The 57671-nt window shown below is 62.0% G+C and carries 50 protein-coding genes and 2 pseudogenes (2 of these 52 cut by a window edge); 13 read left to right on the top strand and 39 right to left on the bottom strand.

Annotated elements, in window-relative coordinates; genetic code table 11:
• The 3 genes from ACZYOF_RS02670 to ACZYOF_RS02660 all read right to left on the bottom strand — a co-directional run.
• Positions 1–336: the 5' end (the start) of a glycosyltransferase family 2 protein gene (locus tag ACZYOF_RS02670; RefSeq protein WP_463714712.1), read on the bottom strand. 2013 nt of this gene lie to the left of the window's left edge; 336 of the gene's 2349 nt are visible here — the first part of the coding sequence; the start codon lies at positions 334–336; its stop codon lies off the left edge, out of view.
• Positions 333–2789, bottom strand: a complete 2457-nt coding sequence (locus ACZYOF_RS02665) for a glycosyltransferase family 2 protein (protein ID WP_463714711.1) — start codon at positions 2787–2789, stop codon at positions 333–335. The genes ACZYOF_RS02670 and ACZYOF_RS02665 overlap by 4 nt, the downstream gene beginning before the upstream one ends.
• 65 nt (positions 2790–2854) lie before the next feature.
• Positions 2855–3727 (bottom strand): hypothetical protein, encoded by an 873-nt coding sequence (locus tag ACZYOF_RS02660; RefSeq protein ID WP_463714710.1) that lies wholly within the window; start codon positions 3725–3727, stop codon positions 2855–2857.
• Between the two features lie 905 nt (positions 3728–4632).
• Between ACZYOF_RS02660 and ACZYOF_RS02655 the strand changes: the two genes are divergently transcribed.
• Complete coding sequence (locus ACZYOF_RS02655; protein WP_463714709.1) at positions 4633–5988, top strand: glycosyltransferase family 4 protein; 1356 nt, start codon at positions 4633–4635, stop codon at positions 5986–5988.
• Positions 5989–6560: 572 nt separating this feature from the next.
• A complete protein-coding gene (locus tag ACZYOF_RS02650) occupies positions 6561–6944 on the top strand; it encodes a hypothetical protein (protein ID WP_245475590.1) in 384 nt (127 codons plus the stop codon).
• 82 nt (positions 6945–7026) lie between these two features.
• Here the strand turns inward: ACZYOF_RS02650 and ACZYOF_RS02645 are convergent, their stop codons facing one another.
• From ACZYOF_RS02645 to ACZYOF_RS02615, 7 genes are all read right to left on the bottom strand, one after another.
• Positions 7027–7863 (bottom strand): ABC transporter permease, encoded by an 837-nt coding sequence (locus tag ACZYOF_RS02645; protein WP_463714708.1) that lies wholly within the window; start codon positions 7861–7863, stop codon positions 7027–7029.
• On the bottom strand, positions 7853–8521 hold the full coding sequence (locus ACZYOF_RS02640; protein WP_463714707.1) for an ABC transporter ATP-binding protein: 669 nt from the start codon (positions 8519–8521) through the stop codon (positions 7853–7855). The genes ACZYOF_RS02645 and ACZYOF_RS02640 overlap by 11 nt, the downstream gene beginning before the upstream one ends.
• A gap of 127 nt (positions 8522–8648) precedes the next feature.
• Entirely contained in the window at positions 8649–9989 is a 1341-nt protein-coding gene (locus ACZYOF_RS02635; protein ID WP_463714706.1) for a cytochrome-c peroxidase, read from the bottom strand.
• A 181-nt stretch (positions 9990–10170) separates the two neighbouring features.
• Positions 10171–11097, bottom strand: coding sequence for a lactate/malate family dehydrogenase (locus tag ACZYOF_RS02630; RefSeq protein ID WP_463714705.1), 927 nt, complete (start codon positions 11095–11097; stop codon positions 10171–10173).
• A gap of 173 nt (positions 11098–11270) precedes the next feature.
• Positions 11271–11411 carry a hypothetical protein gene (locus ACZYOF_RS02625; RefSeq protein ID WP_463714704.1) on the bottom strand — a complete coding sequence of 47 codons (141 nt, stop codon included), beginning with the start codon at positions 11409–11411 and terminating at the stop codon, positions 11271–11273.
• A 48-nt stretch (positions 11412–11459) separates the two neighbouring features.
• A complete protein-coding gene (locus ACZYOF_RS02620; RefSeq protein WP_463714730.1) occupies positions 11460–11867 on the bottom strand; it encodes a putative zinc-binding protein in 408 nt (135 codons plus the stop codon).
• Positions 11868–11913: 46 nt separating this feature from the next.
• Complete coding sequence (locus tag ACZYOF_RS02615) at positions 11914–12564, bottom strand: alternative oxidase (RefSeq protein WP_130576524.1); 651 nt, start codon at positions 12562–12564, stop codon at positions 11914–11916.
• Positions 12565–12751: 187 nt separating this feature from the next.
• On the opposite strand from ACZYOF_RS02615, the gene ACZYOF_RS02610 reads away from it, so the two are divergent.
• Entirely contained in the window at positions 12752–13471 is a 720-nt protein-coding gene (locus ACZYOF_RS02610; RefSeq protein WP_245475593.1) for a Crp/Fnr family transcriptional regulator, read from the top strand.
• 55 nt (positions 13472–13526) lie between these two features.
• Here the strand turns inward: ACZYOF_RS02610 and ACZYOF_RS02605 are convergent, their stop codons facing one another.
• From ACZYOF_RS02605 to ubiT, 4 genes are read right to left on the bottom strand one after another with little or no spacing between them, the layout of a single operon-like run.
• Positions 13527–13880 (bottom strand): hypothetical protein, encoded by a 354-nt coding sequence (locus ACZYOF_RS02605; RefSeq protein ID WP_463714703.1) that lies wholly within the window; start codon positions 13878–13880, stop codon positions 13527–13529.
• 33 nt (positions 13881–13913) lie between these two features.
• Entirely contained in the window at positions 13914–14861 is a 948-nt protein-coding gene (gene ubiV / locus ACZYOF_RS02600; protein ID WP_463714702.1) for a ubiquinone anaerobic biosynthesis protein UbiV, read from the bottom strand.
• 56 nt (positions 14862–14917) lie between these two features.
• Complete coding sequence (ubiU, locus tag ACZYOF_RS02595; protein ID WP_463714701.1) at positions 14918–15895, bottom strand: ubiquinone anaerobic biosynthesis protein UbiU; 978 nt, start codon at positions 15893–15895, stop codon at positions 14918–14920.
• 2 nt (positions 15896–15897) lie between these two features.
• Positions 15898–16434, bottom strand: coding sequence for a ubiquinone anaerobic biosynthesis accessory factor UbiT (gene ubiT / locus ACZYOF_RS02590; RefSeq protein ID WP_282527855.1), 537 nt, complete (start codon positions 16432–16434; stop codon positions 15898–15900).
• A gap of 117 nt (positions 16435–16551) precedes the next feature.
• Here ubiT and ACZYOF_RS02585 point away from each other — a divergent pair, with 117 nt between their 5' ends.
• Complete coding sequence (locus ACZYOF_RS02585) at positions 16552–18054, top strand: UbiD family decarboxylase (protein WP_463714700.1); 1503 nt, start codon at positions 16552–16554, stop codon at positions 18052–18054.
• A gap of 39 nt (positions 18055–18093) precedes the next feature.
• Here the strand turns inward: ACZYOF_RS02585 and ACZYOF_RS02580 are convergent, their stop codons facing one another.
• The 4 genes from ACZYOF_RS02580 to bioB are packed head-to-tail and all read right to left on the bottom strand — an operon-like array spanning position 18094 to position 22221.
• A complete protein-coding gene (locus tag ACZYOF_RS02580; RefSeq protein ID WP_463714699.1) occupies positions 18094–19383 on the bottom strand; it encodes an adenosylmethionine--8-amino-7-oxononanoate transaminase in 1290 nt (429 codons plus the stop codon).
• Positions 19380–20012, bottom strand: a complete 633-nt coding sequence (gene bioD, locus ACZYOF_RS02575; RefSeq protein ID WP_463714698.1) for a dethiobiotin synthase — start codon at positions 20010–20012, stop codon at positions 19380–19382. The genes ACZYOF_RS02580 and bioD overlap by 4 nt, the downstream gene beginning before the upstream one ends.
• Positions 20009–21163 (bottom strand): 8-amino-7-oxononanoate synthase, encoded by a 1155-nt coding sequence (locus tag ACZYOF_RS02570; RefSeq protein ID WP_463714697.1) that lies wholly within the window; start codon positions 21161–21163, stop codon positions 20009–20011. The genes bioD and ACZYOF_RS02570 overlap by 4 nt, the downstream gene beginning before the upstream one ends.
• Positions 21164–21210: 47 nt before the next feature.
• Positions 21211–22221, bottom strand: coding sequence for a biotin synthase BioB (gene bioB, locus ACZYOF_RS02565; RefSeq protein ID WP_463714696.1), 1011 nt, complete (start codon positions 22219–22221; stop codon positions 21211–21213).
• Between the two features lie 125 nt (positions 22222–22346).
• Between bioB and ACZYOF_RS02560 the strand changes: the two genes are divergently transcribed.
• A complete protein-coding gene (locus ACZYOF_RS02560; RefSeq protein ID WP_463714695.1) occupies positions 22347–22979 on the top strand; it encodes a GntR family transcriptional regulator in 633 nt (210 codons plus the stop codon).
• 11 nt (positions 22980–22990) lie between these two features.
• Here ACZYOF_RS02560 and ACZYOF_RS02555 read toward each other — a convergent pair whose 3' ends face one another.
• The 10 genes and pseudogenes from ACZYOF_RS02555 to ACZYOF_RS02510 form a co-directional block, all read right to left on the bottom strand.
• The gene (locus ACZYOF_RS02555; protein WP_463714694.1) at positions 22991–23965 is read right to left on the bottom strand and encodes a tripartite tricarboxylate transporter substrate-binding protein; all 975 of its coding nucleotides are present in this window, start codon (positions 23963–23965) and stop codon (positions 22991–22993) included.
• Between the two features lie 27 nt (positions 23966–23992).
• Complete coding sequence (locus tag ACZYOF_RS02550) at positions 23993–24706, bottom strand: GntR family transcriptional regulator (protein ID WP_130576541.1); 714 nt, start codon at positions 24704–24706, stop codon at positions 23993–23995.
• Between the two features lie 85 nt (positions 24707–24791).
• Entirely contained in the window at positions 24792–25562 is a 771-nt protein-coding gene (locus ACZYOF_RS02545; RefSeq protein WP_130576543.1) for an SDR family oxidoreductase, read from the bottom strand.
• 54 nt (positions 25563–25616) lie between these two features.
• Positions 25617–26833: pseudogene (locus ACZYOF_RS02540) on the bottom strand (ABC transporter substrate-binding protein).
• A gap of 36 nt (positions 26834–26869) precedes the next feature.
• Positions 26870–28106 (bottom strand): annotated as a pseudogene (locus ACZYOF_RS02535) (ABC transporter substrate-binding protein).
• 32 nt (positions 28107–28138) lie between these two features.
• Positions 28139–28846 carry an ABC transporter ATP-binding protein gene (locus tag ACZYOF_RS02530; RefSeq protein ID WP_463714693.1) on the bottom strand — a complete coding sequence of 236 codons (708 nt, stop codon included), beginning with the start codon at positions 28844–28846 and terminating at the stop codon, positions 28139–28141.
• Complete coding sequence (locus ACZYOF_RS02525; RefSeq protein ID WP_463714692.1) at positions 28833–30611, bottom strand: branched-chain amino acid ABC transporter ATP-binding protein/permease; 1779 nt, start codon at positions 30609–30611, stop codon at positions 28833–28835. Before ACZYOF_RS02525 ends, ACZYOF_RS02530 begins: the two co-directional genes overlap by 14 nt.
• Positions 30608–31543, bottom strand: a complete 936-nt coding sequence (locus tag ACZYOF_RS02520) for a branched-chain amino acid ABC transporter permease (RefSeq protein ID WP_130576554.1) — start codon at positions 31541–31543, stop codon at positions 30608–30610. Before ACZYOF_RS02520 ends, ACZYOF_RS02525 begins: the two co-directional genes overlap by 4 nt.
• 115 nt (positions 31544–31658) lie before the next feature.
• A complete protein-coding gene (locus ACZYOF_RS02515) occupies positions 31659–33056 on the bottom strand; it encodes an MmgE/PrpD family protein (protein ID WP_463714691.1) in 1398 nt (465 codons plus the stop codon).
• 30 nt (positions 33057–33086) lie between these two features.
• A complete protein-coding gene (locus tag ACZYOF_RS02510) occupies positions 33087–33980 on the bottom strand; it encodes an NAD(P)-dependent oxidoreductase (RefSeq protein WP_394565549.1) in 894 nt (297 codons plus the stop codon).
• On the opposite strand from ACZYOF_RS02510, the gene ACZYOF_RS02505 reads away from it, so the two are divergent.
• Both ACZYOF_RS02505 and ACZYOF_RS02500 read left to right on the top strand, forming a co-directional pair.
• A complete protein-coding gene (locus ACZYOF_RS02505) occupies positions 33955–35541 on the top strand; it encodes an MmgE/PrpD family protein (protein ID WP_463714690.1) in 1587 nt (528 codons plus the stop codon). The genes ACZYOF_RS02510 and ACZYOF_RS02505 overlap by 26 nt on opposite strands.
• Positions 35538–35921, top strand: coding sequence for a carboxymuconolactone decarboxylase family protein (locus ACZYOF_RS02500; protein ID WP_282527870.1), 384 nt, complete (start codon positions 35538–35540; stop codon positions 35919–35921). Before ACZYOF_RS02505 ends, ACZYOF_RS02500 begins: the two co-directional genes overlap by 4 nt.
• Before the next feature lie 79 nt (positions 35922–36000).
• Here the strand turns inward: ACZYOF_RS02500 and ACZYOF_RS02495 are convergent, their stop codons facing one another.
• The gene (locus ACZYOF_RS02495; protein ID WP_463714689.1) at positions 36001–36924 is read right to left on the bottom strand and encodes a LysR family transcriptional regulator; all 924 of its coding nucleotides are present in this window, start codon (positions 36922–36924) and stop codon (positions 36001–36003) included.
• 138 nt (positions 36925–37062) lie between these two features.
• On the opposite strand from ACZYOF_RS02495, the gene ggt reads away from it, so the two are divergent.
• Together ggt and ACZYOF_RS02485 are read left to right on the top strand one after the other, a co-directional pair.
• Positions 37063–38676 carry a gamma-glutamyltransferase gene (gene ggt / locus ACZYOF_RS02490; protein WP_463714688.1) on the top strand — a complete coding sequence of 538 codons (1614 nt, stop codon included), beginning with the start codon at positions 37063–37065 and terminating at the stop codon, positions 38674–38676.
• Between the two features lie 40 nt (positions 38677–38716).
• The gene (locus ACZYOF_RS02485) at positions 38717–39928 is read left to right on the top strand and encodes an ABC transporter substrate-binding protein (RefSeq protein WP_463714687.1); all 1212 of its coding nucleotides are present in this window, start codon (positions 38717–38719) and stop codon (positions 39926–39928) included.
• A gap of 46 nt (positions 39929–39974) precedes the next feature.
• Here ACZYOF_RS02485 and ACZYOF_RS02480 read toward each other — a convergent pair whose 3' ends face one another.
• The 8 genes from ACZYOF_RS02480 to ACZYOF_RS02445 form a co-directional block, all read right to left on the bottom strand.
• Positions 39975–40331 (bottom strand): YbaN family protein, encoded by a 357-nt coding sequence (locus ACZYOF_RS02480; protein ID WP_282527874.1) that lies wholly within the window; start codon positions 40329–40331, stop codon positions 39975–39977.
• A 134-nt stretch (positions 40332–40465) separates the two neighbouring features.
• Positions 40466–41461, bottom strand: coding sequence for an FAD:protein FMN transferase (locus tag ACZYOF_RS02475; protein ID WP_463714686.1), 996 nt, complete (start codon positions 41459–41461; stop codon positions 40466–40468).
• A gap of 10 nt (positions 41462–41471) precedes the next feature.
• Positions 41472–42023 (bottom strand): nitrous oxide reductase accessory protein NosL, encoded by a 552-nt coding sequence (locus tag ACZYOF_RS02470; protein ID WP_282527876.1) that lies wholly within the window; start codon positions 42021–42023, stop codon positions 41472–41474.
• Positions 42020–42853, bottom strand: a complete 834-nt coding sequence (locus ACZYOF_RS02465) for an ABC transporter permease subunit (protein WP_130576575.1) — start codon at positions 42851–42853, stop codon at positions 42020–42022. The genes ACZYOF_RS02470 and ACZYOF_RS02465 overlap by 4 nt, the downstream gene beginning before the upstream one ends.
• On the bottom strand, positions 42850–43767 hold the full coding sequence (locus ACZYOF_RS02460; RefSeq protein ID WP_463714685.1) for an ABC transporter ATP-binding protein: 918 nt from the start codon (positions 43765–43767) through the stop codon (positions 42850–42852). Before ACZYOF_RS02460 ends, ACZYOF_RS02465 begins: the two co-directional genes overlap by 4 nt.
• Positions 43764–45164, bottom strand: a complete 1401-nt coding sequence (locus tag ACZYOF_RS02455; protein ID WP_463714684.1) for a nitrous oxide reductase family maturation protein NosD — start codon at positions 45162–45164, stop codon at positions 43764–43766. The genes ACZYOF_RS02460 and ACZYOF_RS02455 overlap by 4 nt, the downstream gene beginning before the upstream one ends.
• Positions 45164–47110, bottom strand: a complete 1947-nt coding sequence (nosZ, locus tag ACZYOF_RS02450) for a TAT-dependent nitrous-oxide reductase (RefSeq protein ID WP_463714683.1) — start codon at positions 47108–47110, stop codon at positions 45164–45166. The genes ACZYOF_RS02455 and nosZ overlap by 1 nt, the downstream gene beginning before the upstream one ends.
• Positions 47100–49376, bottom strand: coding sequence for a 4Fe-4S binding protein (locus ACZYOF_RS02445; protein WP_463714729.1), 2277 nt, complete (start codon positions 49374–49376; stop codon positions 47100–47102). Before ACZYOF_RS02445 ends, nosZ begins: the two co-directional genes overlap by 11 nt.
• Before the next feature lie 186 nt (positions 49377–49562).
• On the opposite strand from ACZYOF_RS02445, the gene ACZYOF_RS02440 reads away from it, so the two are divergent.
• Positions 49563–50453 carry a ferritin-like domain-containing protein gene (locus ACZYOF_RS02440; protein ID WP_463714682.1) on the top strand — a complete coding sequence of 297 codons (891 nt, stop codon included), beginning with the start codon at positions 49563–49565 and terminating at the stop codon, positions 50451–50453.
• A 66-nt stretch (positions 50454–50519) separates the two neighbouring features.
• Here the strand turns inward: ACZYOF_RS02440 and ACZYOF_RS02435 are convergent, their stop codons facing one another.
• Entirely contained in the window at positions 50520–51281 is a 762-nt protein-coding gene (locus tag ACZYOF_RS02435; protein WP_130576581.1) for a slipin family protein, read from the bottom strand.
• On the bottom strand, positions 51271–52671 hold the full coding sequence (locus ACZYOF_RS02430; protein ID WP_282527884.1) for an NfeD family protein: 1401 nt from the start codon (positions 52669–52671) through the stop codon (positions 51271–51273). The genes ACZYOF_RS02435 and ACZYOF_RS02430 overlap by 11 nt, the downstream gene beginning before the upstream one ends.
• Before the next feature lie 261 nt (positions 52672–52932).
• Between ACZYOF_RS02430 and ACZYOF_RS02425 the strand changes: the two genes are divergently transcribed.
• The 3 genes from ACZYOF_RS02425 to ACZYOF_RS02415 form a co-directional block, all read left to right on the top strand.
• Complete coding sequence (locus ACZYOF_RS02425) at positions 52933–55791, top strand: ATP-binding protein (RefSeq protein WP_463714681.1); 2859 nt, start codon at positions 52933–52935, stop codon at positions 55789–55791.
• A gap of 254 nt (positions 55792–56045) precedes the next feature.
• A complete protein-coding gene (locus ACZYOF_RS02420; protein ID WP_463714680.1) occupies positions 56046–57332 on the top strand; it encodes an FAD-dependent oxidoreductase in 1287 nt (428 codons plus the stop codon).
• A gap of 13 nt (positions 57333–57345) precedes the next feature.
• Positions 57346–57671 carry the 5' end (the start) of an enoyl-CoA hydratase/isomerase family protein gene (locus ACZYOF_RS02415; RefSeq protein ID WP_463714679.1) on the top strand. It continues 418 nt past the right edge of the window, so only the first 326 of its 744 coding nucleotides appear in the window; it begins with the start codon at positions 57346–57348; its stop codon lies off the right edge, out of view.

Raw genomic sequence — 57671 nt, 5'->3', positions numbered from 1 at the left:
TTCATTCTCCAGGTCGATGGGGTGGCCGATGGGGGTTCCGAGATTGGCGAGGCGTGCCTCAAGGACGCTCGCGGCTTGGAGCAGGTCCGGTTCGAGTGTCACCGCGAATCCGTAAGCGCCATCCAGTCCTTGCTCAAAGAGCTCCGGGACGAGGGAATCGGCGTACGTCGTTCTCAGGACCAGACCATCGAGCAGGATATCGACGGTGAAGCGGCGCTCCGGAGCCTCAGGATCGAACACGAAGCCCGATACCGTACTGTCGTGAGCGAGCGCGAGCCGGCTGATCAGTTTCGGTTTGGCCGCCGGTGCGGTGCGGGTGACGCGCGCGATGCTCATGACTGTCCGACCCAGTCGATTACAGCATCGACAAGTGCTGCCTCGTCCACGTTGGCAGGAATGGCAAGGTCACCCATGCGGGCTTTGGGCGATCCGCCCGACCAGTCGCGATATGCGACAGGTCTTAAAGCTTGCTTTGCAGTCTCAATCAGCGGATGGCCGAATATTGGTTCTTCGAAATCGGTGAGCAACCAGCCCGGATCATGCGGTGCCAGAAGATCGCCAAGCTCGTCGGCCGCAACCGCGCCGGTTATGAAGACATTTGGGTACGACATCAGGCGATCGTCGTCACACGTCGTGCCAGCGATAACGATCGATCGGGATGGTTCCCGCCGTTGCAGGCAATCCGCCAGGCTCTGCATCACGCGCAAGGATGCGGGCGAGGGCGCAGATGGAACGATGACAAGCGATTTCCGCGAGCCGGAAAGCAGCGGCAGGTCGAGCGACCGGGTTGGCCAATGCTGGGGGACGATGTTGCGTTTGGGCCAACGAGCCTTGGCAAAAGCCTTGGCCGCTTCGCTGGGAACAAGGAGGGGCGTCCCGTCGGGAAGCGAGACAGCCGCTTCGCCAAGGTTTCCTCTCACCAGCCAGAAATTGAGCGGAAGGTTGAGTGCCCGCATCAGATTGATCAGTTCCAGCAACGGATTCGGCTCGACGATGTCGACGCGTTTTGCACGCAGCCGTGTAAGGAGCTCGGCGGCGTCGGCGATGTCCGCTTCGCTGCCGAGCTTCAAATGAATCGATTGCGGGCTCGTGCCGTCCGCGGCCTTGAGATGGAAGACATCGCGCTCTCGCAAGAGCAGAACCACGCGCTCGCCATGCTGGCGGAGGTGGCGCGCTCGCTCCTCGGCTATGGCTGCGCAGGAGCGTTGATTCCCGACGATCAGCACGGATGGTTCTGACGACCAGGGCAGCGCGCGCTCAAGCGCTGCGCGCGCCGGTCGTAGCGGATCGGCGGTCTCAAACGCGCGGCATTCGTTCCGATGGTTCGGGAATCGCTGGTCCAGAACACCCAGATTGCGAAGCACCAGGCTTCGCTTCTCGTGCTGGAAGGATTTCGAGCCGTGATGCCCGACATAGACCGACGGCGCGCAAACATTGCGAAAGCCCTTGGCGCGCGCGCGAAGGCAGAGGTCGACATCTTCGAGATAGCCGCGCTCAAACGTTTCCGACAGCCCGCCTACGGCATCGAGACAGGCGCGCGTGATATAGAGACAAAACCCGATGCCGCTTGGCACGTCGATTGCATCGCCGGCGTCGGCAACACCCGCGATACGATCGATCTCGAGTATTTGCTCATAGCTCGGCATCGGATTGACGTCATTCGGCATCGGGAACGAAAAGATGTCACCGTTGTTGGAAAGCGGCGTGATCGTCCCGATGTTGGGTGCCGAACGCGCCACGGCCGCCAATCGATCAACAAAGCCGGGTGCTGCGACGGTGTCGGAGTTCAGCAACACGACGTCGCCCGTCGGCACCTCCTCCAGCGCACGATTGATCGCTCCGACGAAGCCAAGGTTTACCGCGTTCACAACAAGGTCGATCGTGTCGGCCGCGGCAAGCTCTTGGAGATAGCGCCGCAACTCCACCTCGGGGCTGGCATCATCGACGGCCAGAATGCGGAACGGCTCGCTTCTCGACGCACCCGAAGCTCTTGCCTTAACGAGGCTTTCAAAGCAGTCGATCGTTGCCTGTACGTCCCGATAGACGGGAACGATGACGGTGGGGGCGGAGGTGCGAGGCCTTGGCCGAGCGGAGGGACGCGCGTGTGCTCGCACCCGCGCCGGCGGAGACAGGTTGGGTGCGAGCCGCCGGATCTGGAAGATCTCGCCACCGCATTTCAACGTCAGCGTCTGAGGGGTCCTGGATGGTGGCCGCCTAACGAGAAAGGCGGTCGCCTGAACGTCCCTGCTGGCCAAGGGATGAAATGAGTTGGGCTCGAGCAGGCTCGTTAACGTGCCGTCTTCGGTCGCAAGGCTCGCTTCGACTGTGGCCGCCTTGGTCCAGGCGACCCAGCCTGTCACGTGATTGTCAAACACCGAGCAGGCGGCCCAGTGCCGATCCCCAGCACGCCGGAGCTCAGCGATGGCAGTTCGCAGGATGGCCGGATTGCCGTCACGGCTTATCAGATTGGCAGCCGCGCCCCGCCGCCGATCGTCCGTGGCCCAGGCAAGCATTCGACGGTTGGCGCCGACGTCGGAAGGGTCGACAAGAAGCGCTTCGGTGAGGTCGGCGAGCGCCGCTTCGCCGCGTCCAAGCTTCCAGTTCGCCTCCGCGCGGAGAATGAAGCAATGGGCGGCCGGCGGCGGTTCAATACGGCAGCGTCGATCCGCATATTTGAACGCTGTGATAAAGTCTTGAGCGGTCAGCGCCTGCGCCGCCAGGCGCTCGAGCGCGATATGTGAGCGAGGTCTGACGAGCGCTGGGGCGTCAATGACGGTGCCGAGAACCATTTAACCGTGCCCTGACCGATTGCGGTCGCTTGCCGGCGCTCCGAAGTCTCAGTGTCCGGATCGCTTCAGGTAACCGGACTCTCTTGGCGCGGCCGGCTGCGGAACACACGGACCCGCCCCGAACCGGCAGGCTTTCGCGGCTTCGCAGGCGCTGGGACCTGTTCCGCGGCTGCAATCCGTTCGATGCCAATGCGAATGCCAACCAGAGGTTCGCGATTGGTCGGACCCGACAGCACCACGCGTTTGCCGACCGCGCGCAAGGTCGGTGCGTTCAAGAACCCTGCCTCCGCGACGAACTCTAATTCGTCGGTGCCGCTCATTTCCAGGACCACGCCCGTAATGGGCAGGGCCCGCCCGCGTGTACCGGCGTAGGCGCCGAGCGGGACCATTCTGCCGCTCCCGGCCTGACCGTTGGCGAACTGAACCGCATAGCGGATATCAAGACCGACCGGCTTCTCCGGCCATTCCAGGGCCACCCCTTCCACGCGGGACGGTGCCGTTGGACCTGCAATCCATGCGTTGGGTCCGACAGTGACGTCGCCGCGACCCGCCACGTGGCCAAGCACCTTCAGGCCTTCCGTCGTGGCATTGGCATGCAAGCCCAGGCTTTCGCTTTGCGCCGTGACGACGTGGGCTCGGCCGGATTGGATCGGTTCAATGCGAACCACGGCGGCTTGCGATCCTCCAAGTCGCATGGGCTGGACTTGGACCTGCAAAGTGCCGGGCGTGTTGACTCGGACCACCAAGCCGGAATTCGGCTCCCAAAGGGTTGGCTCGGTCGCATCAGGGTGCAGGATGATCTCCATCCGCCTTTCGTGGCCTACCGCCGGCGCGACCGTAACATGAGGTGGAGAGAGGGAGTCTTCGGCACTCCTGTAATTCACGAAGAACAGTCCGCGGTCGAGGTTCACCACTTTCTGCTGCTCAGCGTCGCTCATCAAAACCCCCGAACAAATCGTAACAATTGTAATCTACTTCGGTTAGCGAGCATATCATATGTGGTCGCCCAAAAGTTAGACATGTTTGTTATCGTGAACTCAACAAACTTCGGGGCAAATGTGGCTAAGCAGGCCATGCAACCAAAGATCGCAGTTCACGATTTTTCGCCTTTCAGTCTTGGGTGTTGCAACCAGACGTGCTCCGGCGCGCCGAAAGGCAGCGGCGAGAGCCATCCAAGACGCTTGAGGCGAGAATGATGTGACTGCCAACTCGGCCTTGCCGAAGCGCCAAGCCGGTTATCCACAGCAAGACACCTGCTCCGTCAGCAAAGGCAAGTCAAGGAAGCGCCCTCAAGCGTGAGGACGAGCGCCAATGAGTGGATCCTGACGACGAGAGAGAGCGACGGATGTACTCAGTCTCTGCACTCAATAATGCCACCATCCGGCGGAGCCTGTCGTTTTCATCTCTCAGCAGTGCGATGGAGTCGGCGATGTTCTCAGCGCTGCACAGATCGAGATGCCGGATTTGCGGTTGGCAGTCGGAAGGAGGTCGTTTGAATTTCATAGCGTTGCCCACACGCTTGCCCTTGCATTCCTGAGACTACACTGAGTTTCAACATTTGGATGCCCAAAGCAAAACCAAAAGTTGCATGGAGTTGCGACTAATCGACGAATTTTGGGGCAGGAAGATGTCAGATCGAACGAAAGCTTTTTGCTGATGCAGAATTGCAGCATTCTAATCATAGGGAACTTTGTCACCACATAGTGCGAATGCCGAACTATCGTTCGGCGATTAGCGATTGATGGTTCGCTGCAGGAAATTCTTGCTATAAACACGACGCGCAAGCTTCAGTCCGTTCTCGATTGATCGTACTGCTTGAAGCAGACAGGCGACAGCATCGTCGATGAAGATTTTATTCGTTCACAATAACTTCCCGGCACAGTACCGCAATCTGGCGGCTGCGTTGGCTAACGAACCCGGCTTCGAGCTCGTTGCTGTCGGTGCATCGAGCGCGCAGCCGATGCCTTCGGTTAAGTTGATTAAATATATGCTCCCCGAAGCAGATGTTTCCGGAACCCATCCTTTCGCCAGGCGATTCGACCTTGAGTGCCGCCGCGCTGAGCAAGTGCTTTACAGTCTTTCGACCTTGGCGGCGTCGGGCTTCGCCCCGGACTTGATTCTGGCCCACCCGGGATGGGGAGAGACCCTGCCACTTCGCACGATGTTCCCCAAGGCAAGATTGTTCGTCTATTGCGAGTTCTTTTACGGCGCCGAGGGGCGGGACATCGGATTCGATCCGGAATTTCCGATGTCCGGACTGGATGGTCATATCGGACTGCAGTTGAAGAATGCGACGACATTGCTGGCGCTGGCAGATTGCGACCTCGGAATCTCACCTACCACTTGGCAGCAATCGACCTTTCCCTCGCATTATCAAAGCAAGATCGAAGTGATTCATGAAGGAATTGATACATCGCGCGTGCGGCCAGATCCGCGGGCGCGCCTGATGCTGCCGAATGGCCGGGAAGTACGTTCGTCGGATGAGATTGTGACGTTTGTCGTACGCAATCTCGAACCGCTCAGGGGCTACCACGTCTTCATGCGTGCTCTCCCCGAAATCCTCAGGCGGCGGCCCAACGCGCAGATCGTCATCATCGGCAGGGATGGATTATCGTATGGACTTCCTCCGCCGGCCGGCAAGACCTGGAAGTCGATCTTTCTCGACGAGGTCCGCGATCAGTTGGATCTGTCGCGCGTTCATTTCATGGGAGGCGTCCCATATCAGACATTCATTTCAGCGCTCCAGGTATCATCGGCACATGTCTATTTGACTTATCCCTTCGTGCTGTCCTGGTCGGCGCTGGAAGCTATGAGCGCCGGTTGTTTGGTGATTGGGTCTGATACGGAGCCGGTGCGCGAAGTCATCAGTTCCGGCGAGAATGGTTTGCTGGTTCCATTTTTTGCGGTCGATGAGCTCGCCGAACGCGTGATTGAAGCGCTGCAGGAACCCGCGAAGTTCTTGTCGATGAGGCAGGCCGCCCGCCGCTTCGTCATCGATCACTATGACGCAGAGCAGGTCTGCATATCGCGAATGCGTCGCCTTCTCGATTTGAGGACGCCCTCGGTGCCGTCAGCGCGGAACTTTTGGCCGGGGCGCTCGCCGTCAGACTTGTCGAAAGGCACCAAGCGTGCTTCCCGGAAATCGTCCGCCGCGGCGGGATTGGGAATGTCAGGCGAAGAGGGCGCTGGCCTTTCGTAGGCCGCGCGGCACGCGGGACTCTATCCAAGACATCTATTTTCCGATGCGTCGAAAATGGCGACGTCGACCTTTATCTGTGCAGGCCGTCCGAAACGGTTGAGAGCGGTCGCAGGCATGTTGCTACGTTTGGCTCATCGACGGCACACCTATTTCGAGAAGTTCGTCCTCGCGGTGACACAGGCGTGATGATGTCGGACCCGAACGATCAATCGATCGCGAGCGACCACGAACATCGCCGTATGCGCAGACAACCCAGCGAAGTCAGGCGCGATGAGTGTGACTACTCTCGGCAACGTGATGGTATGAGAAAAATCATATAATTGACGTGGACATCGTCGGTCATATCTCCACGAACAGCAGAACAATGATGTGGCCGGCATAGGGAGGCGCTCGCAGCGTTCGTCACCGATCGTTGCGCCGCGACGTTTTTGATCGCAACGAGAGGACTCTAGGTGCGATCGGCCTGCCCGCAAAATAATCATCGCGGAGATCAAAATTAATGCTGCACCGGTGATCTGGTGGCACGTGATTTGCGAGCTTCGCGACCAGCATACTGGAGTTGGGTATCGGATATGATCGCAGCACAGATTGGTCGTGGAATGAGTACGGATTGCAAGCAGCCAGCGCTTCTTATTCTTGCTGTCGTGCTGTCAATTTTTGCATTCGGGTCCGCCCGCGCTCACGATTCTGGGCACCCCGAATTGAACCATTGGTATGAGAGCTTGCACAGCGGCAAGGGCCCATGCTGTGACGGCACAGATGCGAAGCGCGTCGATGACGCCGATTGGGAAAGCAAGGATGGTCACTATCGGGTGCGCATCGATGGCGAATGGGTCGACGTTCCCAGGGAAGCTGTCGTAGATGGGCCGAACCTCTCGGGGCGGACGATGGTGTGGCCCTACTATCAAGATGGTCATCCGAAACCGCGATGCTTCATGCCGGGCAGCATGAGTTGAATCGACCGCGCAGTTCGACCAACTTGTGCTGACATGACCGAACGAGTTCGCGCAGGGGGCGCGATGACCGAGCCTGCCCGGCTTACGGATGAGCCCGCGTCGCCGTAGGGCTCGACGTTGACGCTTCCGCAGGCCGAAGCGCCAACTGTGCCGCTGAAGTAAACACGCGGGACCGCATGAGAAGGGTGGCGACGAGGCCGGTAATCCCCGACGCAGCCAGGATCATGGCAACGACCACGAATTGGTAGATGGCGGCGTAGACCGGACTCGCGCCGGAGACCATCATGCCGGCCATGACCCCGGGGATCCACACCAAACCGAGAGACTTCAGCATATCGAGCCGAGGCAGAAGGCTCGCATAGACCGCGCTCTGAAGATAAGGCGTAACCGTAACGGCGGGCTCTGCGCCCAGCGAGAGGCTTGCCTCGATCTGTCCGACATGGGCGACGATCTCGGCCCGGAAGCGCTCGGCCGCCTGCGCGCATGCATTCATCGCATTGGCGATGATCATGCTGCCGACAGGCACGAGGATCGCGATGTCGGCCCGAAGGCTCCGGGTCACCAGCATCGCCGCGATCACGGTTCCGGCGCCGGCGACGATCGCCCAGAAGCATAGCAGCAGCGCGCCTTCCATTTTCTGGAGGCGGCGAGCTGCCGTGAATGCCGCAGCGACCGTCATCATCAGCAGGATAAGAGTGCCGATCAGCAAGCTGCCTTGGAGCAACACCGCCAGCACCATCCCAACGAGAACCATCTGTATGAGTCCACGTGCCATCGATACGGCGGCCTCGCGCTCGACGCGGACGGCGTGCCACCGGCAAAGCGCCACCACGGCGGCGCACAGCGCGATGGCGCCGGCGGCTTGGGCAAGGCCCATCAACACTTCGCTGCCTATGCTGCTCTCCAACTCAGTCAGCATGCAGCACCTCCCTGGTTGCGCCGATCGCGACAAGTCGGCCCGCTTCCATGATCATGGTTCTGTCCGCGAGACGGATGGCTTGCTCACGGTTGTGCGTGACGATCACGCAGGCCATTCGCCGTTCTCGGATGATGCCGAGAATGAGCTCCTCGACCCCGCGCACGGACGCCTCATCGAGCGCGGAGGTCGGCTCGTCGAGCAGCAGAACCTCAGGAGCATTCGCCAGCGTTCGAGCCAGCGCCACGCGCTGGGCCTCGCCGCCGGAAAGGTTGCCGACATCACGGTCGGCGAATCCGGATAAGCCGACTCGCTCGAGCAGCGTTGCGATCTGCGTCGGCGCCATGACTTGCCCGCGCTGGCGCGGTCCGAAAGCGATGTTCGCAGAGATTGTGCCGGGAAACAGAAAGGCCGTTTGCATGACCATGCCGACGCGCCGCCGCAACTCCTGCGGCGCAACTGACCGGTAGTCCGTAGACGTCAGCAGAACCGTGCCGGCCGTAGGCTCGTCCAGCCGGTTGAGCAGCCGCAGGAACGATGACTTCCCGGCCCCGCTCGCGCCGACGACGGCGAGAATCTCACCCGCCGAGACTTGTACACTGATGTCATTGACGAGCAGGCGTTGTCCGACGCTCCGCGACAGATGCCTGGTTTCCAGCATCGCAATCGCTGGCTGAGGACGGTTCTCGCCTTGGCGGGATGCGCGCGCGAACGCGGTCGCGTCGTCAGGATCGTTCGATAGGGCAGGGTTCGTCACGGGGCCTCTTTCGACGCAATGCGCTGATCCATCAAAATGGTGGCGGCTTCGGCTGCGACGGCTTCGGGCCGAAAGCCCGCGCGGTGTCTCGCTGTGGGCGATCAACCCTGGATAACGCGAGTTGCCGCGCATATTCGTGGTCGCTGGCCTCCTTGTATGGAGAACTTGTCAGCGAGGCAAGAAACGCGACCAGATCATCAATCTCGGCCTCCGTCATGGCCAACGGCTGGATGTCTTCGTCGAGCCAGGGGTCGGCGCGGCCGTCGCCCTTGTTGTAGTGATCGACGACGTCCCACAAGGTTTGCATCGATCCGTCGTGGAAGTAGGGCCCCGTCACCAGTATATTGCGCAAGTCAGGCGTCTTGAATGCGGCGATGTCGCTCTGCCGTTTCGTGATCAGAAAACGTCCCAGGACCGACATCTCGCTCGCGATCGCCGCGGCGTCGACATCCGGCAGGCGTCCTTGCGCAAGCTCGCGTTCCGCCTGCTGCGCCAAGGGACCTACGTGGTGCCGGAGGATTCCGATGCCGATGTTGTGGAAGTCGTTGTCGGTAAAGACAGTCACGTCGCGTTTGTTGTCCGCCAAGGCGTGGCAAAGGTTGCAGCGTGCCTTGGTATTGAACAATTCCCAGCCGCGTTTAGCCGAGTCGCTGATAGCGCCGGCGTCTCCGGCGATGAAATGGTCAAACGGAGAATCGAAAGACGCCAGTGTCCGTTCATAGGTCGCGATCGCGCGCAGCAGGTCCTGTTCGTTCACGTCCCGGCCGAAGGCCTGCATGAATTGCACTTGATAGTCCTTGTCGCCAGCGATCCTGGACACGGCAGCAGCGATACTGGACGAACCCATCTCGAACGGGTTGGTGATCGGCAGGGCCGCTTGCTGCTCCAGCGTGTCGACCCGGCCATCCCAAAACTGCGTCTTGTTATAAAGTGCGTTCAGCACGGTTGGAGCATTGCGTTGTCCGGCACGGCCATGGATTCCGATCGACACGGGCCGTCCATCGGTGAAGGCGCGCGCCGGATCGTGACATGTGGCGCACGCGACGGTGCCGTCATCCGACAGCCGGCCGTCGAAGAACAGTTTCTCACCCAACGCAACCGCGGCAGGCGTAAGCGGGCTGGCTGGTGGGATAGCCGATGCCGTCAGCGCCGCGGGAAAGCCGACCTGATTTGACGAGCGGGGCTCAGCGAGCGGCCCCTGCTGGGGCAGTGGGGGTGCCTTGCCCGGCTCCAGCGCCGGCGGTGGTCCGGTATCTTCGCTGACGGTCGAAGCCGCAGTCGCCGACAGAGTAGGCAACAGGAGTAACAAGGCCGCGAATGACGTGGCGCGCATCCGATATGCCTTTGCCGTTGCGCTGAGCAGATATTCCAAAGAAGGTGGATTCAGGACAACTTCGTCCTCGCGAGGAGGCGAGGCACGACCTTGTGGGCGGTCGGCCGTCCCTTCGGCATTCGCAAGGCACCGCTATTGCGGTAAACGTGTGGCGGTGGCCTGTATTTCCGATCCGCACGCAGGTTTGTCCGAACGAACGCACGGCCCGGAAGCGATCGTTCTACTGCGTCAGACGGGCAGACGCGTCCGCGATGTGCTGCGCGCTCGCGCGTAGCGCTGCCTGTTCCTGCTGGCTCATCTGCGGCGTGAGAACGCGCTCGACACCGGCTGCTCCGATCACGGAGGGCAGGGAGAGGCTGACCTCAAATGCTTTTTGGGGGCTCGACACCGGAAGAACAACCTTCTCATCCCCGAGGACCGCCTCGGCGATCCGGGCGGATACGATTCCGATCCCGTACTGGCTGGCGCCGATCCCCTCGATGATCGTGATGTTGGCCTGCCGGACATCCCGTTCAATCTGCACTTTCGTTTCCGCCGGTCGATCGAAAAGTGTCTCGACCGGACTGCCTGCAATTCGGGCGGAGGACCAGAGAAAGACGCTCGAAGTGCCGTGTTCGCCGAGCACGAGAGCATCTACGGCGGTTGGAGCAACGCCGAAGTGACGGGCAAGATGAGTCCGGAAGCGCAGGCTGTCAAGGAACGTACCGGTGCCGAACACGCGTTCATGCCCGGCAGCGTCGCGGGCGACATCGGTGAGCGGGTCCGGCGGATCGGTGACGACAATGATCACGGCATCCGGCGCGGCAGCGACGATGGCAGGAACCAGTTCCCTGTAGATCTTGGCATTGGCGGTGAGGAGCTTCAGACGGCCTTCCTTGTCGCTCCGGTCGGTTGCGCCTCCGGTCTTTTCGTTGACGCCGGCAGTGAGGAGAACGACCGAGCAACCGGTCAGATCGGCGATGTCGCCACTGCGAACGGCGGTCACGTCGCCGATCGCCGCTCCATAGGTGATATCCGTGGCGATCCCGACGCTCTTTGCCGGTGTTCTGTTCACGAGGACGACTTCGTCCGCGCTGCGCCGAAGACTTAGCGCCATCGCGCAGGCGGCGCCGACCGCGCCGGCCCCGACAATTCCGACTTTCCGCATGCTCTATTGCTCCTGCGCAGGTATCGGACAAAGGCCCTTCCGCCACATGAGTATAGTGGCAGCGTGCCGAGCTATAAAGCGAGTGCACCGGTGCTTCATCGCAAGTGTCGTGCTTATTTGAAAGGCCAACGCATGAGGCAGACGACAGTCCGTCGTGCGGATGAATTCACCAGCTAAGGCGATTGCGCGCCGATACGCTCGAACTGCCGTTCCTCGTCTCGGGTGGCGAGCAGGGCGGCGAGCGTGGCGCATTGAGTGCGGATATCGGGAATCGCAATGATCTCCCAGAACGCGGCGCGGGTGAGTGGACCCACGGCGAATAGCCGCATCCGCATTTGACCGGCCGAGGCGAAAAGCTGGAACTACGTACGATTCTCGGCGGACCTCTCGGAGGCCTCTGCGGCAGTGAATCGCTGTGACAGATCGTCGACGATGCGTTCGAATAGCTGGTCATGAGCAGGATCAAAATCCATCCTGAATCGCTTCTTTGCGCCGAACTGCGTGAGATCGTAATGGCTTGCTGCTTGGACACCGTGTCGCGTCAGGCAACTCTGAACACATTTGAGCGCGCAACCGTCGATCGCGACTATTGGTCGCCCCGAGGTCGCAACTCGTACAAGCGAAGGAACGTCGCCTCCGACCCCTGCGATGCAGGACATTTCCGCTTTCCCGGTTCGATCCAGTCGAATCGCGAGATGGTTCGCCAGTTGAGCGGCGCTTGAACAGCCAGAGCAGGAATACACAAGGGGCAGATCGGTTCGTCGCGCCATTTCCCGTTCCTTTTCGCAGGTCACCAATTGAGCCAGAAAAATCGCCTCAGGCGTTGCCGCGTGGAAATGCCTGACCTGCCGCCAGCGCGTCGGCGAAGGCATGGTGCAGGTCGCGGTGGATGGCCTCATCCTCGCGCATGGCGAGGATCATGTCAGTGACATCCGCATCGGATGGCAAATCCCAGTACGCGATGGCCGATGCGGGTGCCGCATCGCTGCTGCGATCATCAGATCCGAGTCGAATGAGATATTCCGAGTAACCCCGGACCGCTTGCTCGGCGAAATATCCGGCCAGGCGATGCGCTGTCCGGGCGGATATCAAGTAGAGAATGAAAAAAGCATTATAGAATGCCGCTTGCGCGATGGCGATCAGGATACGTTCCCAGGCGCGAGGCTGAGCCAGCGCAATAAACGACATCAGATGAACGCGCTGGTTCTCCGCCTCGTCCATGAAGGTCCGGATCCAGCCGCGATCGTCGAGCATAAGGCGCAGGCATTTGAGATGCAGCAACGTTGCGGCGACCATCGGCGGGACCGCGGCCACGGTCTCGAGCACAACGACACGATGGCCGTATCGACCGCCAAAGAGGGCGCCGGCCATCGATGTGCCCGCGCGCACGATGCCCAGCGCAATTCGGTCAGCCAGGGTGTCTGGCACGCGATGTCGAAACAGATCCGTCTTGTTGACGAGCAGCATTTTCGATCCCGTGTTAGGGCACGCCTCGGCATCAGTCGCCCCGTCTTTGGGACGGCGGGCAGGGGCTTTCCTCTTGTATGACAAGCCTTGGTATTATTGGGAATAATCGATCCAACTATTTGCGCTGGCTCAAATTGGAGGGCGTTGCCGCACACTACTATGTGACAGCGGAGGTACACCGCCAGATGTGCAGCATGAAGTCGGCGGCATGGATTACTCTCCGGACCTGGATCTCTTCGCCCGGACCGAACTGTTTCAGGGGACTCCTCCGGAGGCGCTCCGATTCCTTCAGGCTTCAGCGGGACGAAGGCGTCTTGCCGCCGGCGATATCCTGTTTCAACAGGGCGACCGCACGACGTCCCTTTTTGTCGTGATTGCGGGCCGGTTGCGGGCGTCGCAGATGGCCCAGGACGGTCAGCAGATTATCATCCGTTATCTTGGTCCGGGAGAGGTTGCGGGCTACGCGGCACTTGTGGGCAGTGATACCCATCCCGGCACGGTGACCGCAGTGGACGATAGTCATCTGATCGGCTGGACGAGCGCCATTGTCAGACAGATCATGGAGCGTTATCCCGTCGTTGCCATCAACGCCCTCACGCTGTTGGGCCAGCGGTATCACGAGATGCAGATCCGTGTGCGTGAACTGTCGACCGAACGGGTCGAGCGGCGGATTGGTCATACCCTTCTTCGTCTGGCGCACCAGTCGGGGCGCCGCACGGCGCGCGGCATCGAGATCGCGTTTCCGCTGTCCCGCCGTGACCTCGCCGAAATGGTCGGGACCACCCTGCATACCGTCAGCAGGACGCTTAGCGCCTGGGAAGAGCGGGGCATCGTCAGTTGCGGGCGGTGCCGCGTGGTCCTGTGCAAGCCGCATGCTCTCGTGGCCATCGCGGACGAGGAGGAATAGTTCGGGCCTTGCGGTCCAAATCTAGCATTCACGTTCCGCTGGTGCGGGTGGCTGCCTACTCCGTTGCGATTTGCCTCAATGCCAACACTCCGGCGAAGGCACAATCGACGATTTCGGAAAATACGAGCTCCATTTCTCTGAACACGGTCCGGTCAGGTTCGCTCTCGGTAAGCGCGTCAAGCTCCGATAGAAGCGATAGAAAGGCAGCGATTTGATTTCTGCAGTCGCGTGCCTGGACAAGCTGCCGCCGGGAGAAGCGGCGCTTTTCAAGCGTCGCAAATCGATCGAGGGCCCCAGCCAGAGAATCCTGACACGTGCAGTCCAGGTTAACCTGCGTGAGAACATGCCGCAGCCGGTTGACGACATCGATGGTTCCGTCCTGCGGTAGGCACCGTGCTGCAATCGCCATATGGGGCCCCAAAGGTTGCTAGAGCATGTGTTGCTAGAGCATGTGCGGTTTGATCGGTTCACGGAATCCGGGTCGCTGGTTGGTGCGGGCGTCGGGTGCCACGGAGAGAAAGCCGGCTACTCCGTGGAGAAACCCGTTGGAAAAGTGCACGTCCGGATAAAGCTGCGCGAGACGTCGCGTTCCGCTCTCGGCATCCTCCCGGCCATCAAGGACCGCGCGGAAGGTGCTGATGACCCCGACCATGTCGCAATCCTGCGGCGAGAGGCGAAATGACCCGACGCCGGCCTCGCGCAAGGCATCGGCGTCGCCCAGCAGGTTGGCGCAGGTGGACGACAGGGTCTGGACGCCGTTGACCGTCAGGAAGTCAGCGCCATCCAGCGTCTTCAGCATCAGTCCATCCGGGTCCCGCTCGCAGACGAACTGGCAATTGTCTTTTGTCAGCTTGTGAAGGCGCGCGTGATAGCAGCGGGCGGAGATTGCCAGAGGCACCCGACCGAAGGCGAATATGTCGATCAGGATGCTGGGAAGCGCGGCAGCAATCGCCGCGATCGACGACATCGGCAGCTCCGGCGGGAGGCAGAGTCTTGTCGCGCCACGCTGGGCGTGGAACGCGGCGCTGGCCTCGTTATAGATGTTGATGAACGGACCGATCGCATGAGAGCGACCGACAAGTGGCTTGAGACAGGTCAGATCGTTCACCTCGACCAGGAGCTCTGCCGTATTGACGAGCTCGGCCATCTGCCGCCGCTCGCGCGGCAGCGAGGTCAGGATCAGGGAGCCGAGCAGGACTTGTTTTCCGGCGGCGCGGAGCCGCTCAACGACCGCAGGCAGATGTGGAGCGATGAAGGGCGATCGCTTCGAGCAGACGATCTCTCCAATCACGACGGTGTCGACCGGCGCCTCGTCCGCAATGCGAAAGTAGAAGTCGCGCCAGCGTTCCGGCGCCCAATTATAAAGAACTGGGCCGAGGCTGAGCTGCATGAAACCATTCCTCCGGTCGGTTTTCTCTAGTCATTCAACAAAGACGGCTGGGACGTTCACCTCCAGGTCTTGCGATAGGCACCTACGGTCGTAGCCTGACCTTCCGTGAATGGCATAAGTTGCCCGGCATCGATCGGCAGGCCGGAGTCCAGCGCGTTGAGAGCCTGACGGAAGTGCCGCACGACACCCTCGACATAGGCTCGGCCGCGCTGGCGCCCTTCGATCTTGAGCGCCGTAACGCCGGCGTCGCGCAGCCCGGCAAGCAAGGTTGCAGCGTCAAGGCTCACGGGATCCTCGAAGATGTAACCGGTGCCGTGTTTGGTCGTGAAGCGACCTTTGCAAAGCGTCGGATAGCCGGCGGCTTCACCGATCTCGAAGCTGTTGATCGTGAATCCACCTAGGCGCGACTTCGTCCTGCCGTTCTCCTGCTCATAGGTGACATGGCTTGCGGGTGAACATACGCCCTGCATGTTCGGCGACTGCCCGGTGGCATAGGACGACAGCGAGCAGCGGCCTTCAGCCATCACGCAAAGGCCGCCGAAGACGAACACTTCGGTCTCGCAGGTGATCTCGCGGACGATGCCAGCTATTTCCGCGACGCTCAGGACGCGGGGCATGACGACGCGACGGGCGCCGAATGTCTCGGCGTAAAAAGCGATGGCATCCGCGTTGGCGGCGGCCGCCTGCACCGAGACGTGCAAGCGTTGGGCAGGATGGCGGCGCGCTGCATATTCCAGCAGGCCGACATCGGCCAGGATTAGCGCGTCAGCTTTGGCCGCAACAGCGTCGTCTATCGCCCGATGCCAGAGACTGACGGCGCCCGCGCGCGGGAATGTGTTGATGGCGACCAGGACCTTCACGCCGCGGCGATGTGCAAGCGCGATCGCATCGGAGAGTTCGGCGCGGCTGAAATTCAGACCCGGAAAGTTTCGTGCATTGGTCTCGTCGTTGAAGCCGCAATAGATCGCATCGGCTCCGGCATCGATCGCGGTCTTCAATGCGGCTGGTGTGCCCGCGGGACAGATCAGCTCCATCGTCAAATCCCTTTGTGCGATCGATTTGAGGCGCCGGCCACCGTTCGAGCAATTTGCAACGTGCGTTTCAATGGTTCGGCCAGTGGTCCGAATATGCTGGCGATCTCCGCCACCGGGTCGAGTTGCGCGTCATCAATCGCGTTGCGAAGCGCGAGCACCGCCTCGACATCACCTTCCACCACGAGGTCGCGCGAAAACAGCAATGCATCGCCGTCAAGGCTGCCTTCGATCAGACCAAATAGCCCGGCTAACGGACTGGAAATCCGAGCGTCAACATCGTCCGGCAGGTTGCGCACCACCGACAGCCGCGGGCGGGAAGGGGCGGGCTCGAGCAGAAAGCCAAAGGGCAGATCGGTCGGCTTGATGCCAAATCGTTTTCGGGCATGCTCGCCGAGCCTGTCGAACATCCTCGGATGTTCCCTGCAAATGCGAAGCAGCACGACCGTGAGTACAGTCTGAAGCGGCAGCAGCGGCAACGGGCGCACAGCAAGCGCCAGCAATGGAGGCACCGGCAACGGTGACGGCGCAGGCGAGGTCATTTTCGAAAAGTTCATTCCGTCAGGATAGAGCGATGATCACGAGCGTTGTTTGTGCAAGAACAAAGAAGACCTGGAATTTTGCTGCATAGGAGTCTCTGTGTCTTAAGGAGAAGCCTCTTGTTAGGTCGCGACGTGCCGAATTTTCAGGAACTGCACGACTTCCTGGTTTTTCTCGAGAGCAAGGGGCAATTGCGACGCATTCGCGAGAAGGTGTCGGTGGTGCACGACATCACGGAAATCCATCGTCGCGTTCTTCGCGCGGAAGGACCGGCCCTTCTGTTCGAACAGCCGGTGAGGGCGGATGGGGCTCCTTCGGATATGCCGCTGCTGACCAATCTTTTCGGTACGATCGAACGGGTGGCCTGGGGATTTGGCGTGCGGCCGGACCGGCTGAGGGAGCTTGGCGAACTGATGGCCGAACTGCGCGCGCCCCGGCCGCCGCAAAGCCTGATCGACGCATGGCGCAAGCTTCCCCTTGCACGGGCCGCGCTGGCGACCCGGCCGCGCACGATTTCAGCGGCGCTGGCGCAGGAATGTATCGCAACCGGCGACGCCATAGACCTCGGCATTTTGCCGGCCCAGGTCTGCTGGCCCGGAGAGCCGGCGCCCCTGATCACCTGGCCGCTGGTCATGACTGCGCCGCCCGAGCCTGCCGCTTTGGGCCAGGACAACATGGGAGTCTACCGGATACAGGTGCTGGGCCGCGACAGCGCCATCATGCGCTGGCTGCCGCATCGCGGCGGTGCCCGTCACCACGATCAGTGGAAAAGGCTTGGCCGGGACATGCCGGTCGCCATCGTCATCGGCGCCGATCCTGCGACCATCCTGGCTGCGGTCCTGCCTGCGCCGGAAGCGATCTCCGAACTGCGGCTGGCTGGCATGCTGCGCGGGCAGCGGCTGGATCTGGTCCGCTGCATCACCGTTCCGCTCTCGGTGCCCGCCACGGCCGAAATCGTCATCGAGGGTTATGTGTCCGCGACGGAAACGGCGCCCGAGGGTCCTTATGGCGACCACACCGGCTATTATAATTCCGTCGAGGAGTTTCCTGTGTTGCGCGTGACGGCGGTGACCCGGCGGCGCAAGTCGATCTATCTCTCGACCTTCACCGGACGTCCGCCGGACGAGCCGTCCCGCATCGGCGAGGCGCTCAATCATCTGTTCCTGCCTCTGGTACAACAGCAGTTTCCGGAAGTTATCGACCTCTGGCTCCCGCCGGAAGCGTGTTCTTACCGGATCGCGGTTGCGGCCATTTCCAAGCGCTATCCAGGGCAGGCGCGGCGCGTGATGCTCGGGCTGTGGTCAATGCTGCCCCAGCTCACCTACACCAAGTTTCTCATCGTCGTCGATGGCGATATCGATATCCGCGACTGGCGTTCCGTGATGTGGGCGGTTGCTACGCGCAGCGACAGTTCGCGTGATCTCGTCACGCTTGCCGATACCCCGATCGATTACCTCGACTTCGCCTCGCCAAAACCAGGTCTTGGCGGCAAACTCGGAATCGATGCAACGACAAAGATGCCGCCGGAAACCGAGCGTGCATGGGGCGAGGTGCTGACCATGGACCCAGATGTGGTGGCACGCGTCGACGCCATGTGGCCGGTCCTGGGTCTCGGTGGATAAGCCTTGCCGATCTTCGACGCGATGCTGGCTATAGTGTCCTCAAGAAATCCCAGCTGACTTCCCAGAGACTAGCGCATCGGCGGCATCGCTGATGCCGACATAGATCTCATTGAGGTCGGCCGCTGTGACGCAATAAGGCGGCATAACGTAGATCGTATTGCCGAGCGGCCGCAGCAGGAGATTTCGGTCGCGAAAAAAGGCTTGAAGCTTCGGACCAATGTCAGCGAGGTAGCCCCCGTCGGGGACTGCCAAATCAAGCGCGGTGATGGTGCCGACCCGGCGAACGTTGTTGAAGCGTGCGTCCGCGCGAAACGATTCAATTCCTTCTTCTTGCATTGCTGCCACGGATGCGATGCGCTTTCGAACTTCCGGTTCTTGCCAAAGATCCAGGTTCGCTTTCGCGGCGGCGCACGCGATCGGATTGGCGGTGTATGAGCTCGAATGAAAGAACGTGCGCGCGCGATCTTTCGAATAGTGGGCGTCAAAGATATCGGCGCGGCAGAGTGTCACGGCGAGCGGAAGCGATCCGCCAGTGAGGCCTTTGGAATAGCAGGCGATGTCGGGCGACACGTCCGCCTGCTCAGACGCGAACAATGTTCCCGTCCGGCCCCAGCCAGTCATGACCTCATCGGCAATAAACAAGACATTAGACGCCTCGCAGATCCGCTTCATCTCTCTCAGCACCCACGCAGGATACATCAGCATCCCGCCCGCGCCCAGGATCAGCGGTTCCACAATAAAGGCTGCCGGATTTTCGTTGCGGCACGCAGCTTCGAGCGCGTCAAGCGTCGCCTGTTCATGACCGCACTCTGGAAATGGCACTGAGGTGACATCGAACAGCAATGGTTCGTATGCCGCGTTGAACACACCTCGTGCCCCGACCGACATCGTACCCACCGTGTCGCCATGGTAGGAGTGCTGCATCACGACAATGCGCGAGCGCGGCTCGCCGATGTTGTGCCAGTAGCCGAGCGCCATTTTCAGCGCGACCTCCACGCTGGTCGAGCCGCTGTCGGAAAAAAAGACGTAATCGAGGCCACGGGGGGCCAATTTCAGAAGCAGCGCAGCGCTCTCTTCCGCCGGTTCGTGGGTATGGCCAGCAAAGATAATCTGGTTGAGCTGCTCTGCCTGCTTCTGAATAGCGCTTACGATTTGCGGATGGCAGTGGCCGTGCGTCACCACCCACCAGGATGCGATTGCGTCGATGATACGACGGTCGTCGGCGGTATAAAGATAGGCGCCTTCCCCGCGCACGATCTTTGTCATCGCGCCTTGCAGCGCATGTTGGGTGAATGGATGCCAGATTCGCGACTGCTTCTCGTGCATCATGGCTTGAAATCATCGCGGTTGAATGAGTCTTCGAAGGCGGTCCGCAACGCGTCTGCGTTCAAAGGGGAAAGCCAGGGCAACCGTCCAAGCTTCCGTATCCGTCCGATCCTGCAGATAATGGTCTCGGTATCGATGTTTTCGTCGCCAATGAATGCAATCCCGAGCATATCGATCCCGCGATGTCGCAGGGATTCGATCGACAGCAGCGAATGATTGATGGTGCCGAGCGTGGTGCGCGCGCAAAGCAGGACCGGAAGCTGCCAGCGCGCAAAAATGTCAATGTACAGCTCGCTGCGGCTAAGCGGCACCATCAGCCCGCCCGCACCTTCTATCACAAGCGGGCACGTGCCGGTATCAGGCACGTGGAGCGACTCCGTATCGATGCCAAGTCCGTCAATCTCGGCAGCCAGATGGGGCGAAGCGGGTGTCTTAAGACGGTAACGCTCTGGCACGATGCGATGGCAGGAGAGGCCGCCCAGCCGCGCGACGTGCTCAGAATCAGTCTCCTCGTCGAGACCCGCTTGAACAGGCTTCCAGTATTTGGCGCCGAGAAAGCCGGCGAGTCCTGCCGCGAACACTGTCTTGCCGATCCCGGTGTCCGTGCCAGTCACCACGATCCGCTCGCTCATGGGGACGTGGCCCTTGTCTCTTCGGACAGGGCATCGAGCATTGCCCGCACATCATCTTCGCCGACGTTGAGGGTTATAGAGATCCGCAACCGTGCCGTGCCTGCCGGTACGGTTGGCGGTCGGACTCCACGGATGTCAAAGCCTCGAGCCTGCAACGCAGCCGCCAAAGCCATCGCACGGGCATTGTCGCCAACGATATAGGGCACGATCTGCGAGCGTGAAGGACTTCGGCTGCCGCGCACGGCGAGCTCTCGATGCGTGAACGCGACCAGGCTGGCCAGACGTTGCTGCCGGTCAGGTTCCTGCTGCAGGATTGATAGCGCCTCCTGCACAGCAACAGCCATCAGGGGTGACGGAGCGGTAGCGAAGATAAACGGACGGCAACGATTGACCATGAAGTCGCGCAGCACGCGGGTCAAAGTGACGATTGCTCCGGCTGCACCCAGTGCCTTGCCGCAGGTATGAATGACGATCAGGTTTTCGCGCCCCTCATAGGGGGCGGTCAGTCCTCGACCCTGCGCACCGTAGACGCCGGTGGCATGAGCCTCATCCACGATCAGGAATGCATCGTACTGGTCTGCTATCGCGACGAGTTCCGCAAGCGGCGCGAAATCGCCGTCCATGCTGTAGATGCTTTCGACCACGATCCAAACGCGGCCTGTTCCGCCTTTTGCCCGCCAGTCGCGAATCCTGTCTTCAATCGATTGCGGATCATTGTGGGCGCTTTCGCAAAATCCGGCCCGGCCAGAGCGTGCTCCTTCATGAATACTCGCGTGAACGAGAGAATCGAGGACGAGAAGGTCGCCTCGTTGCGGCAACGTTGTCAGAAGCGCAAGGTTTGCCAGATATCCGCCGCCGAAAAATAGCGTCGTCTCGGCTCCGAAGAACCTGGCAGCCTCTGCCTCGAGCTGTTCATGCTCCTCGCAATTTCCGCGCAGAAGCCGTGACCCGCCGCTTCCGATCGGTGTGCCTGCCTCGAGTGCGGCTGCGACGGCGTTCCTCATGCGCGGCGCGCTCGCCAGTGCAAGATAGTCGTTCGACACGAAATCGATACCTGCACGCGGCTTGAGGCCGCGCAGCCGGTCATCGTCCTTCAAGGCCTGCAAGGCGGTGTGATAGCTGACAGTCTTGTCCGTATGGATTGCGTTCATTGCCTCGAGTCCCGGACAAGCAATCAGTTGGGCGAGTTGACAGCAGACTAAGCGACGTGGCTCTGGCCAAGCCGGGATGTCATGCCGAGCCGCTGCAGCAACTTCGCATCGCGATCGCGCTGCGGGTTCTTGGTGGTCAGGAGGACGTCGCCGATGAAGATCGAGTTAGCGCCGGCGAGGAAACAGAGTGCCTGCAGCTCGTCGGTCATGTACTGTCGTCCAGCGGAGAGCCGCACCACGCTCTTCGGCATCAGGATACGGGCGACCGAGATCAGCCGCACCAGCGCGATCGGATCGGGTCGCTCGGCGATGTCGTTGACCGGGACGCCCTTGACCTCGTTCCAGAGGTTGATCGGCACGCTCTCCGGATGAACAGGCAGATTGGCGAGCAGAACCAGCATACCCAGCCGGTCATCAACGCGTTCACCCATGCCGATGATGCCGCCACAACAGACCTTGATGCCGGCGTCGCGCGCGTGTGTCAGCGTATCGATGCGATCCTGCAGGGTGCGGGTGGTGATGATCTTGTCGTAGAACTCGGGCGACGTGTCGACATTGTGATTGTAGAAGTCGAGCCCGGCTTCGGCGAGCCGCGCGGCCTGGCCCGGCGTCAGCATGCCGAGCGTGACGCAGGTCTCCATGCCGAGGCCTTTCACCGCGCTGACCATATCGCAGACCTTCTCGAGGTCGCGGTCTTTCGGATTGCGCCAGGCGGCGGCCATGCAGAAGCGGGTGGCGCCGGCGTCCTTGGCGCGCTCAGCGGTTGCGATCACATCCGCGTGGTCCATCAGGCGCGTGGCCTTCAGGCCGGTGTCGTAATGTGCGCTCTGTGAGCAGTAGCCGCAGTCTTCCGGACAGCCGCCAGTCTTGATGCTGAGCAGGCTCGCCGTTTCGACATGGTTCGGATCGAAATGCTTGCGATGAATGCTCTGGGCACGAAAGATCAGGTCGGGAAAGGGAAGGGCGTAGAGCGCTTCGGCCTCTGCGCGGTCCCAGTCGGTGCGGACCGCCTCGATGTTGCGGCTGTTGTTCCCTTTCGCCTCCACGGCATGAACCATAAGACTTGCCCTCTCTCGAACTTTATCATAGATAATTTCGGTCATTATCTATGATTTGTGCCTTGGGACCAACGCTAGCCGAGGCCGTACGCAAATGCACTCGTTTTTATGATAGATAATCTATGATGGCCGGCGAGAACACGACGACAGCGGGGCGCATTGCCGAGTCAATCGGGGCGCGCATTATCAGCGGCGCATTGCAGCCGGATGCGCCGCTCCGGCAGGACCACATTGCGCGGGAATTCAGTTCAAGCCACGTCCCGGTACGCGAGGCGTTTCGGCAACTGGAAGCTCAACATCTTGTTGTCGCTGTGCCCCGTCGCGGTGTGCGCGTTGCGCCGCTCGATACCAACTCGGTGAAGGAAATTGCCGAGATGCGTGCAGCGCTCGAAGTCGTCGCGTTGCGGAACGCCGCGCCGAAACTGACGTCAGCTCATTTGGCGCGAATCGAATTGGCGCTGATTGAGGGAGACAACGCTGAGACGATCCAGGACTTTGAGGCTGCCAACCGCGCCTTTCACCACGCGCTGGTGGCGCCCTGTGCGATGCCGCGACTGCTCGCCAGCCTCGACGGTTTGCAGCTTGCAAATTCGCGCTTGGTGTTCGCAATGGCGCGTAATGCCGGCTGGCGACCGCGGTCCAATCAGGATCATCGCTTGATCCTGCAAGCGCTGCGAGCGCGCAATCTCGATCAGGCCTGTGGTCTGCTCGCCCGTCACATCCAAACCATCGAGCGCCTCGCAATTCCCGCCTCGTGAGCGGAAGTGTCCTATTGTGGCTCGATTCCCGCAGCCTTGATGATCCGCGCCCATTTGTCGATCTCGGCCTTCAGGAAAGCTTCGAGCGCTTCGGGAGTTGCGCGTTCGGTTTCGACCGGGGTCATGCTGAGCTCAGCAAAGCGGCTGACGAGTGGCGGGTCCTTGAGGGCCGTCTGCAGGGCGCTGACCAGCACGTCGACCACCGGCTTCGGAGTGTTGCGGGGCGCATAGAGGGCATACCAGGTGGTCACATCGAACGCGGGAATGCCGGCTTCCGCCGAAGTCGGAACGTCCGGCAGCGTCGCGACGCGTTTCTTGCTGGTGATCGCATAGCCCTTGATGGTGCCAGACTGGATATAGGGCGTCGGCCCTGTAGCCGGATCGCAATAGACATCGATATGGCCGGCGATGACGTCGTTGAGCGCTGGCCCATCGCCCTTGTAATAGACGGACGTGAGCTTGGTGTCGGTCGTGCTCATGAACATCAGGCCGCAGAGTTGCGAGGCGGAGCCGAGGCCAACATTGCCGAACGTCATCTTGTCGCCGTCGCTGCGAATCCGCCCGACCAATTCCTTCAGATCCTTGGCGGGAAAGTTCGGCCGCGCGACCAGGATCATCGGCACGTCGGTGACGAGGCCGATCATGGCGAAGTCGCCGACCGGATCGAACGGAAGCTTGGCGTAGAGCGACGGAGCGGTCGCCTGACCGACATGCATCAGCAGCAGCGTATAGCCGTCAGGCGGCGCCTTGGCGACACGGTTAGTGCCCAGCGTGCCACCGGCGCCGACCACATTCTCGATGACGATCGACTGCTTCAGTGTCGCGCTCATTGCGCTGCCGAGAATTCGCGCAATCACGTCACCAGGACCGCCGGCCGAGAAGGGCACGATCATGGTGATCGGGCGGGAGGGATAGTCCTGCGCGAATGCCGTCGCGCATGGTGACAGCAGCAGAAGCAGGATCAGCGATCGTACCAAAGACATCATCACGCACTCCCTCCCTTTGCGCTTCGCCTATGGGTCGGGAAGCGTCATTTCCTTGGCCGATGTCCGCTCGATCATGTCGAGCGCGGCGACAGCCGCCGCCTTGACATGATCGACGCAGCAGCGTTCGGCGAGTTCCTCGTCTCCGCTCTGGATCGCGCGCCAGATCGCCGTGACCTCGCGCAAGCTCTTGTTGATCCGCTTCGGCTGCGACATCGAGGTGATCCGCAGCAGCGTGATCCGGTCATGCAACGGCTTGAGCATGCGCTCGATAAAGGCGTTGCGGCAGCCGCCGATCAGCGCGCCGTAGAAGTCGGTCTTGGCCTCGAGACACCCGGTGAGGTCCTGTTTCGCGGCCGCCGTCTTCAGCCGGGTCAAAGCATCGCCGATCCGGCGCACCACTTCGGGATCGTGCAGACGGGCGCATTCGCGGCCTGCAAATCCCTCCAGCACCGCACGGGCGGCATAGAGCTGCCGGGCCTCCTCGAGGCTGATCCGGCTGACCACCGGGCCGCGGTGGGGGATGGTGTTGACCAGCCCGTCAGCCTCCAGCAGCCGCAGCGCTTCCCGGATCGAGGGGCGGCTGACGCCCATCATCTCGCACAGCTCGCGCTCGACCAGCCGCTGGCCGGGTTTGAGCGTGCCGGACATTATCGCCTCGCGCAGCTTTTGTGCGACCATCTTCCTGACGGTCGGGACGTCTTCGATGCGAAGCGTGGACTGCAGTTCGGCGCGTCGGTCCATTTGCGAGATGCCTTCGTTCTATCGCGGGTTCACCAGCGATTTACCGGCAGAATCAGCATTTGTCGCTCTCTCGAGATCGGTTTGTTCATGCGATCGACCAGCCTCCGTCGATCGGCAGGCTGGCCCCGGTGATGTCCTGCGCGGCAGCGCTGCAGAGGAACACCACCAGGGCGCCAACGGCTTCCATCCCGATGAACCGGCCGGAGGGCTGGCGCTCCGAGAGATATTTTTCTGTCGCGCGGTCCACCGTCTCGCCATCCTTGGTCGCAATGGAAGCGATCTTGCTCTGGATGGCGGGGGTCGGCAGCGTCCCCGGGGCGACCGCATTGCAGGTGATTCCGGTGCGCGCGGTCTCCAGCGCTACGGCGCGGGTGATGCCGAGGATCGCCGTCTTGGTGGTGACGTAGTCGATGCGACCTTCGACTGCTCGGGTCGAATAGATGGAGGCCATGTTGATGATGCGGCCCCACCCGCGCTGCTTCATGGCGGGCAGTGCGAGGCGGATCAAATGGAAGGGCGCGGACACGTTCACCGCCAGCGCGCGCTCCCATTGATCCGGCGGAAAGCGCTCGACTGCCGCGAAATGCCGGACCACGGCATTGTTGACGAGGATATCGATCGCGCCGCAGCGACGAAGCAGGTCGGCCAGCATGGCCTCGATGGCGGAGCGCTGTGACAGGTCGGCTCCCGCAGCGATCACTTCGACGCCGAACCGGGCGCGCAACCGGTCCGCGGATTCGTTCGGCACGATGAGATCATGCAGGACGATATTGGCCCCCGCGCCGGCAAGGCTTTCCGCCACCGCCAATCCCAGGCCGGCGGTCGCCCCGGTTACGAGTGCCCATTTGTCCTTCATAGCGCGGCGGTTCCCTATTTCTTGTCGAGTTCGGCGTCACTGCGGGTGGCGTTGTCAGCTCTTCGGCCAGAACGGCTGCGCCAGCGCGAGCTCGGGCGGGAACACCGTCACTGGCACACCAGACTGCCACTGCACGATGGTCATGCCGGCGCCGACGCGACGGCCCTTCTCGTCGAACTTGATCTCACCCAGCGGGTAGTATTTCGAGGGACCGGCATCCATGCTGCGCAGGGCTTCGGCGACGGCAACGCGGTCGGCCTTGCCGGCCTTCTCTAGCGCATCCTTGATCACCCACATGTCGCCATACGTGGAGATCGCGTTCTGCGTCATCCACGGCTCTTTGTAGCGGATCTTCAGCTCGGCGATCAGCGCCTCGTGTCCCTTGGCGCCCCAGCTTGCGACGCAGGTCAGGACACCCTGAAGCAGCTCGGGGCTGACGGTCTGCAGCATGTCCGGTTCGGCGATCGCGATGCCGAACGAGATAGTCGGTACCTTGCCCTGGCCGAGACCGAATTCGTTCATCTTTTCCAGCAGCAGTTTCGCGTCCGAAATCACCGTCGGCAGGAAGAAGAGAAGATCGGGTTTCGCGGAGCGAATCTTCTGCACCAGCGCGGCGTGAACGTCTCATCGACGATCAACTGCAACTGGTTTTCCGCCAAAAGGCTCTCGCGCATCGATTTCGCGGATGCGGTGGACGCCGCCGTATTGTCGGTGAGGATCGCAACCGTCTTCGGCCGCTTGCCGGAAGCCGTCTCCGCCAGCTTGATGATCTGCGGCAACGCCTGACGAGCCTGCGAGCCCGCCGTTGCCGAGGTCTGGAAAACGTATTTGAAGCCGCGATCGGTGATCAGGTCCGAGTAGGAGAGAGTGAGGACGGGCAGGTTGGCGCGCTCGGTGACCTCGGTGACGGCGAGCGTGAACGAGGAGAGATAGGCGCCGCTCGCCGCGACCAGGTCGGGCTCCTGCGCGACCATGCGCTGGGCGGCATTCTTGGCCTTTTCCGTGGTGTCGCCGGAATCCAGCACCAGCAGTTTCAGCTTGGCGCCGCCGAGCGCCTTAATGCCGCCTTGAGCATTGATGTGATCGACAGCCATTTCGGCGCCTTCACTCATGACCGTCCCCGGGCGCGCATAGAGCCCGGAGATCGGCACCAGCAAGCCGACCTTCACTTCCGAGGGCTGCTGTGCCCACGCGCGGGATGGGATCAGCGTGCTGGACGCGCCCACAAGCAGCGTTCGCCGCGTCACTGCGGTTCGGTTCTTCCCAGTCATGACGATTCTCCTCCGCGAATGGTCACGAGGCTGCCATCAGGATTTCTTCGGCCAGAACGGCTGCGATTGCGCGAGTTCGGGCGGATAGACGGTGACAGGCACGCCCGATTGCCACTGCACGATGACGACGCCGGCGCCGACTCGGCGGCCCTTCTCGTCGAATTTGAGCTGGCCGCCCGGATAGTATTTCGACGGGCCGGCATCCACGGTGCGGAAGGCCTGCGCCACGGCCTGGCGATCAGCCTTGCCGGCCTTCTCCAGCGCTTCCTTCATCAGCCACATGTCGCCATAGGTCGAGATGACATTCTGTGTCATCCAGGGCTCCTTGTATTTGGCCTTGAGCTCCGCGATCAGATCCTCATGACCCTTCGACCCCCAGTTTGCGACGATCGTCATGATGCCCTGCACGACGTCGGGGCTGACGCTTTGCAGCATGTCCGGTTCTGCGATGGTGATGCTGAAGGAGACGGTCGGGACCTTGCCCTGGCCGAGGCCGAATTCGCTGATTTTCTCAAGCCCGAGCTTCGCGTCGGATACAGCGTTGGGCATGAAGAGCAGGCAGGTCCGGCTTCGCGGAGCGGACCTTCTGGATCAGAGGAGTCGCATCGGACAGGGGTGGCGTCCAGACTTCCTCGACGACGAGCTGCAGTCCTTCCTGCGCGAACAGTTTTTCCTTGAGCGCCTTGGCGGTTGCGACCGAGGTCGCGGTGTTGTCCATCAACATCGCCACGGTTTTCGGCCGCTTGCCGGATGCAGCTTCGGCCAGTTTCATCAGCGTCGGCAATCCGAGTTCGGATTGACGGCTTGCGGTTGCCGCGGTCTGGAAGATGTATTTGAAGCCGCGGTCGGTCAGCAGATCCGAATAGGACAACGTCAGCACCGGCAATTCAGCGCGCTCGGTTACCTCGGTGACCGCCAAAGTGAAAGAGGAGAGATAGGCGCCGGTGGCGGCGACAAGGTCGGGCTCCTGCGCCACCATGCGCTGCGCTGCGTTCTTGGCTTTCTCGGTGGTATCGCCGCAGTCGATCACGACCAGCTTCAGCTTCGCGCCGCCAAGCGCCTTGACACCGCCCTGCGCATTGATGTGCTCGATGCCCATCTCGGCGCCCATCTTCATCACCTGGCCCGGTCGGGTATAGATGCCGGACAACGGTACGATCAGGCCGACCTTGACCTCAGCCGGTTGCTGTGCGCGCGCCACCCGCGTGAGACCGACGGCGGCGGCAGCCGACAGCACGCTACGGCGGGTCAATCCCTTGGTCGTCTTGTTCATCTTGTTCTCGCTCTCCATTGTTCGTTGGCTCGTCACATGCCGAGATAGGCCTTGCGCACGCGATCGTCGGCGCGCAGGGTTTCGTTGTTGCCTTCGAGCACGACGCGTCCGGCCTCGAGGACATAGCCGTGATCCGCGGACTCGAGCGCCTCCGCCACGCGCTGCTCGACCAGCAACATGGTCAGGCCGGACTGGCGGCGGATCTCGATCAGCCGCTCGAAGATGAAATCGGCGGTCGATGGTGCAAGCCCCATCGAGGGCTCATCCAGCATCAGCAGTTTTGGCGAGGAAGCGAGCCCGCGCCCGATCGCGAGCATCTGCTGCTGGCCGCCGGACAGGGTGCCCGCGAATTGGCCGCGGCGTTCCGCGAGCACCGGCAGCCACGCGAAGATGCGCTCGATATTCGCCGCCCAGTCGCGCCGGCCGCTCTCGGTCATCGCGCCCATGTCCAGGTTCTCCATCACGGTCAGCGAAGGGAAAACCTGCCGGCCTTCGGGGACGTGGGCGATACCAAGGTGGGCCCGCTGCGCAGGCGGTACCGCGAGGAGATCGACACCATTAAAGGAGATTCCGCCCCCGCTCGGCTTCAGGATGCCAGAAATGGTCTTGAACAGGGTCGTCTTACCGGCGCCGTTCGGTCCGACGATGGCGACGAACTGACCTGCATCGATATTGATGGATACGCCGTTCAGGACGGGCTTTGCCGAATAGCCCGCGCTCAATCCCTCAATGCGGAGCATGGGCCATCCACTTCTTGCCGAGATAGGCCTCGATCACGCGGCCGTCGCGCGTGACCACCTCCGGCTCGCCCTCGGTGATGACGGCGCCATGGTCGAGTACGAGGAAGCTGTCGACCAGGCGAACCATCGCCTGCATCGTGTGCTCGATGATGGCGATCGTCATGCCATCGCGGGCAAGCTGCTGGATCACGGCGACGACCTCGTCCGCCTCGCCATGGCCCAGGCCCGCGAGCGTCTCGTCGAGCAACAGGATGCGCGGCTGCCCTGCGAGCGCGCGAGCGAGCTCCATCAGTCGCAGTTCCTTGGTCGAGAGCTCGCCGGCGACGCGGTCTGCCACCGCGGCGAGGCCGACGCGCGCTATCGCGTCAGCGGCAAGCTTTCGCGCCTCTTCGTCAGTCCGTGCGCGCACATAGGCGCCGACCACGACGTTGTCGAGGATCGACATGCGCAGGAATGGACGCATGACCTGGAAGGTGCGGCCGATGCCGGCCTCGCAGATGGTATGCGGCCGCTCGCCGGACATGTTGCGGCCGTCAATCAACACTTCGCCCTGGTTCGGTCGCAGGAAGCCGTTCAGGAGATTGAACAGCGTCGTCTTGCCGGCGCCGTTCGGGCCGATGATGCCGAGGATTTCGTTCTTGTGCAGTTTGAAGCTGACGTCCTGGACGGCTTTCAAGCCGCCGAAAGAGCGCGAGAGGTTCCGGACCTCGAGCACAACTTCGCCGTTTGCGGCGCGCTGTCGAGCCGGCCGCGACGCCGTCACGGTTGTTGCCGGGGCCTGCGAATCATCCAGCGTCGCGGCTGCCTTTGGTGCAAGCCGCTTGCGCAGGAGATCTCGCAACTTCCAGAATAATCCTTCCGGAGCGACCAGGATGACGCAGACGATGGCAAATCCGAAGATCACGCCCTGAATGCCAGGGAAGCGTGCGCCAGCCTCGGCATGCAGGATCTCGGCAAGCGGGATCAGGATCACGGATCCGATAACTGGTCCCCAGACCGTGCCGACGCCGCCGAACATGGCGACCGTCAGCGCCTGCGCCGACACCAGCATGCCGAACACCGATTGCGGGGTGACCACCAGCAGCACCTGCGCATAGAATGCGCCGATGGCGGCGGCTATCGCGCCGCTGAGCGTGATCGCACGCAGCTTCCAAGCCAGCGTATTAATGCCGGCGGCTTCGGCTGCGGCCTCGTTCTGCTTGATTGCCAGCAGCGCCATGCCAAAGCGGGAACGTTCGATGAGGCGCGTCAGCAGGATCGTGGCAAGCATGATCGCCAGCGCCAGTAAGGTGTAGAGCCGGGGATCGGCAAACTGCATATAGGCGATCGGGGCGTCGCGCTTGATCGGGAGCGTGACTTCCTGGAAGCCGAGCCACTCGAACACGTAGAGAATGGCGAGCGGATAGGCCAACATCGCCAACGCGAAATAGTGGCCCTGCAGGCGAAAAGTCGGAAATCCGATCAGCAGCCCGGCAATGCCGCCAAGCATTGCGGCGACCGGAATCAGGAGCCAAGGCGACAGGTCGAAGTAGATTTGTCCGAGCGCTGTCGTATAGGCGCCGATCCCGAAAAAGGCTGCGTGCCCGAACGAGATCAGTCCGGTGTATCCGCTCAGCAGATTCCAGGACAGCCCGAAGACCGCCCACACCGGAACCAGCGTCAGAACCAGTTGATAGTACGAGTTGGTGACGCCGAGCGAGATCGCCGCATAAGCGATCGTGAAGACGAGGGCAGGGACCAGCAAGCGCAATTGGGGCACGGTCATGTCCTCTCGACCATGCGCCCGAAGAAGCCTTGCGGACGGAAGAAAATGATGAGGAGGAACACGACAAAAATCGCTGCGTTCTGCAACTGCGTCGGCAAGATCAGTGTCGACATCTGCTGGACCAGCCCGATCGTCATGCCGCCCCAGAAGGCGCCGATGATGCTGCCCATGCCACCGAGAACGACGCCGGCATACATGACGATGACGTAGTCGAGCCCGACAAAGGGATGGAACGGATAGTTGGTGGCGAGCAGGCCGCCGGCAATGGCCGTGATGCCGGAGCCGAGCGCGAAGGCGGTGCGGTGGGCACGGTCGACATCAATGCCCATATAGGTCGCGGCGGTTGGATTGTCGGCGGCGGCACGAAGCGATTTGCCGATCCGAGACCGCGTGATCAACAGCGACAGCAGCGTCATGATCAACAGCGAGACGACGGCGTCGATGCCGCGCGCCTTGTTGATGAAGATGCTCATGTCGAAGAATGGGCCGAGTTCCCAGGCCGAACTCGACAGTGGCGTGCGGATTGAAGCCAGCACCGATCCGAAGATGATGAGGCCGCCATTCTGGAGAATCAGCGCAATGCCGAGCGTCAGGATGAGTTGGGCGTAGTGACCTTCACCCTCGAGCGAAGCGGTGCGCGTGCCCGACACATGCGAAATCAGCGTAAGGTGAACGAAATAGCCGAACAGCGCGAGCACCGGACCAGCCAGCAGGATCGCGATGAACGGCCCGACAGCATTGCCGAAGACGGCCTGGACGCCAGCGGCGGTGAACAGGTAGAAGGCGACATACATGCCAAGCATCATGAAATCGCCATGGGCGAAGTTGATGACCCGCATGACGCCGAAGATCAGGCCAAGTCCGACGCACATCAGGCCGTAGACCGCACCGATCAGCAGGCCTGCGGCGAGGGCTTGCAGAAATCCTTCCATCAGCGAGGTCTCCGCGGTGCAGAGACAAGGCCGATTTGCCGGCGATCCTTCGCGGTCGTCGCTGCAACGCTGGTCTCCCGGTCCGCCATTTCACCTCCGCAATGTCTGGCGTTTTCTATGATGCCGATCGCAAAATCCGCTCCGGCGATTCCAGCCGGCATTGCGCCGCGATCACACTGGCATCGCCAAGCTGCTCGCAGCCATCGATGAGTTGTTCGAGGCGTTGTGCGCGGTCTTCGCCGATGACGCGCGTTGCCGCAGTCCGATAGCGTGCGCGAATGTCTGTAGGCGTTGCCGGAACGACATCGGCCAGGGCGTGTCTGATCGTCCTTCCGTCACGCAGTAACACAGTCACTTCCGCGCTTTGCTTGCCGGGGAAGGAAGCGGTGAAGCCGGGATCACTCTGCAGGCTGGATGCCGCAATGAGGCGGAGGATTTCGGGATCGTCCAGCTCCGCGTAGTTCTCTTCCTCGATCTCGCCTCGCGCGAGCACTGCTGCGACGGTGAACGGAATGCTCATCTTCGCCTGGAGCGTGTTCCGGTAGGGCCCATTCGAGTCGCATCCCGGATAGCGAACGGCGGCATCGGGAGCGCGAATGACGATACGATCAACGTCATCCATGCTGGCGAGCTCGTGCGAAGCTCGGAGCGCTGCCTGTGCTGCGGTTTGGGCGAAGTTGCAGGCGGGCGCCGGCTTGTTGTAGACGGCCATGATCTCGCACTCGCCGCCTGCGAAGAGTTCGATGCTGACGGGCGCTGTCTCGCGCCGATAGGCCGCGAACAGGCCGGCTTCGCCTTCGAGGATCGTCTCCGACCCGAATGCGCCGGCTGCGGCGAGGCCTATTGCCTTGATCGCATTGCTCGCAGCAAAGCCGGGATGAAAATACATGTCCGAGGCGCCCGTGTGCGGCCACTGGTTCAGGCCGCTTGAGGTGTTGGCGGCGATCGCCATGGCGCTGGTCGCGGCGTCCTCGGATAGTCCGAGTGCAAAGCTTCCGGCCAGCGCCGCACCAAGCGGCGCAACCAGCCCTGTCGGGCGGTACAGGCGTGCGAGGTCGGACGTAAGGAGCGCGCGACCGATCCGCGCACCGGTCTCGTAACCGATGATGGCGGCGGTGAGCAGGGGGGCGCCACGCAACGGTGCCTGCTCCGATAGCGCGAGCAGGGTTGGCCAGATCACGACGCCATGATGCGATATGCTGGCGGCATGCATGTCTTCGCGCACCAGACCGTGCCCCATCACGGCGTTGGCGAATGCGGCCTCAGTCGGCGCGGCAAGCCGCGAGGTTCCGATGATGGTTGCGCCGTCGCCGGTGGCGTGCGCGATCGTGACAGCCTGACGGCTCCAGGGATGAGTGCCTGCTTCGAAGGCGCAGGACAGGAAATCGAGCAGGCAGAGCTTTGCCTTCGCGATCACCTCAGGGCCGAAATCCCCGAGATCGACGGCAAGCGCGGATCGCGCCATCTGCCGCGCGAGCGATGCCTTGCCGGATCCGGTCGGGCCGATCGTCATCGCAATCGCTGCTCCCCTGAAGCGTTATGATCAGCCGCGCATCTGCACTCCGGCCCATTCCTCGACTACCTTGGCGATCGAGGTGAAATCGGATGCGGCGCCATATTTGGCGTTGGTAATCGCCAGCATTTGCCGCACCACAGCGCCGCACACCATGGGCACACCCATGGCTTCGGCCTCATCGACGCACAGCCGGACGTCCTTGTAGGAGAGGCCGGTGGTGAAGCCGAAATCGAAGGTGCCGGGCAGTACTGAACGCGGGAACTTGTCTTCGGACGCGCTGTTGCGACCGCTGCTGGCGTTGATGATATCAATCAGGACCTTGGCGTTGACGCCACCCTTCACGCCCATCGCCACCGCTTCGGATGTGATCACCAGAGCCGCCGCTGCCATCAGATTGTTGGCGAGCTTGGCTGTCTGCGCCACGCCGGGCTTGTCGCCGGTGTAGAACAGCTTGCCGAAATTCTTCAGGATCGGCTGGACAGTCTCATAGGTCGTCTGCGGGCACGACACCATCACCGCCAGCGTGCCGTTGACGGCACCCTTGATGCCGCCACTCACGGGCGCGTCGACCAGTGTCATGCCTTTTGCTTTCAGACCCTCTGCCACGAGCTTGGCTACGCCCGGGCCGGTGGTCGAGAGATCGATCACGATTCGCGCGCGGCTCCCGCTGCTGATCCCATCCGGACCGAGCGCGACCGCCTTCACAATGTCGGGAGTGGGTAGGCTGGCCAGCACGATATCCGCGCGAGAGGCGACATCGGCCGGCGATTTCGCCATGTGGGCACCGCGCTTGACCAGCGGTTCGGTCGCCTCGCGCTGTGTGTCATAGACGACCAGCGAATAACCGGCGTCCATCAATCGTCCTGCCATGGGGCCGCCCATGCGGCCCGCACCAATGACGCCGAGCGTCTCTCCGGCCATCGTTCACTCCCGTGTCGCGCGTTTCCAGGATGAACGCGCTCTTGTTGTTATCGCCGCTTGTCGTCGTCGAGGCAGCGGTTTCTGCACCCGCGGTCCCAACTGTTCGGATTGTCAGTCAATCTGTCAAGCAGAACATTTTGTGGTCGACAGTTGGCCGCGGGTCGGCTTAAGGTTTCGGAAAGACGAGGAATGCGCTCAGGTGCCACAAGAGAAGGTTTCAAGCGTCAGCCGGACGCTCGCCGAATTTGTCGCCGCCACATCATGGGCGGATGTCGCGGAGCAAGGTCATGATGCGAAGCGGGCAATTCTCAATTTCTTCGCGACCGCACTGGGTTCGGCCCACGATCCGGCGGTGACGATCGCGTTGCGCACATTGTCGCCGTTCAGCGGTCCTCAGACCTCGATGATCATCGGTCGTTCCGAGTGGCTCGATGCCCTGTGTGCGTCATTCATCAATGCCATCTCCGCCAACCTGCTCGACTTCGATGACACCCATCCCGAAACGATCATTCATCCGGCTGCGCCAGTCGCGGCTCCGGTGCTGGCACTTGGACAAGCGCGCCGGTTGCCGGGACGCGATGTGTTGACTGCATTCATCCTCGGTGTCGAGGTCGAGTGCCGCATTGGCAATGCGGTCTCGCCGCGCCACTATGCGCGTGGTTGGCATATCACCTCGACCTGCGGGATATTCGGCGCGGCGACCGCTTGCGCAAAGCTGCTGGGACTACCAGCAGAGGGTATTGCAAACGCGATCGGGATTGCCGCGAGCCAATCGGCGGGCAATGTCGAGAACCTGCCGACCGCCGCCAAGAATGTGAGCGTCGGCAATGCCGCGCGGAACGGGCTTTTTGCCGCACTGTTTGCGGAGCAGGGGTATGCGGCCGCGCCCCGTGCCATCGAAGGGCCGCTCGGATGGGCGCGCACCATGGGCGACGAAGCCGATCTCGACCGTCTGCTCGGCGGCCTCGGCAACACCTGGGAGATCGCAAGAAATACCTACAAGCCCTATCCAGCCGGCATCGTGTTCCATGCCGTTATCGACGCTTGCTTCCGTCTTCGCGATCGGATCGGCAAGCGAACCGATCAAATCGATTCTGTGACGGTGCAGGGCTCCGCATTGTTGCTGGCGCGCGGCGATCGGCCAGTGCATAACGAGCGCGATGCGCGCGTGAGTATCCATCATTGCGCGGCATGCGGCTTACTCATCGGCGCGGCCGGCATTGGCGAATTTGCGCACAAGACAGTGTTCCAACCTGACGTCGTGCAGTTGCGGCAGAAGGTGAGGGCTGATCTTGACGACACGATGCCCGATGGCGCTGCGCGGGTGAGTGTGCGCCTCGTGACCGGCGAAGTCTTCACTGAGACCGTCACGTCGCCACGGGGCAGTCTGGCCGATCCGCTCACCGATCGCGACATCGAAGCCAAATTGCGCGCGTGCGTGCGGGCCGGCGGAAGCGATTGGGACGCGGACGGCGTTATCGAGGCAGTCTGGCAAATTGATGTGCTCGATGACACCTCCGAATTGATGCTGCGCTCTCCAAACCTGAAAGGACGATCATGAGCAAAAGCGAGTTGTTCGAAAAGGGCCTCAAAGTTCGCAAGGAAGTACTCGGCGAGGACTACGTCAACAAATCTATCGCGGGCGCCGACGAATTCACCCGGACGATGGCGGAATGGTCGACCGAGTTCTGCTGGGGCGCACTGTGGACACGGCCCGGACTCGATCGGCGTACCCGCTCGATCGTCAACCTGGCCATGCTCGGCGCGCTCAATCGGCCGCATGAACTGAAGCTTCACGTCAAGGGCGCCCTGAAGAATGGACTGACCAAGGACGAGATCAAGGAAATATTGCTACAGGTCGCCGTCTATTGCGGCGTGCCCGCCGGCATAGACGCATTCCGCAATGCACGCGACGCTTTCAATGAGATTGAGACGAAGTGATCTGCAGGAGGCTCGTCGGCCCGCCTCTCGGCGATGGCCGACGAGCGATCCTGGGGTGAATGCTTTCGAGTAGCAGCCGTTAGCCCTTTGGGCTTTTGATCAGTTCTCTCGCGACCTCGATAAACCGCGCGGTCAGCGGGGAAAGGCTGTCATCCCGCCAGGCCAGCGCGATATCCAGGGTTGCTTTGGCATCTTTGATTTCGAGCGGCTTGATTCCCGGCGGGAGCGTCGAAATGAACGAGGCATCGAGAATCGTGCAGCCGAAGCCCGATCGCACGAGCTGAAGCAGCACCGGCAAGTCGTCGGCCTCCTCGACAACGTTCAATGTCACTCCCTTCGCGGCAGTCATATCGTCGACAAGCATCCTGAAGCCGCGCCATCGACTTGCGGTACCGATCACGATCGGTGCCATCGCCATGCGTCGCAGTGTTATCGATCGTTGCTTGGCCCAAGCGTGACTGGCGGGCACAATCGCGATGAGCCGTTCGCGCGAGATGGGGATGCTCTTCTGCGGACCCGACGACACATTGGACATCATGAAGCCGAGGTCGATAGTGCCTTCATTCAGCGCTTCGGATTGCTCCGATGACGCAAGCAATCGTAGCCCGACCTGCGCTTCCGGATACTTCTTGCGGAACTCGATGATGACATCTGACATTGGACCGGTTGCGGCGAACGTAGAGTAGCCGACCATCACCGTGCCGCTGAGACCCTGCGCCACAGCGCCGGCGCGCGCAAAAGCACGTGTTAACCGTCGCATCGCTTCGGCCGCTTCGCGATAGAGGGTTTCGCCGGCAGGGGTTAGCGCCACATGACGCGTCGAGCGCTCAAACAGGGGAAAGCCGAACTGCCTCTCGAGGTGTCGGATGCTGCGGCTGAGAGCCGGCTGAGCGATTCCCAACATCTGAGCCGCTTTTCGGAAGCTCAGCGTTTCCGCAACAGCAAGGAAGTACTGCGTCTTGGCGTGAAGCGAGGGATGGATCATCTGGGGAACTGATATCACGTGGTTATCAATCTGAGCTCATTTAGTATTGGACAGGCATGAATACTATTTGCCAAATCCGTAGGCAATGATGCGAATGCTGGACGCGGCCTGTAGTTCCCTGCTGCCGCCGAACCAGCGAGGCGAAACGGAGGAAGCATGCCCCAAGCGAAGGCGATGATCGTCGCGGCACAAGCCGAAGCGGCGGAGGCAGGGGCGATGATGCTGCATGCCGGCGGCAACGCTATCGATGCAGCGATCGCCTGCGCGCTTGTGCAGGGCGTGGTGGACCCGCTGATGGCCGGTATCGCCGGGTTCGGAAGTGCCGGCATCTACTTCCCGGCGCAGAACTTTCACAAATATCTCGACTTTCATGCCCCGTCGCCCGCCGCTGCACGACCCGACATGTGGGCGCACCTGATCGAAGGCGAGGCCCGGGACGGCTATGGTTTCATTCTCAAGGGCAAGGTCAATGACGTCGGTTATCAATCGACCTGTGTTCCGGCGTCGCTGAAAGCATATTTCGAGGCACACGCCAGATTCGGCGTGCTGCCGTGGCGCGACATTGTGGCTCCAGCTATCGAATGGGCTGAGCGCGGCTGGATGGTGCGTCCGCATGTCGAGTTTTTCTGGTCCGATCCCGGCACGATGGGGCGTGCGTCCGGCGCGGAGCGGTTGGCGTTCTCGCCATCCGGGCGAAGCCTCTATTGTCGCGACGACGGCACGCCGAAGCGCGTGGGTGATCTCGTGCGCAATCCGGACTATGCCAAAACGCTCCGCCTCATTGCCGAGGGGGGCTCTGACGTTTTCTATAGGGGTGAACTCGCGCAGCGCGTCGCACGCGATATGCGGGAACACGGCGGCCTGATCACCGCCGAGGATCTCGCATCATATCAGCCCAAATGGCTCGATCCGCTGCGAAGTACATATCGCGGCTACGAAGTCACCACCAACAATCCGCCCGGCGGCGGCCTCATGCTCATCGAGATGCTCAATATGCTCGAGCGGTTCGACCTGGCGGATATAGGACATAACAGCGCCGAGTATCTTCGCGTCGTATGCGAAGCCATGAAGCGCGCGACCATCGACAAAGATAACTTCATGGGCGATCCTGGCTTCGTCGACGTTCCCATCTCACGCCTGGCGTCGAAGGACTATGCTGCGGCCATGGCGAAGGACATCGCGGCCAGGATCAAAGCAGATGTGCCGCGCCTCAATTCCGGATTTCCGTCGAAGGATACAACCCAGGTATCGGTTATCGACCGCGACGGCAATTGCGTGACCATGACTCATTCGCTGGGAATGCCTTCCGGCGTGATCACCGACGGCCTTGGCTTCTTTTATAACGGATGCATGGCCGTGTTCGACCCGCGGCCGGACCGGGCGGGTAGCATTGCGCCCGGCAAGGCGCGCTTCACTTCAGTGTGCCCTTCGATCATTCTTCGTGATGGCAAGCCTTACCTGGTGATTGGCGCTCCGGGCGCCACCCAGATTGCGATGGGCGTGCTGCAAGCGATCCTCAACGTCCTCGATTTCGGCATGACGATGACCGAAGCGGTGAGCGCGCCGCGGTTCTCGGCAACCAGCAACGCGATCGATGTCTCAAATCGGATCATCCATCGTACTACCAGACAGCTCGAGGCTGAGGGATACGAGGTGATCCGCAGTCCGTACACGTTCGGATTCGCGGCCGTCCACGGCATCCGCATCGATGGCGACAAGCTCGACGGCGGAGCCGATCCCGGGCACGACGGGATCGCACTGGCCGTCTGAGCTGTAGACAACAACGAAAATTCCAGAGGGGAGAACGATTGTGAAGACATCAAGCTTGGGATTGGCCGTGGCTGCTGTGCTGGCGTCGTGCGCCGCCGCGCACGCGCAAGTTTCCGACGACGTGGTCAAAATTGGGGTGTTGACGGACCATTCGGGCGGATTCGCGTATCTCGTCGGCAAGCATTCGGTCGAGGCCACACAGATGGCCGTTGATGACTTCGGAGGGAAGGTTCTGGGGAAGCCGATTGTCGTCGTTACCGCGGATCATCAGAACAAGGCCGACATCGCCTCTACTTTAAGTCGCAAGTGGTTTGACACTGAAGGCGTCGATGCGATCACGGACGTCGCCGGCTCGGCGGTCGCGCTGGCGACGCAAGAGATTGCGCGTCCGCGCAACAAGATCCTGTTGATCTCGGGCGCAGCGACCACAGAGCTCACGGGAAAGGCCTGTTCGGCGACCACGACGCAGTGGAGCTATGACACATACTCGTTCGCCAAGGGCACGGCCAGCCAAGTGACTAAGCAGGGTGGCACTTCCTGGTTCTTCCTGACCAGCGACTATGCCTTCGGTCATTCTCTTCAGAATGATGCGAGCCGCTTCGTCGAGGCGAATGGCGGCAAGGTAGTCGGCAGCGTACGTTTTCCCTTTGGCTCACCGGACTTCTCCTCATTCCTCTTGCAGGCGCAGGCGTCGAAAGCCAAGGAAATCGGGCTGGCGATGTCGGGCGCCGATCTGCTGACCGCCATCAAACAGGCTCGCGAATTCGGTATCGTCCAATCCGGGCAAAACCTGGCGAGTCTGGTGATCTATATCAACGACATCGAGGGGCTTGGACTCGACGTCGCTCAAGGTCTGACGCTGACCACCTCATTCTATTGGGATGCTAACGACGAGACCCGGGCCTGGGCCAAGCGCTTTATGGAACGCTCGGGTGGCTTTATCCCAAATCTGATCACCGCCGGCACTTATGCCTCGGTGATGCACTATTTGAGGGCTGTGCAGGCGGCCGGCACCGATGACGGCAGAGCGGTCGCCGCGAAGATGCGGGAAATGCCAGTGAACGATTTCTATAACAAGAACGTTGAAGTCCGGGTCGATGGCCGTGTGATGCACAAGACTTACCTTATGAAGGTGAAGTCTCCCGCCGAATCCAAATATCGCGGCGATTTCTATCAGGTGTTGGCTGAGATGTCCGGCGAGGAATCGTTCCGTCCGCTCTCCGAAAGCCAATGTCCGCTGGTAGAGAAATAGCTCTGCGTCAGTCCTTAGGGGAACGCCGCAACCAGCCTGTTCAAGTTCAAGGAGACGGTCTGGTGAAGACGTAGACCAGACCCGTAAGCATGAGCACTCCGACGCTTGCCATCAGGATCGGGCCAGGCGCGGTTCCGATCCAGAACAGCAGGAATCCGAGGCTCATGCCGGCAAGCGCCAGCAGCTTCGCTCGCGAGGGGATCGCGCCATGCTCATGCCACGCACGCAGTGCCGGCCCGAAGCGAGGATGGGAGAGGAGCCAGTTTTCAAGCCGCGGCGAGGATCGCGCGAAGCAGGTCGTGGCAAGAATGAGGAATGGCGTTGTCGGGAGCACTGGCAAGAATGCACCGACAAAACCGGTGGCGACGAAGATGAAACCGAGAACAAGATAAACGCGACGCATCGGCCGCAACCACCATGCAAGAGGAGGGCTTGTGACGGATGCCGAGCTTATCGTAGTTCCAGGTCGGCGGCGCCGATCGTAGTTCCAGGTCGGCGGCGCCGGCTGGGCGAAAGGGCTGGATCATCATCTGGTCGTTATGCGACCAGATCAGAGGCACGCCCGCGCGCATCGATGAGGTGTACCCGTTCGATCCGCGCGGGCATAAGCAGTGACTGGATGCGCGGCTCCGCCATGAGGCTGAAGGCGGTGGACATTGCATCGGCGGCGGTCGCATCGGCGGAGACCGTGGTCACGCTGCGGTAGCGTCCGGCGCACCCGCCGCTCGACGGGTCGAACAGGTGGTTGAAGCGACCATCGGCATCGAAACAGAAGCCGTAGCCGCCCGATGTCGATACCGCCCGGTCGATGATCGGAATGACCGTCGCGGTGACGCCTACCGAATCTGGGTCGGCAATCCCGATTTCCCAAGGCTGTCCATCCGGACGCGGTCCGATGGCGCGGCTCTCGCCCATGTCGACGAGACTGCGCGCGATACCTTGCGCGCGCAGGAGGTCGACGATCCTGTCCGTGACATGGCCTTGCGCGATGCCGTTCAGGGTGATCGCAGCACCGCGCGGCATCGAAATGCGGTCGCGGCTGACGTGAAGCCGGCGGTAGCCCACATTTGCGAGGGCCGCCTGCACGTCGGCCAGGGCCGGGCCGTTGGGATCGGCGTGGGCGCGCGAGAAATGATCGGCATAGAGACGCCATAGCGGCTGCACAGTTGGATCGAACGCCCCGTTCGTCAGCTTGGCATAACGCAAGGAGATTTCCAGGAGCTCGACGAGTTCTGCAGCAGGGTCGACCAGCACGCCCGTCCGGTTCAGCTCGACCAGGGCGGAGTCTTCTCGATAAAGGCTGAACAGCCGCTCGAGCCGTCGCGCTTCCGAGCAGGCTGCCGCGATCAGGCGTTCCGCTTCATGCGGGTGCTCGTGATGGATCTTCATGGTGGCGACGGCTCCGAGCATCGTGCCGCGCCAGGTGAGCAGGTTGGCGTCCGCCCTTGCCCCGCGTCCGAAAGGAACGAGGGAAAGGCCTGCCGCCGCGGCGGTGATGCAGATAAAGCGGCGGCGCGATAGCATCGCGGCCATGAACCTCTCCTCAATTCGTCGAGCCAGGCGCGGATGGTCTGTCGTCCGTCGACGCGCTGGACTCGTTCGATCCCAGCACGTAATCCCGCGGCACCTCCGTGAAACCAACGATCTGTCCGCCATTCTCGGCGACAAACTTCTCCGCGGCGGCCCGGTTCGAGAACGGCACAGCTTCGGCGCCGCCCATTCCGCCCTTGATGCGGCTGCCGATTACGAACAGCGCCTTTCGCGCCTCCACCCAATTATCCGCGCCGGGCTTGTCCCAGCTCGGTGCCTTCGCCATGTCGGAGACGTAGATGGCTTGGATGTCCTTCGGTTCGTCCGGCAGCATCGTGAAGGCGATGGCATCGCGCGCCGAGGAGAACCAGACCGGTTCGATCAGGCCAGCGGTCAGGATCTGTCCCTTCGGCCCTGGGTGCTCGAGCACGTTCATGCCGCAATAACGGCCGATCGCCTCCGCCGTCATCGCGTGCGGCAGCGGGAGCGCGGTCTGCTGTTTTTCGTTGCAGCCTGCGAGCAGGATCAGCGCGAGCAGCGTGTGGACAACAGCAATACGCTTCATAGCTCCCTCCGGGAGAACGACAGGCTTGCGGCTGTCAGTGGAATAAGTGTCCACAGCGCGAGCGCCGCCACGAGGACGCGGACCGACAACGTCGCGCTGCCGGCAAGCCCTGCCATGCCCGAGAATGCGCTGACATTGGCAAAGCCGGTCAAATTGAGGAGTCTGTAGATGTCGGTCGGATTGAGGAGGAGCAAGGTGTTGAGAACAGGGCCCGACATGTTCTGACCCTTGTCCAGGACGAGGAGGCCGAGCAACGCCATGTCGTAAACCAGCACGAGCAACAGCCACAGGCCGATACAGACGCCAGCAGCGGTGCCGCGGTCGCGCACCTGCGCGCTGACCCAGTAGCCGATTGCAATGAAGACCGCTCCCAGCAGTACGGAGGAAGCGATCATGGCGATGAATGCCTCCAGCCCCTCGCGATCCATATCACTGCCCGTTGCCAACAGGGCTGCGACGGCAGCCCCATAGCCAAAGCAGGTCGCGAAGGCGAGCACGGCGAGATGTCCGCAGAATTTCCCGACCAGCACCTGCCAGCGGGCGACTGGGTAGCTCAGGAGCAGGAGCATGGTGCCACGTTCCATGTCGCCGACGATCGCATCGTGCGCGATCAGGAGCGCAATCAGCGGCACCAGGAAGATCGTAAGGCTCGAAAGGCTGACGATGATCACATCGAGCGGACGCGCGCCCACATTGCTGCCGCTTGGCGCACTGCCAAGGAAGGTCAGCGACAACGCCAGCGCTGCCAGCAGCAGCGTTGCGGCAAGCACCCAGCGGTTGCGCACGGCCTGGCGGATTTCTTTGGCCGTGATGGTGAGAATGGCATTCATCGCTTCCGCTCCGCCGATCGCAGGAAATGCGCATAGAGTTCGTCGAGACTCGGCGACATCACGTCGATATCCTCGACCGAGGTATCGGCTGCAGTCACGCGCCGCAACAGATCGATCTTTTGCTCCGGTGCCGCATCGATCTCGACAACGTGGCCGTTGAGCCGCCGGTATGGCGCGGATGCGGGTAGCCAGGCGGGTACCTCGCCTTGAGCAAGGCCGGATATTTTGAGCCGGATCCGGGTCGGCAGTTGCGCCAGCCGCCTCAGCTCATCGAGCGAGCCATCGGCGACCTTGACCCCGCGGTTCATGATGATCACGCGTCCCGCCCGTTCCTCGAGTTCGGTCAGCGCGTGCGAGCAGAGCAGAACCGTGGTGCCTTCGGCAGCAAGCCGCTGGATCGCTTCATAGAAGGTCTGGCGCAGTTCCGGATCGAGACCGGTGGTCGGTTCGTCGAGCAGCAGCAATTGCGGCCGTCCGATCAACGCTTGCGCCAGGCCGAGGCGCTGGCGCATGCCTTTCGAATAAGTGCCGACGCGCCGGTCGACGGCTGCGCCGAGCCCGACGATATCAAGCAGTTGCTCCGCCTTTGCGATCGGCTCCTGCTTCAGCCGAGCATAGAAGCGCTGCGTCTCGCGTCCGGTTAGCGTGGCATCGAAGGAAACGTTTTCCGGCAGGTAGCCAAGCCGGCGCCGCGCCGAAAACTGACCTGCGGCGGGATTCTCGCCGAGGACCCGGATGGTGCCGTGCGTCGGATGAATCAAACCCAGCATCAGCTTCATCAGCGTGGTCTTGCCGGCACCGTTGTGACCGATCAAGGCGACCATTTCGCCTTGGTCGAGCTCGAACGAGGCGCCGGACACCGCATCGATCCGCCCATACCGTTTGCTGACGTCCGTTATTCGCACCGTGGTCATGGCCGAATCCCTTCCGCAAGCTTGCGGCGCGCCGGCGGCGACATCAGCGGATGACTGTCGACGACGCCGCCGGGCAGCAGCGCGGGAAATTGTCCCTGCGCCCACCGGATCACCTGCACGGCGGGACTGTTGATCAACACTTTTGCCGCAGGCGCGGTCCACAACACCCGGTCGATCAGGTCGTTAGGCCGATACGCCGTATCGGCAATACCGTCGCCGTTGAGATCGAAAGCCGGGTTGTCGCTCCAATAATTGCCGCGCCCGCCCTTCGACCAGTCGAGATAGCGAGTACCGACATACTTGACCTGGTTGGAATTGTTGACGAACGCATTGTCGATGATGGCGTTGCCTTCGGAACCTGCAGTGAAATGCACGCCGATTTCACAGCCTTCGAACCAGTTGTTCTCGAGCCGGTTGTTGTTGGTGTTGTAGATGAATACGCATTTTTCCGGACCCAGGCGCGGAGCCTTGGTCTGGCTTGCCTGCGCGGCGGTGCCGGCTTCCATCTGCGACATGCCTTCTTCCGCGGCACGGCTGTCTGATGTCGCCCAGCGTTCGGCCGGCTGCAATCCGCCAATCACGGTGTTGCCTGTGATTTTCGAACCATTCGCAGCGTTGAACAGCATACCTCGATCCCGATCGCGCTCGGAAACATTGTCCCGAACCACGAGCCGGTTAGAGAACATGAAGGCGAAGCCGATGGTATTCCCGGTCGAGACGTTGTTCGTGATCTCGCCGTCATTGGCGTACATGTAGTGGATCGCGAAGCGCAGGTTGCTGAAACGGTTGCCGCTGAAAAGATTGTTGCGGCTCGAGATGACGAAGATGCCGTCGCGCCCGTAGCGGAATTCGTTGTCGATCACCTTGGCCCCGGGAGCATTCCACACCGACACGCCGTTGCCGGCCTCGCTGATGCGCGTCTGGTGCAAGCCGGTGATGTGGTTGTGGCGAACCACGGCATCGGGAGCCCCGTGCACATAGACGCCGAACAGATTGTCCTCGATGCGGTTGTCCTCGATGACGGCGTCGCGCGCGGATTGCTCGACAAAAATGCCGGAGTCCATCGTCTCGAGCGAGCGTCCGGACCCGCGCACTTCAATGCCGCGCACCACGGCGCCGGGGGCGGTGACCGTCACGACGCTGCCCTGGCCAGATCCTGCGACTACGGCTCCGCTTTCGCCGGCAAGCGTCATGCGGTGGGCGATCCGCAACGGTCCGCGATAGGTGCCGGCGGAGAGGCGCACTTCATCGCCATCCGCCGCCTGGTCGAGCACCGCCTGCAGGTCGCCCAGCTCCGGTGTAACCGCGAGCTGCGCTGCCGATGCGCGTGCGACAAGGCTGGCAGCGGCAAGTGCCGCCAGCCCGAACCGCGCCATATGGTGTGGCGCCCCCACCATCACGCGTTTCGCGGGTGCACCAACATGCGCCCGCGCATTTCCATGTGCATGGCGTGGCAGAACCAAGTGCAGAAGTACCAATAGACACCCGGCTTGTCGGCGACGAAGGTCACCGACGATGTCTGCTGCGAGTCGATCTCCATGTTGATGCCATAGTTGACGATGCAGAACCCATGGGTGAGGTCCTCGACGTCGTCGATGTTGGTGATATAGACGGTCACCTCGTCGCCCTGATTGACCTCGAACTTGTCCAGTGCGAAGGCGGGTGCGGCGGAATACATGTAGACTCGCACCTTGTTGCCGTCGCGGACGACCTTGGCGTCGCTTTCGAGCTTGACGCCGTCGGCAGCCGCCTGCTTGCGCGCTTCCTCGAAGAACGGATCGTCGCGCTTCCAGATGCTGAGAACGCGGCCTTCCAGCTTCGAACGGTGCACGATCACGGCATCATGGGGTTCGGCGAAGCTCGGACCGTCATGGACGAGGCGCATGCGGTCGCCCGAGATGTCGATGAGCTGATCGTTCTCCGGCTTGAGCGGACCGACATTGAGGAAGCGATCCTTGGAGAACTTGTTCAGCGACAGCAGCCATTTGCCGTCAGCCTCCTTCGTCTCGCCCATCGAGGCATGGTTGTGACCTGGCTGATAGTGGACGTCGAGCTTCTGGGCAATCGGGTTGACCTTCTCGCCCTTGAACGCTCGCTTGGCTTGATCGATGTTCCACTTGCACACCTGACTGTCGAGAAACAGGGTCGTGTAGGCGTTGCCTCTGCCGTCGAAGGCCGTATGCAGCGGGCCGAGTCCGAGCTCGGGCTCGGCGACCACGACATCGCGCGGCTTGATCTTGTCATCGAATAGCTGGTCGAGCAGGCGAACGTCGAGGACGGTCACCGTCGGAGCCAGCTTGCCGTTGGCGACGACATGAATCCCGTCAGGTGCGGTGTTCAATCCGTGCGGGCTGTTGGAGACAGGGATGTAGCGCGTGTAAGGCGAACCATGCCGCCCGTCGATCACGGGCACACCATTCATCTCCTTGTAGTCGCCTTTCTTGACCGCCTCCTCGATTCGCTTGATGTTGAAGACAGTGACCCAGTCTTGCTCGCTTGCGGTCATTTCGGCGAGCGTCACGCCTTTCTCGGAGTTGTAGCAGGTCGCGAACGCATATTTGCCCTGGTAGTCGCAGTCGGTATTGTCGAGGTTGCCGTCGACCATCACCTGCCAGGCGACCTTCATGGTGTCGCCGTCGACGGCGGAGAAGATCGACCAGTATTTGCTCTTGTCGTCCAGCACCTTGCCATCGTTTGGCAGCGGCACCTCGTATTCGCCGTTGCAGAAAAGATATCCGGTGCGCGGATATTTCTGCGGGCGCATGCCGTGGATCGTGTACTGGTTGGGAAGCTCGATGATCTTGTCGCACTTCATGATGTCGGTGCGAATGCGGGCGAGGCGGGTATTTGCCTTGTCGTTGATGAAGACGTAGCGGCCGTCATAGGTTCCGTCCGTGAACGACATATGCGGATGGTGGCAGTCGCCGTTCGTCCAGATGCCGAGGCGGCTCTTCAGCCGCTCGCGGGTCTCCGGCAGCAGGCCCTCCGTCATGATCTTGCGGCTCTCATTGGTCTGGCCCCAGCCAGTCGCGCTGCAACGGTTGAATACCGGAATGCGCATCAACTCGCGCATCGAAGGCATACCAACGATGCGGACTTCGCCGGTCTGGCCGCTTGAGAAGAAGACGTAGTATTCGTCGAGCTCGCCGGGCGCGATCTCCGACTTCAGGCCACCGGCACGCGCCGGCGCCGCCTTGGTCTGTGCCGCGGCCGGTTCGGGCGCAAGACCCCTGCCGAGGCTCAGTCCACCCGCGATGCCGGCGGCGCCGATCGCTGCTGTTCCCACGATCTGACGGCGGCTGATCGTCGTCGACTTGTCGTCGTCATGTTTCTCACTTGCCATGTTCGTCTCCTTTGTCTGAACGGCTGGTTAGAGCTTGTGATTGCGCGGTGGCGAGCACCGGCACCGGCTTGCCGGCGTGCGTGATGACCGTCTTCGGTCCGCTTCCGCCGGCACGCATCGAGGACGACGACATGGCCTGGAACTTCTCGCGCTTGAGCCGCACCTGGATCATGTGCGGGCAGCGCTGGTCGTCGTAGTAGAGCTCCTGGCAGTGCATGCAGTAGATGCACTCGTTGACGTTGATGTGCCCCTCGGGATGGATCGACTGCACCGGACATTCCTTGGCGCAGCGCTGACAGGGCGAGCCGCACTCCTTCCAGCGGCGCAGCCATTCGAAGGTCCGGACGCGGCCGGGGATCGCCAGTGCGGCGCCGAGCGGGCAGAGGTAGCGGCAGAAGAAGCGCTCGATGAAAAGGCCGATGAAGAGCAGGCCGCCCGCATAGGCGACGAATGGCCAGCCGCGGGCGAATTTCAGGATGATCGCGGTCTTGAACGGTTCGACTTCCGCGAAGGTCTCGGCAAGCGCAACCGAGGAGAGCGACAGACCGAACAGGGCGAGGAAGATGATGTATTTGATCGGCCAGAGACGTTCGTGAAGGCCCCAGGGCACCGTGATCTGTGGCACCTTGAGCCATTTCGCGACCGTATTGGTCAGCTCCTGCAGTGCGCCGAACGGGCACAGCCATCCGCAGAACGGACCGCGTCCCCAGAACAGAAGTCCGGCAGCGGTTGCCGACCAGAGCACGAAGATCAGTGGGGCGGCGAGAAAGAACTCCCAGTGAAAGCCGGTCACCAGCGCGTTGGTGAAGGTCACGACGTTGACGACGGAGAGCTGGGCGTTGGCGTACCAGCCAAGCCAGATCAGCACGAAGGCGAGATAGCCCTTGCGAACCCAGGTATAGAGCGTCGGCCGTCGCACCAGGATGTTCTGAAAGAAGAAGATGGCGGTCAGTACGATCAGAGCTATCGCCGTGATCGCGATCGAGGCCGGCTGCGAGCGCCAGATCCGCGTCCATAGCGGCTCTTCGCCGTCCTCCGCTGGCAGGGATACCTGTGCGCCCGGAGCGGAGGTTTGCGTCGCCGGCGTGCCGGACGGCACCGTCACCGGACGTTGCTCGGACCGCAGGTAGCGATCGGGCAGATTGTAGTCGAGGTCGAAGGTGAGAAACGCCTTGTCGCGGCTGCCGACGTTTCTTTGCACGAGCAACTGCAATTCCCAGGGCCGCGTCGGGTCGAGCGTGAATTCGGGCGGCGTGACGAACAATGCGATTTCGTGGAAGTCCGGCGCGCCGTCGGCGGCAAGCGCGCCCAGGCGCGTATGATTCCGGTCGCGGAAGCGGGTGCTGGAGCCTTCCTGAAGGATTTCGACGCGGTCGAAAATGCCGCCGCGCACATAGGCAGAGCCCTTGAAGGAATAGATGCCGTCGCCAGCGATCATGATCGCCTGCTGTCCCGGCTGCAGGCGCTCCTTCAGCCGCTCATAGCCCTCGTCGCCGAGCAGGCTGCGGCCGATCGTCGGGGCGCTGGCAAGCGCAACAGAGAGGTCGATGAAGGTATCGCCTGGCTCGCCCGCTTCAGGGTTCTGTGCGGCGGCCGTGTTTCCCGATTTCGCGAATGCATCATTGACCTCGCCGATCGTCAGGTGCAGCCGCCGCACCGAGCCGTCGCCGACAAGGCTGGCCCAGTTACGAATCTCGCTCTTTCCGAGGTCAAGCGTCTTGGTGACCGGCGGCAACGCCGCCGCGACGCTCCCGCCGCCAATTCGTCCGGTTCGAATCAGCCGTACCGCGGAGCGTACGATGCTGTCGCTCATGACCAGCACGGTCACGGTCGCGCCACTGATGATGTCGACCTGCGGCGGCCGTTCCGCACCTCGCGCGATCGGCCTCATATCCTTGCCAATCAAGCTGTTTACGGCGGCGACGATACGCGGCTCCGGAATTCCGATCAGGACGATCGGCTCCTTGTGGTCGATGAGCTTCAGGCCCCTGACGATGCCGTCGGAATCGATGCCGACCAGGATGTGGATCGGCTTGCCCGAGTAGCCGACCGAATTGGCGAAATCCGAGTTGAGATAGACAAAGCCCTGCAGTTGGTCGCCGCGATAGACGGGAACAATCGGCGGGTCGCCCTGCGGCGGACCGAAGCGATCCGCACCTGTGAAGAAGTCGCTGGGTTGGGCTTTTGGCAGATAGGTGGCGAGATCGCTCGCAGCCAGGGCCGCGCGTGTCCAGAAGATGATGCCAACGGCGACAATCACGGCCAGCGCGAATGCGACCGCTCGTCGGCGGCCATGACACGCTGAACTGGGACAAGGGGGCGTCGGCGCTAACAACCCTAAAGGGATCACCGATCCAACCACCGAAAGTTGACTCCTGTTCAGACCGGCTGTCTAGTCGTAACCGGGACACGCGAGTTTGTTCTGGATCAAACACAGCTATGCAGGTGGCTCATGCTGCTAACGCGAGCATTGCTTTTGAAAGACGAACCGGCGGGAACCTTGCAGTCGCTGCATGAGCTGTTTGCGCTTGCCAATGCGATGGAGAAGGAGGCCGCGGATCGCTATTCGGAGCTTGCCGAAGAGATGCGGGCGCAGGACAGAAATGATCTTGCGGCAGTTTTCGTGCAGCTTGCGGCCGCCGAGCGCGAGCATGTCGATAGTGTGACACGTTGGTCGCTGTCGCGCTGTGGCAAGGCGCCTGATCCGGCACTGGTGCGCTGGGATGCACCGGAGACTTTCGATGCCGAGACCATGGCCGAGATCAAGGCGTCGCAGCTGACGACACCTTATCGTGCCCTGGCGATGGCGGTGCGCAATGAAGAGCGCGCGTTTGCCTTCTGGTCCTATGTCGCGGCGTTCGCCGCCGATTCCGAGATCAGGAAGGCCGCCGAAGCCATGGCACGGGAGGAGCTTGCGCATGTGGCGACCCTGCGCAAGGAGCGGCGGAGCGCCTATCACCTTGAGCACAAGGAGCGCGCGGGTGAGGGGGCCGCTGACGCGGCAGCGCCGGTGGATGCCGGCGCGCTGGAATCTCGTCTGGCCGTGCGGCTCGCGGAGCTCGAGGCGCGCGTCCTGGGACGTTCGCAGAGCCGAGCTCATGAGCTTTGCGAAGAGGCCGAACTGATGTCGACCCGAGCCGCCGGATTCGAATCGTTTGCTGCGGCGTTGCAGGAAGCCGATGCCCAAACCATCGCCGAGGCTCTGACCGACGCCTATCTCGACGGTGCCGAACGCTCGGACGATCCGGCGCGTGTCGAGCTTCTGCAGACGCTGGCGGAGCGTGCCATCGCGCGGCTTGCCTGGCTGCGCAGCCTGGAGCCCATTGTTAGGGCGAAAGCGTGATGAGCTTGGGACATCATATCGCGCTTGCATCACACAATTTCCGCCCCTTCAGGCACATGACCTTGGTCACGTTGACTCGCCCCGCAGACCGAGGCGATCAAACAGATTGATCGGGAGTGGGAAGACCACGGTCGAGGACCGTTCGCCCGCGATGTCGTGCAGCGCCGCGAAATAGCGTAGCTGCATCGCCTGCGGCTCCTGGGCGAGGATCCGGCCGGCCTCGACGAGCTTTTCGGCGGCCTGCTGCTCGCCCATCGCATTGATCACTTTGGCGCGTCGCAGCCGTTCCGCCTCGGCTTGCTTGGCTATCGCGCGCACCATGGTTTCGTTGAGATCGACATCCTTGATCTCGATCGACGTGACCTTGATGCCCCAGACGTCGGTCTGCTTGTCGAGGCTCTCCTGGATGTCGGCGTTTAACCTGTCGCGTTCTGCGAGCATCTCGTCGAGTTCGTGCTTGCCGAGTACCGAGCGCAGCGTGGTCTGTGCGAGCTGGCTGGTCGCGGCCATGTAATCGCCGACCTTGATGATCGCGCGCTCGGCATCGACGATGCGAAAGTAGAGGACGGCGTTGACCTTGACCGAGACGTTGTCGCGCGAAATCACGTCCTGCGGCGGCACGACCTGCACCATCACCCTGAGATCAACCTTCACGAGTTGCTGCACGACTGGAATGAGGATGATGAGGCCCGGGCCCTTCACGCCGGTGAAACGGCCGAGCGTAAAGACGACGCCGCGCTCATATTCTCGCAGGATGCGAACGGCCTGGGTCAAAAAAAGGATGACGATCAGCACAAGCGCTGCATAGGTCAAGTAATCAAGCATCATGATGTATCTCCTTCGCCGGTCGGGACTGGCGCCGCACCACCAGCGTCAGATCGATGATGTTGGCGACTTCAACCACCTCGCCCGGCTTGAAGGTTTCGGTGCCGCGCGCTTGCCATCGCTCGCCGTGCGTGAAGACATGACCTTCATTCTCGGACCAATCGAGGACCTTGGCGGACAGGCCTCGCATGGCTTGCGCGCCGACGCGGACCGGACCGCTGCGAGCGCGCCGAAGCGAACCGAGCACGACGAGAACAAAGCCGATGAACGTCGCCGTCACGATGGCGATGAGCCACCACGACAGTCGGTAGCCCGGCGCTTCGACCCTGAAGAGCATAACCGCTCCCAGCACAAAGGCGATGACTCCGCCGAGGCCGATCACGACCGTCGGGTTGAAGGCCTCGAAGGCGAGAAGCGCGATCCCGACCAGCATCAAGGCGAGGCCGGCGTAGCTGATCGGCAGCAAATTGAGGGCGTAGAGGCCCAGCAGCAGGCAGATCGTGCCGACGACGCCGGGGGCGACCGTGCCGGGGGACATGAATTCGAAGATTAGCCCGTAGACGCCAACCATCAGGAGAATGAACGCGACGTTGGGATCAGTGATGACCGCCAGGAACCGGGAGATCCATCCAGGATCGATTATTTCGACGACGGCGTCCTTCGTCGCCAGACGTTGCGTCTTGCCACTTGCAACCTCGACAACGCGACCATCGACCTTCGCGAGCAGTTCGACCGGATCGCGTGCGATGAGATCGATGACATGTTCGTGCAACGCGCCGTTGGCGGAGAGGGTGGCGGCCTCGCGCACCGCCTTCTCGGCCCAGTCGGCATTGTGGCCACGCAGTTCGGCGAGGCTGCGGATGAGGGCGACGGCATCATTCGTCACCTTTGCCGTCATGGCATCCTTTGGCTCGTGCTGGCGGTCGCTATCCTTGCTGTCTTTGCCCTCCTTGTCCGGGGTGCCACCCGGCAGACCCGGTATCGGACCGCCAATCTGCACCGGCGTCGCCGCACCGATATTGGTGCCCGGCGCCATTGCCGCGATATGGGTTGCATAGAGAATATAGGTCCCAGCGCTTGCGGCGTGGGCTCCGGAGGGAGCGACGTAACCGATGACAGGCACGGGCGAAGCGAGCACATCCGAGATGATCTCGCGCATGCTGGTGGTGAGACCGCCCGGTGTATTCAGACGCAGGATGACAATGTCTGCGCGTCGTTCGGCTGCTTTGGCCAGAGCGTCCTTCACGTAACTTGCCGACGCCGGCCCGATCGCTCCGTCGAGCGAAATAGTCAGTGCAAGACTGCGGTTCTCCTCCGCTAAGCCGGGAAGGAGCGAGACAACCAGAGCGACGATTGCAATCGCCGCAACGAGGGCCGCCTTTACGGTCTGCACGGCAAGCACTCCCTTGCCAAAAATATGGGGTTCCGTTCCGGAACCTCAATGGCCACGAACCACCGCACGCGCATGCCGTTGTGCAGTGCGATAGCTGGCACTCGCTTCCATTCTTGCAGAGCCTGAACCGATCAAGCGTGGCAAGCTTCGGCCCGGCGCACTCCTCACTTCGTTCTCGCCGGCGGCTTGTTTCTTTCGACCGGGCTGATGATAGGCTGCTAGCCTGGGTGGAAATTTAGAAACTCCTTGGGGCTTCTCCAAATGACGGCCGCATCAGGCCAGCGCCCCATCTATGCATGCGCGGGATGGGAAATCGATCTTGCCAGACGGGAATTGCGCTCTCAGGGAGCACCCGTACCTTTGGGCGGACGGGCCTTTGAAATCGTTGCAGAATTGGTCCAGGCAGAAGGCGAGCTGGTTTCCAAGAGTGATTTGACCAAGCGGGTTTGGCGGGGCGTATTCGTCGAGGAGGGCGCGCTTCGCGTGCACATCGCGGCGATCCGCAAGGCCCTCGGTCCGGATCGCGACATGCTGGCCACGACGGTCGGCCGGGGATATCGCCTTCTGGGATCATGGCTCATCCGGCATGTCGATGCGCCGGATCAGCCGGCCGCGCCCGAACTGTCGCCGTCGACCAACATTCCGGCCGCGACGTTCGATCTCATCGGTCGCGCTACGGCGATCGGTCATCTGTGGGAGCTTCTGTCAGCCTACCGAGTCGTGAGCCTCGTCGGGCCCGGCGGGATCGGCAAGACGGCGCTGGCGCTGCAGGCGGCCAGATCGCCGCCGTTCGGACTGACCGCCGACCGATTCCTCATCGAACTGGCCTCGCTTTCAAATTCCGAACTCGTGCCTTCAGCGGTTGCCGGCGTACTCGGCATCAAACTGGAAGGTGAAGAGATCTGCGCAGAGGCCATCGCGCGTGCCATCGGAGCACGGCAATTGCTGCTCGTTTTCGACAACTGCGAGCATGTGATTGGTGCCGTAGCCAGGCTGACCGAGACCATCGTCAGCCGCTGCTCCGGCACCACCATTATCGCGACCAGCCGCGAGGCCTTGCGCATCGATGGCGAGCATGTCTATCGCGTGCCTCCGCTGGAAGTGCCGCCTGAGCCTCTGCTCGCACCGGACGCCATCTTTGAACACACCGCAGTCGAGCTGTTCATGACCAGGGCGAAGGCGCAGGGCTCTAGTTTCGAACGCGACGAGGAGAACCTTGGCGCCATCGCCGCCATTTGCCGCCGGCTGGACGGCATTCCGCTCGCGATCGAGTTTGCCGCGGCACGTGCGACGATGCTTGGCCCGCCCAAGATTGCGGCGCTTCTGGACGATAGATTCAAATTCCTCACGACGGGCCGGCGCACCGCGCTGCCCCGGCAGCAAACGCTGCGCGCGACGCTCGACTGGAGCTATGACCTGCTGCCGGAGGCGGAGGCGCGGGTCTTGCGGCGGCTCGGCATATTTGCCGGAGACTTCCTGCTCGACGCGGTGATTGCGGTCGCCGGCGATCGCGAGAGGGGCGAAGTCACCGACCAGCTTGCCAACCTGGTCGCCAAGTCGCTTGCCGTCGCCGACATCCGTGGCGACCGGCCGCACTACCGCCTGCTGGATACGACGCGCGCTTACGCGCTGGAAAAGCTCCATGGTTCCGGGGAATATCCCGACGCCGCGCGCCGTCACGCGCAATATTATCGTGGCTTCTTCGCCAATGCAGAAGCCGAAAGCGAGTTGAAGCCGCAAGCGGAGTGGCTTGCCATCTACGGCCGGCACATCGACAACGTGCGTACCAGCCTTGATTGGGCATTCTCGCCCAGCGGCGATGCGCAGACCGGCGTGGCATTGACCGCGGCCGCGGTGCCGCTGTGGGTGCAACTGTCGCTGCTCGCGGAGTGCCGCGAGCGCACTGAGTTGGCGCTGGCAAGGATCGACGAAGCCACCCCTGGCATGTCGCGCCTGCGCATGCAGCTTTCGGCGGCACGCGCCTGGTCGCTGATGTACGGCGTCGGCAGGGCTCGCGAGGCCGGTCCCGCCTGGGCCTTGGCCTTGCAACTCGCGGAGCAACTCGGCGACGCCGACTATTTGCTGCGCGCGCTGTGGGGACTGTGCATCGATCAGTTCAACAATGGCGAGTTTCGCAAGGCGCTGGAATTCGCGTACCGCTTCGCCGAGGTCGCGGACAGCTCGAGCAACTCCGTCGACCTGATGATGGTCGACCGGCTTCTCGCCACCACGCTGCATTACCTTGGTGACCAGAACCTTGCGCATCATCACATCACGCGGACCTTGTCGCGCCTTTCGGATTTATCGCCAAAGCCGCAGGTGATCCGCTTTCGCTTCGATCTCCGGGTATCGGCGCACTATTTCCAGGCTCGCATCCTGTGGCTGATGGGGCTAGCCGACCAGGCCTTGCGCGTGGTCGAACACAACATCGAGGAAGGCCGGGCGAGCGGGCACGCCCTGACATTCTGCAGCGTGCTGGGGCAGGGCGCCTGCCCGATCACCTTCCTTGCCGGCGACCTCGATGCCGCGGAACGCTACTGTGCGCTATTGATCGAGCATACCGAGCGGCACCCGATCCGGCTGTGGAATTTATGGGCGCGCGCCTTCAGGGGCATGGTGATGGCAAGGCGTGGCGGCGTTGCCACAGGATTGCCGGTGCTGCGAAAGGCGCTCGAAGTGGCCGGCGAAGCGCGGTTCCTGCCACGCTTCCTGCTTCCGCTTGGCGAATTGGCAGCCTGTCTCGGCGAGGCCGGCGAAGTCGCGCAGGGGCTTGCCGCCGTCAATGAGGCGCTTGCGCGCTCCGAGGCGAGGGAAGAGCAATGGTACCAGGCCGAGCTGCTGCGTATCAAAGGCGAGCTGCTGCTCCGCGCCAGCGAACATCGCTCCGTTGTCGCCGCCAAGCAGTCCTTCGACAAATCGCTCCAGGTGGCGCGTAGCCAGGGCGCGCTGTTTTGGGAGCTGAGGACGGCAATCAGTCTTGCTCGATTGAGAGCCAGTCAGGACCGTTCTGCCGACGCACACCACATCCTTGCCTCCGTGTACGGAAAGTTCACCGAGGGTTTCGAGATTTCGGACCTGCGAAACGCAAGAGCAATGCTGGCGCAGCTTTCGACCGAGTGAGCCGCCTTGGCGCGATCCGCGGCTGCTCGCATCGTTCGGGTCGTACCAAGTCCCGCATTATCCGTTTTTCCGGGCCCATCCCATCGACAGCGCGCTGCTCTCGCCGCGCATGAGCTTCTCTTAATTTCCCGGTTTTTTGCGCCCGCGCGTCTTGCAACGGACGAGCGGTTGAGATATTTGTAATACATCACTACTATACTAATGAGGACTCAACGTTGGACGTTCGCGGTTCCATTCGAGTTGATAGCGATGTCTTGATTGTCGGGGGTGGAGCAGCCGGTGTTGCGGCGGCTATCGCCTCTGCGCGTCAGGGGCTGAGCGTTACGCTGGTCGAGCGCTACGGTTTCTGCGGCGGCGGTGCTGTCGCCGGGCTCTCAGGCACCGTCTGCGGTCTTTACGAAGCGACGAATAATATTGCGGCGGGCCCGCAACAGGTCGTTTTCGGTTTCGCCGACGAGTTTTGTCGGAGGCTCGAGGCGATGGGAGGGCTCGGCGCGCCATTGCTCTACGGCAAAACATGGGCTCGCGTCCACGACCCGCTGGTGTGGCGTGAGGCTGCAGATGCGATGCTGCGGGAAGCAGGCGTCCGCGTCATCTTCCATGCGGTTGCCCAGTCCGTGCGAATGGAGGGCGACAAGGTCGAAGGACTTGGCATCTGGACAAAGCAGGGGCCGGTGGATGCACGCGCGAAGGTCGTGATCGACGCGAGTGGCGATGCCGATGTGGTCGCGATGGCAGGGCTGCCGAATTTCATCGGCGACAACGGCGCGGTGCAAAATCCGACGATGATCTTCCGTATGATGGGAGTCGATGTCGAGCGCTTTGTCGGCGAATACGGCGTCGACACGATCATGCCGGAGAAGGTCTCCGCGATGATCCGCGCCAAGCACAATGCCGGCGACTACAAGCTCCCACGCGCCAAGATCTGGTTGTTTCCTACCACGCGTCCGGGAGAGCTACTGTGCAATTGCACGCGCCTGATCGGGCCGGATGGCCGAGAGCTGAACACGCTATCTTACCGGGACTTTACCGACGCGGAAATCGAAGGTCGGCTGCAGGCTCGCGAATATGCGCGCTTCTTCCGTGACAATCTGGTCGGTTGCGAGGATGCTTTCCTGAACGACACCGGCGTTCAGGTCGGCGTGCGCCAGACCCGCCAGGTGTCGGGTGTGAGGACGCTTGCAAACTCGGACGTCGTTCGAGGCGCGAAGTTCGCCGACGGCATCGCCGTGTCGCCCTGGCCGATCGAACTGCACTCGGGGGACAAGCCCAGGGTGGAGTGGCTGCTCAATGATTACTACGAAGTTCCTTACGGATGCTTCGTCCCCGAGCGTGGTGAAGGGCTGCTGGTCGCGGGTCGGTGCTTGTCGGCAGAACATGAGGCCGTGGCCTCGGCGCGCGTGACCGCGCAGTGCTTTTCCTACGGTCACGCAATAGGTCTCGCCGCGGCGATTGCAGTTCGCGAGAACGTGCTGCCTCGCGCTATCGACGGCAAGGATGTCAGAGCCGCAGTCAACGCGGACGGCGCACGCATTGGATGAGGACAATCCCCGAATGATCAAGTCTGAAATAAATGGGGCGATCGCGATCGTCACAATAAATCGTCCTGAGCGTCGCAATGCGTTGGGATCGCAGTTGATGCGGGATCTCGGGGCGGCGCTATCCAGTGCCGAACAGAACGATGCGGTAAGGGCGGTGGTGCTGGCCGGGGCGCCGCCGGCATTCTGCGCCGGGAGCGACCTGAAGGAGCTGGCTGGCCTATCGATAGCGGATATATGCAAGCATGAGTCGGAGACGGCGGCATTCGCGCGTGCCATCGGCTATCGCGCAAAGCCGGTCATCGCCGCGGTGGAGGGGTATGCGCTTGGTGGCGGCTTTAT

The organism is Bradyrhizobium sp. LeoA1Lang (assembly GCF_055413685.1).
Note: the sequence above shows the minus strand (reverse complement) of the source record. Positions and strands in the feature narration are given on the sequence as shown.

Bases quoted from the DNA above. Each gene is read 5' to 3' on its own strand.
- ACZYOF_RS02665 (WP_463714711.1), bottom strand. From the start codon at position 2,789: ATGGTTCTCGGCACCGTCATTGACGCCCCAGCGCTCGTCAGACCTCGC.
- ACZYOF_RS02660 (WP_463714710.1), bottom strand. From the start codon at position 3,727: ATGAGCGACGCTGAGCAGCAGAAAGTGGTGAACCTCGACCGCGGACTG.
- ACZYOF_RS02655 (WP_463714709.1), top strand. From the start codon at position 4,633: ATGAAGATTTTATTCGTTCACAATAACTTCCCGGCACAGTACCGCAAT.
- ACZYOF_RS02650 (WP_245475590.1), top strand. From the start codon at position 6,561: ATGATCGCAGCACAGATTGGTCGTGGAATGAGTACGGATTGCAAGCAG.
- ACZYOF_RS02645 (WP_463714708.1), bottom strand. From the start codon at position 7,863: ATGCTGACTGAGTTGGAGAGCAGCATAGGCAGCGAAGTGTTGATGGGC.
- ACZYOF_RS02640 (WP_463714707.1), bottom strand. From the start codon at position 8,521: ATGCTGGAAACCAGGCATCTGTCGCGGAGCGTCGGACAACGCCTGCTC.
- ACZYOF_RS02630 (WP_463714705.1), bottom strand. From the start codon at position 11,097: ATGCGGAAAGTCGGAATTGTCGGGGCCGGCGCGGTCGGCGCCGCCTGC.
- ACZYOF_RS02620 (WP_463714730.1), bottom strand. From the start codon at position 11,867: ATGGCGCGACGAACCGATCTGCCCCTTGTGTATTCCTGCTCTGGCTGT.
- ACZYOF_RS02615 (WP_130576524.1), bottom strand. From the start codon at position 12,564: ATGCTGCTCGTCAACAAGACGGATCTGTTTCGACATCGCGTGCCAGAC.
- ACZYOF_RS02605 (WP_463714703.1), bottom strand. From the start codon at position 13,880: ATGGCGATTGCAGCACGGTGCCTACCGCAGGACGGAACCATCGATGTC.
- ubiV (WP_463714702.1), bottom strand. From the start codon at position 14,861: ATGCAGCTCAGCCTCGGCCCAGTTCTTTATAATTGGGCGCCGGAACGC.
- ubiU (WP_463714701.1), bottom strand. From the start codon at position 15,895: ATGGAGCTGATCTGTCCCGCGGGCACACCAGCCGCATTGAAGACCGCG.
- ubiT (WP_282527855.1), bottom strand. From the start codon at position 16,434: ATGACCTCGCCTGCGCCGTCACCGTTGCCGGTGCCTCCATTGCTGGCG.
- ACZYOF_RS02580 (WP_463714699.1), bottom strand. From the start codon at position 19,383: ATGATGCACGAGAAGCAGTCGCGAATCTGGCATCCATTCACCCAACAT.
- bioD (WP_463714698.1), bottom strand. From the start codon at position 20,012: ATGAGCGAGCGGATCGTGGTGACTGGCACGGACACCGGGATCGGCAAG.
- ACZYOF_RS02570 (WP_463714697.1), bottom strand. From the start codon at position 21,163: ATGAACGCAATCCATACGGACAAGACTGTCAGCTATCACACCGCCTTG.
- bioB (WP_463714696.1), bottom strand. From the start codon at position 22,221: ATGGTTCATGCCGTGGAGGCGAAAGGGAACAACAGCCGCAACATCGAG.
- ACZYOF_RS02560 (WP_463714695.1), top strand. From the start codon at position 22,347: ATGGCCGGCGAGAACACGACGACAGCGGGGCGCATTGCCGAGTCAATC.
- ACZYOF_RS02555 (WP_463714694.1), bottom strand. From the start codon at position 23,965: ATGATGTCTTTGGTACGATCGCTGATCCTGCTTCTGCTGCTGTCACCA.
- ACZYOF_RS02550 (WP_130576541.1), bottom strand. From the start codon at position 24,706: ATGGACCGACGCGCCGAACTGCAGTCCACGCTTCGCATCGAAGACGTC.
- ACZYOF_RS02545 (WP_130576543.1), bottom strand. From the start codon at position 25,562: ATGAAGGACAAATGGGCACTCGTAACCGGGGCGACCGCCGGCCTGGGA.
- ACZYOF_RS02530 (WP_463714693.1), bottom strand. From the start codon at position 28,846: ATGCTCCGCATTGAGGGATTGAGCGCGGGCTATTCGGCAAAGCCCGTC.
- ACZYOF_RS02525 (WP_463714692.1), bottom strand. From the start codon at position 30,611: ATGACCGTGCCCCAATTGCGCTTGCTGGTCCCTGCCCTCGTCTTCACG.
- ACZYOF_RS02520 (WP_130576554.1), bottom strand. From the start codon at position 31,543: ATGGAAGGATTTCTGCAAGCCCTCGCCGCAGGCCTGCTGATCGGTGCG.
- ACZYOF_RS02515 (WP_463714691.1), bottom strand. From the start codon at position 33,056: ATGACGATCGGCCCGACCGGATCCGGCAAGGCATCGCTCGCGCGGCAG.
- ACZYOF_RS02505 (WP_463714690.1), top strand. From the start codon at position 33,955: ATGACGCCGAGCGTCTCTCCGGCCATCGTTCACTCCCGTGTCGCGCGT.
- ACZYOF_RS02510 (WP_394565549.1), bottom strand. From the start codon at position 33,980: ATGGCCGGAGAGACGCTCGGCGTCATTGGTGCGGGCCGCATGGGCGGC.
- ACZYOF_RS02500 (WP_282527870.1), top strand. From the start codon at position 35,538: ATGAGCAAAAGCGAGTTGTTCGAAAAGGGCCTCAAAGTTCGCAAGGAA.
- ggt (WP_463714688.1), top strand. From the start codon at position 37,063: ATGCCCCAAGCGAAGGCGATGATCGTCGCGGCACAAGCCGAAGCGGCG.
- ACZYOF_RS02480 (WP_282527874.1), bottom strand. From the start codon at position 40,331: ATGCGTCGCGTTTATCTTGTTCTCGGTTTCATCTTCGTCGCCACCGGT.
- ACZYOF_RS02475 (WP_463714686.1), bottom strand. From the start codon at position 41,461: ATGGCCGCGATGCTATCGCGCCGCCGCTTTATCTGCATCACCGCCGCG.
- ACZYOF_RS02470 (WP_282527876.1), bottom strand. From the start codon at position 42,023: ATGAAGCGTATTGCTGTTGTCCACACGCTGCTCGCGCTGATCCTGCTC.
- ACZYOF_RS02465 (WP_130576575.1), bottom strand. From the start codon at position 42,853: ATGAATGCCATTCTCACCATCACGGCCAAAGAAATCCGCCAGGCCGTG.
- ACZYOF_RS02460 (WP_463714685.1), bottom strand. From the start codon at position 43,767: ATGACCACGGTGCGAATAACGGACGTCAGCAAACGGTATGGGCGGATC.
- ACZYOF_RS02455 (WP_463714684.1), bottom strand. From the start codon at position 45,164: ATGGTGGGGGCGCCACACCATATGGCGCGGTTCGGGCTGGCGGCACTT.
- nosZ (WP_463714683.1), bottom strand. From the start codon at position 47,110: ATGGCAAGTGAGAAACATGACGACGACAAGTCGACGACGATCAGCCGC.
- ACZYOF_RS02440 (WP_463714682.1), top strand. From the start codon at position 49,563: ATGCTGCTAACGCGAGCATTGCTTTTGAAAGACGAACCGGCGGGAACC.
- ACZYOF_RS02435 (WP_130576581.1), bottom strand. From the start codon at position 51,281: ATGATGCTTGATTACTTGACCTATGCAGCGCTTGTGCTGATCGTCATC.
- ACZYOF_RS02425 (WP_463714681.1), top strand. From the start codon at position 52,933: ATGACGGCCGCATCAGGCCAGCGCCCCATCTATGCATGCGCGGGATGG.